Annotated in this window: 42 protein-coding genes and 2 pseudogenes (1 of these 44 running past the window's edge); 29 read left to right on the top strand and 15 right to left on the bottom strand. The window is 73.1% G+C overall.

Features of this window, described 5'->3' with window-relative positions:
* The 5 genes from ACZ4MH_RS25215 to ACZ4MH_RS25195 form a co-directional block, all read left to right on the top strand.
* Positions 1 to 5,621, top strand: partial view of a type I polyketide synthase gene (locus ACZ4MH_RS25215; protein WP_351591285.1) — the 3' portion only. It extends 790 nt beyond the left edge of the window; 5,621 of the gene's 6,411 nt are visible here — the last part of the coding sequence; its start codon lies beyond the left edge, outside the window; it ends in the stop codon at positions 5,619 to 5,621.
* Entirely contained in the window at positions 5,614 to 11,163 is a 5,550-nt protein-coding gene (locus tag ACZ4MH_RS25210) for a type I polyketide synthase (protein WP_351591282.1), read from the top strand. Before ACZ4MH_RS25215 ends, ACZ4MH_RS25210 begins: the two co-directional genes overlap by 8 nt.
* Complete coding sequence (locus ACZ4MH_RS25205; protein ID WP_351591279.1) at positions 11,160 to 14,375, top strand: amino acid adenylation domain-containing protein; 3,216 nt, start codon at positions 11,160 to 11,162, stop codon at positions 14,373 to 14,375. The genes ACZ4MH_RS25210 and ACZ4MH_RS25205 overlap by 4 nt, the downstream gene beginning before the upstream one ends.
* Before the next feature lie 53 nt (positions 14,376 to 14,428).
* Positions 14,429 to 15,196, top strand: coding sequence for a thioesterase II family protein (locus ACZ4MH_RS25200; RefSeq protein WP_351591276.1), 768 nt, complete (start codon positions 14,429 to 14,431; stop codon positions 15,194 to 15,196).
* A 107-nt stretch (positions 15,197 to 15,303) separates the two neighbouring features.
* Positions 15,304 to 16,293, top strand: a complete 990-nt coding sequence (locus ACZ4MH_RS25195; RefSeq protein ID WP_351591273.1) for a class I SAM-dependent methyltransferase — start codon at positions 15,304 to 15,306, stop codon at positions 16,291 to 16,293.
* Between the two features lie 110 nt (positions 16,294 to 16,403).
* Here ACZ4MH_RS25195 and ACZ4MH_RS25190 read toward each other — a convergent pair whose 3' ends face one another.
* Positions 16,404 to 17,195 (bottom strand): VOC family protein, encoded by a 792-nt coding sequence (locus tag ACZ4MH_RS25190; RefSeq protein ID WP_351591270.1) that lies wholly within the window; start codon positions 17,193 to 17,195, stop codon positions 16,404 to 16,406.
* Positions 17,196 to 17,500: 305 nt separating this feature from the next.
* Between ACZ4MH_RS25190 and ACZ4MH_RS25185 the strand changes: the two genes are divergently transcribed.
* Positions 17,501 to 18,337 carry a sulfurtransferase gene (locus tag ACZ4MH_RS25185; RefSeq protein WP_351591267.1) on the top strand — a complete coding sequence of 279 codons (837 nt, stop codon included), beginning with the start codon at positions 17,501 to 17,503 and terminating at the stop codon, positions 18,335 to 18,337.
* Positions 18,338 to 18,588: 251 nt separating this feature from the next.
* Here the strand turns inward: ACZ4MH_RS25185 and sepH are convergent, their stop codons facing one another.
* Positions 18,589 to 19,707, bottom strand: a complete 1,119-nt coding sequence (gene sepH / locus ACZ4MH_RS25180) for a septation protein SepH (RefSeq protein ID WP_351591264.1) — start codon at positions 19,705 to 19,707, stop codon at positions 18,589 to 18,591.
* A 487-nt stretch (positions 19,708 to 20,194) separates the two neighbouring features.
* On the opposite strand from sepH, the gene ACZ4MH_RS25175 reads away from it, so the two are divergent.
* Positions 20,195 to 21,454: a hypothetical protein gene (locus ACZ4MH_RS25175; protein ID WP_351591261.1), complete on the top strand. Its 1,260-nt coding sequence runs from the start codon at positions 20,195 to 20,197 to the stop codon at positions 21,452 to 21,454.
* A 24-nt stretch (positions 21,455 to 21,478) separates the two neighbouring features.
* Here ACZ4MH_RS25175 and ACZ4MH_RS25170 read toward each other — a convergent pair whose 3' ends face one another.
* Both ACZ4MH_RS25170 and ACZ4MH_RS25165 read right to left on the bottom strand, forming a co-directional pair.
* A complete protein-coding gene (locus ACZ4MH_RS25170; RefSeq protein ID WP_351591258.1) occupies positions 21,479 to 22,798 on the bottom strand; it encodes a D-arabinono-1,4-lactone oxidase in 1,320 nt (439 codons plus the stop codon).
* Positions 22,758 to 24,029, bottom strand: a complete 1,272-nt coding sequence (locus ACZ4MH_RS25165) for an MFS transporter (RefSeq protein ID WP_351591255.1) — start codon at positions 24,027 to 24,029, stop codon at positions 22,758 to 22,760. The genes ACZ4MH_RS25170 and ACZ4MH_RS25165 overlap by 41 nt, the downstream gene beginning before the upstream one ends.
* A 152-nt stretch (positions 24,030 to 24,181) precedes the next feature.
* Between ACZ4MH_RS25165 and ACZ4MH_RS25160 the strand changes: the two genes are divergently transcribed.
* Entirely contained in the window at positions 24,182 to 25,330 is a 1,149-nt protein-coding gene (locus tag ACZ4MH_RS25160; RefSeq protein ID WP_467754695.1) for a ferrochelatase, read from the top strand.
* A 105-nt stretch (positions 25,331 to 25,435) separates the two neighbouring features.
* The gene (locus tag ACZ4MH_RS25155) at positions 25,436 to 26,266 is read left to right on the top strand and encodes an inositol monophosphatase family protein (RefSeq protein WP_351596536.1); all 831 of its coding nucleotides are present in this window, start codon (positions 25,436 to 25,438) and stop codon (positions 26,264 to 26,266) included.
* 135 nt (positions 26,267 to 26,401) lie between these two features.
* On the opposite strand, the gene ACZ4MH_RS25150 is transcribed toward ACZ4MH_RS25155, so the two are convergent.
* Positions 26,402 to 26,575, bottom strand: a complete 174-nt coding sequence (locus tag ACZ4MH_RS25150; RefSeq protein WP_351596539.1) for a hypothetical protein — start codon at positions 26,573 to 26,575, stop codon at positions 26,402 to 26,404.
* Positions 26,576 to 26,927: 352 nt separating this feature from the next.
* Between ACZ4MH_RS25150 and ACZ4MH_RS25145 the strand changes: the two genes are divergently transcribed.
* From ACZ4MH_RS25145 to ACZ4MH_RS25130, 4 genes and pseudogenes are all read left to right on the top strand, one after another.
* Entirely contained in the window at positions 26,928 to 27,581 is a 654-nt protein-coding gene (locus ACZ4MH_RS25145) for a response regulator transcription factor (RefSeq protein ID WP_223735500.1), read from the top strand.
* A 5-nt stretch (positions 27,582 to 27,586) separates the two neighbouring features.
* Positions 27,587 to 28,834 carry a sensor histidine kinase gene (locus ACZ4MH_RS25140; protein WP_351596543.1) on the top strand — a complete coding sequence of 416 codons (1,248 nt, stop codon included), beginning with the start codon at positions 27,587 to 27,589 and terminating at the stop codon, positions 28,832 to 28,834.
* Between the two features lie 440 nt (positions 28,835 to 29,274).
* Entirely contained in the window at positions 29,275 to 29,577 is a 303-nt protein-coding gene (locus ACZ4MH_RS25135) for a DUF4193 domain-containing protein (protein ID WP_003982531.1), read from the top strand.
* Positions 29,578 to 29,691: 114 nt separating this feature from the next.
* Positions 29,692 to 30,489: pseudogene (locus ACZ4MH_RS25130) on the top strand (hypothetical protein); the annotation flags it as partial.
* Between the two features lie 88 nt (positions 30,490 to 30,577).
* Here ACZ4MH_RS25130 and ACZ4MH_RS25125 read toward each other — a convergent pair.
* On the bottom strand, positions 30,578 to 31,021 hold the full coding sequence (locus ACZ4MH_RS25125) for a DUF3093 domain-containing protein (RefSeq protein ID WP_351596547.1): 444 nt from the start codon (positions 31,019 to 31,021) through the stop codon (positions 30,578 to 30,580).
* 58 nt (positions 31,022 to 31,079) lie between these two features.
* On the opposite strand from ACZ4MH_RS25125, the gene ACZ4MH_RS25120 reads away from it, so the two are divergent.
* The 7 genes from ACZ4MH_RS25120 (at position 31,080) to ACZ4MH_RS25090 (ending at position 37,717) form a co-directional block, all read left to right on the top strand.
* Positions 31,080 to 31,682 carry a PaaI family thioesterase gene (locus tag ACZ4MH_RS25120; RefSeq protein WP_351596550.1) on the top strand — a complete coding sequence of 201 codons (603 nt, stop codon included), beginning with the start codon at positions 31,080 to 31,082 and terminating at the stop codon, positions 31,680 to 31,682.
* Positions 31,679 to 32,209, top strand: coding sequence for a dUTP diphosphatase (dut, locus tag ACZ4MH_RS25115; RefSeq protein ID WP_351596553.1), 531 nt, complete (start codon positions 31,679 to 31,681; stop codon positions 32,207 to 32,209). The genes ACZ4MH_RS25120 and dut overlap by 4 nt, the downstream gene beginning before the upstream one ends.
* 1 nt (position 32,210) lies before the next feature.
* Positions 32,211 to 32,978: a DUF3710 domain-containing protein gene (locus tag ACZ4MH_RS25110; RefSeq protein WP_351596555.1), complete on the top strand. Its 768-nt coding sequence runs from the start codon at positions 32,211 to 32,213 to the stop codon at positions 32,976 to 32,978.
* A gap of 218 nt (positions 32,979 to 33,196) precedes the next feature.
* Positions 33,197 to 35,743, top strand: a complete 2,547-nt coding sequence (locus ACZ4MH_RS25105; protein WP_351596558.1) for an ATP-binding protein — start codon at positions 33,197 to 33,199, stop codon at positions 35,741 to 35,743.
* A 64-nt stretch (positions 35,744 to 35,807) separates the two neighbouring features.
* Positions 35,808 to 36,491 (top strand): response regulator, encoded by a 684-nt coding sequence (locus ACZ4MH_RS25100; protein WP_351596561.1) that lies wholly within the window; start codon positions 35,808 to 35,810, stop codon positions 36,489 to 36,491.
* An 89-nt stretch (positions 36,492 to 36,580) separates the two neighbouring features.
* A complete protein-coding gene (locus ACZ4MH_RS25095) occupies positions 36,581 to 36,979 on the top strand; it encodes an OB-fold nucleic acid binding domain-containing protein (protein WP_110944724.1) in 399 nt (132 codons plus the stop codon).
* Positions 36,980 to 36,982: 3 nt separating this feature from the next.
* Complete coding sequence (locus ACZ4MH_RS25090) at positions 36,983 to 37,717, top strand: DUF3159 domain-containing protein (RefSeq protein ID WP_351596564.1); 735 nt, start codon at positions 36,983 to 36,985, stop codon at positions 37,715 to 37,717.
* Positions 37,718 to 37,794: 77 nt separating this feature from the next.
* On the opposite strand, the gene ACZ4MH_RS25085 is transcribed toward ACZ4MH_RS25090, so the two are convergent.
* The 5 genes from ACZ4MH_RS25085 to ACZ4MH_RS25065 all read right to left on the bottom strand — a co-directional run bounded on the left by ACZ4MH_RS25085 (position 37,795) and on the right by ACZ4MH_RS25065 (position 42,191).
* Complete coding sequence (locus tag ACZ4MH_RS25085) at positions 37,795 to 38,463, bottom strand: potassium channel family protein (RefSeq protein ID WP_351596567.1); 669 nt, start codon at positions 38,461 to 38,463, stop codon at positions 37,795 to 37,797.
* The gene (locus ACZ4MH_RS25080; protein ID WP_351596569.1) at positions 38,460 to 39,128 is read right to left on the bottom strand and encodes a potassium channel family protein; all 669 of its coding nucleotides are present in this window, start codon (positions 39,126 to 39,128) and stop codon (positions 38,460 to 38,462) included. Before ACZ4MH_RS25080 ends, ACZ4MH_RS25085 begins: the two co-directional genes overlap by 4 nt.
* 204 nt (positions 39,129 to 39,332) lie before the next feature.
* A complete protein-coding gene (locus ACZ4MH_RS25075) occupies positions 39,333 to 39,995 on the bottom strand; it encodes an acetoacetate decarboxylase family protein (RefSeq protein ID WP_351596572.1) in 663 nt (220 codons plus the stop codon).
* Between the two features lie 26 nt (positions 39,996 to 40,021).
* Positions 40,022 to 41,632 carry a prenyltransferase/squalene oxidase repeat-containing protein gene (locus ACZ4MH_RS25070; protein WP_467754694.1) on the bottom strand — a complete coding sequence of 537 codons (1,611 nt, stop codon included), beginning with the start codon at positions 41,630 to 41,632 and terminating at the stop codon, positions 40,022 to 40,024.
* A 1-nt stretch (position 41,633) separates the two neighbouring features.
* Positions 41,634 to 42,191, bottom strand: a complete 558-nt coding sequence (locus tag ACZ4MH_RS25065; RefSeq protein ID WP_351596578.1) for an EF-hand domain-containing protein — start codon at positions 42,189 to 42,191, stop codon at positions 41,634 to 41,636.
* Positions 42,192 to 42,459: 268 nt separating this feature from the next.
* On the opposite strand from ACZ4MH_RS25065, the gene ACZ4MH_RS25060 reads away from it, so the two are divergent.
* The 6 genes from ACZ4MH_RS25060 (at position 42,460) to ACZ4MH_RS25035 (ending at position 50,606) form a co-directional block, all read left to right on the top strand.
* Positions 42,460 to 44,571, top strand: a complete 2,112-nt coding sequence (locus ACZ4MH_RS25060; protein WP_467754693.1) for an NAD-binding protein — start codon at positions 42,460 to 42,462, stop codon at positions 44,569 to 44,571.
* 88 nt (positions 44,572 to 44,659) lie between these two features.
* A complete protein-coding gene (locus ACZ4MH_RS25055) occupies positions 44,660 to 45,766 on the top strand; it encodes a PucR family transcriptional regulator (RefSeq protein WP_351596580.1) in 1,107 nt (368 codons plus the stop codon).
* 460 nt (positions 45,767 to 46,226) lie between these two features.
* The gene (locus ACZ4MH_RS25050; RefSeq protein ID WP_351596582.1) at positions 46,227 to 48,278 is read left to right on the top strand and encodes an APC family permease; all 2,052 of its coding nucleotides are present in this window, start codon (positions 46,227 to 46,229) and stop codon (positions 48,276 to 48,278) included.
* Positions 48,279 to 48,408: 130 nt separating this feature from the next.
* On the top strand, positions 48,409 to 49,761 hold the full coding sequence (locus ACZ4MH_RS25045; protein WP_351596584.1) for a class I SAM-dependent RNA methyltransferase: 1,353 nt from the start codon (positions 48,409 to 48,411) through the stop codon (positions 49,759 to 49,761).
* A gap of 351 nt (positions 49,762 to 50,112) precedes the next feature.
* On the top strand, positions 50,113 to 50,334 hold the full coding sequence (locus ACZ4MH_RS25040) for a hypothetical protein (protein WP_351596587.1): 222 nt from the start codon (positions 50,113 to 50,115) through the stop codon (positions 50,332 to 50,334).
* A 47-nt stretch (positions 50,335 to 50,381) separates the two neighbouring features.
* On the top strand, positions 50,382 to 50,606 hold the full coding sequence (locus tag ACZ4MH_RS25035) for a hypothetical protein (RefSeq protein WP_351596590.1): 225 nt from the start codon (positions 50,382 to 50,384) through the stop codon (positions 50,604 to 50,606).
* A 211-nt stretch (positions 50,607 to 50,817) separates the two neighbouring features.
* On the opposite strand, the gene ACZ4MH_RS25030 is transcribed toward ACZ4MH_RS25035, so the two are convergent.
* The gene (locus ACZ4MH_RS25030; RefSeq protein WP_351596611.1) at positions 50,818 to 52,296 is read right to left on the bottom strand and encodes a UDP-N-acetylmuramoyl-L-alanyl-D-glutamate--2,6-diaminopimelate ligase; all 1,479 of its coding nucleotides are present in this window, start codon (positions 52,294 to 52,296) and stop codon (positions 50,818 to 50,820) included.
* Between the two features lie 536 nt (positions 52,297 to 52,832).
* Positions 52,833 to 53,873: a fatty acid desaturase family protein gene (locus ACZ4MH_RS25025; protein WP_467754707.1), complete on the bottom strand. Its 1,041-nt coding sequence runs from the start codon at positions 53,871 to 53,873 to the stop codon at positions 52,833 to 52,835.
* Positions 53,874 to 54,329: 456 nt separating this feature from the next.
* On the opposite strand from ACZ4MH_RS25025, the gene ACZ4MH_RS25020 reads away from it, so the two are divergent.
* Both ACZ4MH_RS25020 and ACZ4MH_RS25015 read left to right on the top strand, forming a co-directional pair.
* Positions 54,330 to 54,602, top strand: a complete 273-nt coding sequence (locus tag ACZ4MH_RS25020; RefSeq protein WP_351596596.1) for a hypothetical protein — start codon at positions 54,330 to 54,332, stop codon at positions 54,600 to 54,602.
* 240 nt (positions 54,603 to 54,842) lie between these two features.
* Positions 54,843 to 55,946: an FAD-dependent oxidoreductase gene (locus ACZ4MH_RS25015; RefSeq protein WP_351596599.1), complete on the top strand. Its 1,104-nt coding sequence runs from the start codon at positions 54,843 to 54,845 to the stop codon at positions 55,944 to 55,946.
* Position 55,947: 1 nt separating this feature from the next.
* Here ACZ4MH_RS25015 and ACZ4MH_RS25010 read toward each other — a convergent pair whose 3' ends face one another.
* Entirely contained in the window at positions 55,948 to 56,286 is a 339-nt protein-coding gene (locus tag ACZ4MH_RS25010; RefSeq protein WP_351596602.1) for a helix-turn-helix domain-containing protein, read from the bottom strand.
* Positions 56,287 to 56,927: 641 nt separating this feature from the next.
* Here ACZ4MH_RS25010 and ACZ4MH_RS25005 point away from each other — a divergent pair.
* Entirely contained in the window at positions 56,928 to 57,302 is a 375-nt protein-coding gene (locus ACZ4MH_RS25005) for a hypothetical protein (protein WP_351596605.1), read from the top strand.
* Positions 57,303 to 57,446: 144 nt separating this feature from the next.
* Here ACZ4MH_RS25005 and ACZ4MH_RS25000 read toward each other — a convergent pair.
* Positions 57,447 to 57,671: pseudogene (locus ACZ4MH_RS25000) on the bottom strand (DEAD/DEAH box helicase); the annotation flags it as partial.

Genomic DNA, 57,671 nt, shown 5'->3' with positions numbered 1-57,671 from the left:
ATTACGCGCGGCTCGCCGGGCGCGGCCTGGACGACATCCAGCAGCACACCGCCACGGGCCAGGAGCCGAGCATCGTGCCGGCCCGCGTCTCCTACACCCTGGGCCTCCAGGGGCCGAGCATCGGCATCAACACCGCCTGCTCCTCCTCGCTCGTCGCCGTGCACCTGGCCTGCCAGAGCCTGCGGTCCGGCGAGAGCGCGCTGGCTCTCGCGGGCGGCGTCAACCTGGTACTCGCGCCGGAGAGCAGCGCCGCGATGTCGAAGTTCGGCGCCATGAGCCCGCACGGCCGGTCCGCGGCGTTCGCGGCCTCCGCCGACGGATACGTACGGGGCGAGGGCGGCGGCATCGTCGTGCTCAAGCCGCTGTCGGCGGCCCTGGCCGACGGGGACCGTATCCACTGTCTGATCCGGGGCAGCGCGGTCAACAACGACGGCGCCAGCAACGGCCTCACCGCACCGAACCCCGCGGCGCAGGAAGCGATGCTCCGGGCGGCGTACGCGCGGTCCGGCGTCGGCGCGCACGACGTGCAGTACGTGGAGGCGCACGGCACCGGAACCCCACTGGGCGACCCCATCGAGGCGCATGCGCTCGGCACGGTCCTGGGCGCGGGCCGCCCGGCCCAGGAGCCCCTGCTGATCGGCTCGGCGAAGACCAACATCGGCCACCTGGAAGCGGCGGCCGGCATCGCCGGACTCATCAAGGTCGCCCTGGCGATGCGCCACCGCGCCATCCCCGCGACCCTGCACCACGACGCGCCCAACCCCGAGATCCCGTTCGACGAGCTGCGGCTCGCCGTCCCCACCGCGCTCACCGACTGGCCCGGCGACGGCGCCCGTATGCTCGCCGGGCTCAGCTCCTTCGGCTTCGGCGGCACCAACTGCCATGTCGTCGTGGAGGGTTCGCCCGCCTCCGAAGCACAGCTGCTGCCGCTGTCCGCGTCGAGCCCCGAAGAGCTGCGGGCGGCCGCGGCCGGGCTGCGCGAGACGGTGGCCGAGGGGCCGGAGCGCTCCGTGCCCGACTGGTGCGCGACCGCCGCCCTGCGCCTGAGCGGCCACCCCTACCGGGCGACGGCGCTCGTCCGCACCAGGGACGACCTGCTCGGCGCGCTGGACACCATCGCCGCCGGCTCCTGCCCGACTCCCGGCACCCCGCCGCGCCTCGCGTTCGTCTTCTCCGGCCAGGGCTCGCAGTGGTGCGGCATGGGCCTGGACCTGCTGCACACCGAGCCCGTCTTCCGCGAGGCACTGCGGGAGTGCGACCGCCTGATCCGCGCCCACGCCGGAATCTCGGTCGTCGAGGAGCTGAACCGGGACGCCGGCGCGTCCCGGCTGGACGCGACGACGGTGATGCAGCCGGCCGTCTTCGCGGTCCAGGTCGCGCTCGCGGCGCTGTGGCGCTCGTGGGGCATCGAGCCGGACGCCGTCGTCGGGCACAGCCTCGGTGAGGTGGCGGCGGCCCATGTGGCGGGCGCGCTGAGCCTGGGGGACGCGGTCCGGGTCGTCTGCGAGCGCAGCCGCCTCATGGCCCGCATCGAGGGCGAGGGCGCCGTGGCGGTGGTGGACCTGCCCTTCGCCGAGGTGCGGGACCTGCTCGACGGTCACCCCGGCCTCTACGCCGCGGGCGCCAACAGCACGCGCAGCTCCGTCGTTTCGGGCGACGCCATGGCACTCGACACGTGCCTGGCCGAGCTGAGCGAGCGCGGCATCCGGTGCCGGCGGGTGAACATGGGCGTCGCCTCCCACAGCGGACAGTGCGACCCGCTGCTGCCCGAGCTGCACGAGGCCCTGTCCGGCATCCGGCCGTCGCGGGCCACGGTTCCGGTCGTCTCCTCGGTGACCGCGGACTTCGTCGACGGCACCGCGCTCGACGCCGCGTACTGGGTGCGCAACCTGCGCGAACCGGTGCTGTTCGGGCCGGCGGTCGAGCGGCTGCTCGACGACAAGTACGACCACTTCCTCGAGATCAGCCCGCACGCCGTCCTCACCGGTCAGGTGGCGGTGACCGCCGGGGATCACGGCGGCCGAGCCCGTGCCCTGCCGTCGCAGCGCCGTGGCGAGGGCCCGCGCGAGGTCATGCTGGAAACCCTCGGCGCGCTGTACCACGCGGGCCGGGACATCGACTGGCGCCGCGTCCACCCCGCGGACCTGCGCCTTGCCGAACTCCCCGCGGCGGCCGAGCGGATCGCCGTACCCGCGGCGGAGGACCATGCCGTACGCGCCCTCCCGCTGAGCGCCCACTCCCTCCCGGCGCTGCGCCAACTCGCCCGAGAAACAGGGCAGTTGCTCGACGGACCCGCACACATCGACCTCGACGACCTGTGCCACACCGCGGCGCTCGCCCGCGACCACCACGAACACCGCGCGACGGCGGTCTTCGCCTCGTACGGGGAACTCACCGCCCAGCTCCGGGAGTTCGCCGCGGGGCGCACGCCGGCCGGTCTGGTGACGGGCCGGGCCCGGCGCCGGCCGACCGGTCCGGTGTTCCTCTTCTCCGGCCAGGGCGCGCAGACCGCCCGCATGGGCTGCGAGCTGCTGGACCGCGAGCCGGTCTTCCGGGACGTACTGGAGCGGTGCGACCGGTGGCTGGCCGAGCGGGCGGGCTGGTCGCTGATCGCCGAGCTCCACAAGCCCGAGGGCGCGTCCCGGATCGACGACACGGAGATCACCCAGCCCGTCCAGTTCGCCCTCCAGGCGGGCCTGGCCGAACTGCTGCGCTCCTGGGGCGTCCGACCCGCCGCGGTCATCGGCCACAGCGCCGGTGAGATCGCGGGCGCCTACTGCGCGGGCGTGCTCACCCTTGAGGACGGACTCCTCGTCGCCCTGCACCGCGGCCGGATCCTCCAGCGGGCCACCGGCACCGGCCGGATGGCCGCCGTGGGCCTCGGCGAGCGGGATGCGGCCCGCCTCCTGGAAGGCCGTACGGGGGTGTCCGTCGCCGCCGTCAACGGCCCGCGCACCACGCTGCTGAGCGGCGGGACCGAGGCCCTGCAGGCACTGCTCGACGACCTCGACCCCGCCGTCTTCCGGCGGCTGCTCCGCGTCGGCTACCCCTCGCACAGCCCGCAGATGCGGGTGTACGAGGAGGAGCTGGGCCGGCTGCTCGCGGACGTCCGGCCCCGGGCCGGCGACCTACCGGTGTTCTCCACCATCGACGCGGACTTCCGTCCCGGAGAGCACTTCGACGCCCGCTACTGGACGCGGACGATCTCCGAGCCCGTACGGTTCTCGGCGGCCATGGCGGCGCTCGCCGCCGAAGGCCACCGTTCGTTCGTGGAGCTCGGGCCGCACCCGGTGCTGGTCGCCCCCGCGTCCCAGTGCCTGGAGCAGGACGGGCACGACGGCCTCGTCGTGCCGACCATGCGCCGCGAGGGCGGCGAGCAGCAGGCGCTGCGGGAGACGGCCGGCACCCTCTGGGCCCACGGGCACACCGTGGACTGGAAGGCGCTGCGGACCCGTCCCGGCCGCCTGGTGACCACGCCGGACTACCCCTGGCAGCGTGCGCGGTACTGGCTCGACCCGGCGCCGCTGACCGCCCGGGAACCGGCCACCGGAACCCTGCTGGACCTGCTCGCGCGCGGTGACCTGGACCGGGTGGCCGAGGAGCTCGCCCGCCAGGGCGGCCTGTCGGACGCGGAGACCGGTCTGCTGCCCAAGATCCTCCAGCGCCTCGCCCCGGCCGGCGCCGAGGACACGCACGAGTGGCTGCACCGCGTCGTCTGGCGCGACAAGCCGCTCGCGACGGCGGCGAAGAGCGCGGCACCCGGCGGCTGGATCGTGCTGACCGGCGACCCGGAGGGCCCGTTCGCCCGCGCGGTGGCGCACGCGCTGCGCGCGGCCGGGCAGAGCTGCGCGCTTGTCCGGACCCCGGCCGGTTCCGGCAGCGAGCGGGAGCTGTCGGCGGCACTGCGGCAGGCCGCGGGGGAGTTCTCCGTACCGTGCCGCGGCGTGCTGCAACTCGCCCACGCAGACGCGGAGTCGGGCCACGAAGAGGCCCTGGAGCACTGCCTGCGTCCGGCGCTGGCCACGGTGCAGGCGCTCGCTTCCTGGACGGAACGGTCCGCGCCACGGCTGTGGCTGGTCACCTCGGGCGCCCAGCCCGTGGGCGAGCGGCCCGCCGCGGGGAACGTGGCGCACGGCGCACTGTGGGGCTTCGGCCGAGTGGTCGCCCTCGAACACCCCGAATTCTGGGGCGGGTTGGTGGACCTCGACCCGGCGCACGACGACGCGGTACGCGCGGCGGACGCGCTGGTGCGCGAACTCCTCGCCGGAGACGGCGAGAATCAGGTCGCCCTCCGCGGCGGCGGCCGTCACGTCGTACGGGTGGCACCCGACGGCGAGACGCCCGACTCCGTGCCCCCGGCCGCGATCCGCCCGGACGGCGGCTACCTGATCACCGGCGGGCTCGGCGGCATCGGCCTGGTGGTCGCCCGGTGGCTGGTCGCCGCAGGCGCCCGGCACCTGGTGCTGCTCGGCCGCCGCGCGCCGTCCGCCGAGGCCCGCGCCACGCTCGCGGAACTGACCGCCTCGGGCGCCACCGTCGACGTCCTCCAGGCCGACGTCACCCGCGCCGAGGACGTCCAGCGCGTGGTGGGCGAATTCGGGCGGCGGCGCCCCGCGCTGCGCGGTGTGTTCCACGCCGCCGGCGTCCTGGACGACGGCACGCTGCTCCAGCAGGACTGGGACCGCTACCGGGCCGTCCTGGCACCGAAGGTGACCGGCGCCCACCACCTGGACGTCTGCACCCGGGACCTGTCGCTCGACCTCTTCGTGCTGTTCTCCTCGTTCGTCGCCGTGCTCGGCTCGCCCGGGCAGGGCGGCTATGCGGCGGCCAACGCGGTACTGGACGCCCTGGCCCACCACCGCGTCTCGCTCGGGCTCCCCGCGACCAGCGTCAACTGGGGGCCGTGGGAAGGCGTCGGCATGACGGACTCGGCCGCCGCGGCCCGCTACCGCTGGAGCGAACGCGGCGCCCAAACGATCACCCGCGCCGCGGGCGCCCGCCTCCTCGACCGGATGCTGGCACGGCCCGTGCCGCAGCTGGGCGTGTACGCGGTCGACTGGGAAACGTACGACGGCTGGCTGCCCGCCACGGCGGGCCGCGACCTGCTCGCCCTGGTGCACGCCCCGGCCGGCGTCACGCGCACCGAAGAGGCGGACCCCGCGTCCGCCCTGCCCGACCGGCTGGCCGCGCTCGACCCCGGGGACCGGCTGGAGCACCTGGTCGGGTACCTGGCCGGGCAGGTGGCCGACGTCGCCGGATTCCCGGCGGAGCACGCCGTGGACCCGGACGCCGGCTTCTTCCAGCTCGGCCTGGACTCGCTGATGAACCTGAAGCTGGTGACCCGGCTGCGCGAGGCGATGGGCGAGCGGCTGACCCTGCCGGGAACCCTGCCCTTCGACCATCCGACCTGTACGGCACTGGCCGCCCACCTGCTCGGCGCGCTCGGACTCGCCCCGGGCGAGGACGAACAGCCCGCCGAGGACAGCGCCGAGGACAGCGCCGAGGACGCCGTCGAGGACCTCCTGGCCGAGGTGGAGGCGCTCTCCGCCGACGAGGCAGCGCACTTCTTGGACCAGCTCACCCTCGGCAACGAGCCCGGAAGGGACCAGACGCATGAGTAACATCGCCGACCGGATCGCGGCGCTCCCCGCGTCCCAGCGGGCCCTCCTGGCGGACCGCCTGCGCCGACAGCAGCGCGCCGCGGCCCCGGCTCCCGAACCGATCGCCGTGGTGGGCCTGGGCTGCCGCTTCCCCGGCGGGGCCGACGACCCCGAGTCCTTCTGGGACCTGCTGACGTCCCGTACGGACGCGACCCGCACCGTGCCCGAGGGCCGCTGGGACGCCGAGCGCCTGCACGACCCCGAGGCGGCGACGCCCGGCACCGTACGGACCAAGCGCGGCGGCTTCCTCGACTCCGTCGACACCTTCGACGCCGAGTTCTTCGGCATACCCCCGCGCGAGGCGGAGACCCTCGACCCGCAGCACCGGCTGCTGCTGGAGGTCGCCTGGGAGGCCCTGGAACACATGGGGCAGGCGCCCACCGCGCTGCAGGGGACCCGGACCGGTGTCTTCGTCGGCATCGGTATCGACGACTACAAGCTCCTGCAGACCGGCGACCCGGCCCGGATCGACGGGCACATGGCCACCGGCAACCTCTTCTGCGCGGCCGCCGGACGCCTGTCCTACCTCCTGGGGCTGCACGGCCCCTCCCTCGCCGTGGACACCGGCTGCTCCTCGTCCCTGGTGACGGTCCACCTGGCGATGCAGAGCCTGCGCTCGGGCGAGTGCGACCTCGCGCTCGCCGGCGGCGTGCACGTCATGGCGGCGCCGGACATGACCGTCTCGCTCTCCCAGGCCGGGGTGCTCTCGCCGCAGGGCCGCAGCCGCGCCTTCGACGCCTCGGCCGACGGGTACGCCCGCGCCGAGGGCGCCGGAATCGTCGTGCTCAAGCGCCTGTCGGACGCCCGGGCGGCGGGGGACACGGTGCTGGCCGTGGTCCGCGGCTCCGCCGTCAACCACGGGGGCCGCGGCAGCGGCCTCACCGTCCCCAACGGCAGCGCCCAGAAGGACCTGATCACCACCGCGCTGAAGGCCGCGCGGGTCAGCCCGGCGGACATCGACTACGTCGAGACCCACGGTACCGGCACGCCGATCGGTGATCCCATCGAGGCGAACGCGCTCGGCGCCGTGTACAAGCAGGGCCGCACCCCCGAACGCCCGCTGCTCATGGGCACGGTGAAGACCAACCTGGGGCACCTGGAGGCGGCGGCGGGCATCGCCGGGCTCATGAAGGTGGTGCAGTCCCTGCGCCACGAGGAGCTGCCGGCCCATCTCCACCTGGACGCGCGCAATCCGCAGATCGCCTGGGACGACCTGCTGCTCGACGTGCCCACCGAAGCCCGGCCGTGGCGCCGCGGCGAGCGGCCGCGGCTGGCCGGCGTCAGCTCCTTCGGGATCGGCGGCACCAACGCCCATGTGATCGTCGAGGAGGCGCCGCCGGTCGCCGCGGAACCCGGGCAGCCGTCCGTACGGGAGCCCGGGCACCACCCCGTCGCGCTGTCGGCCCGCACGGAGCCCGCGCTGCGCCGCATGGTCGAGCGCTACCGGATTCACCTGGAGCGGCACCCGGACGCCTGCTGCGCGGACGTGGCGTACTCGGCGAACACCGGACGCGCCCACTTCGCCCGGCGCGCCTTCTTCGCCGCCTCGGACACCGAGGACCTGAAGGCACAGCTCGCGTCCTGGGAGCCGGCGGAGACCCCGGCCGATCCCCGTACCCCCGGTCACGACTTCCGTACCGCGTTCCTCTTCACCGGCCAGGCGTCCCAGTACTTCGGCATGGGCGCCGGCCTGTACGACCGGCAGCCGGTGTTCCGGCAGGCCATCGACGCCTGTGCCGAGCTGTTGCGGGAGCGGTACGGGTGGTCCCTGACCGACGTCCTGTACGCGCGGGACGGCGACCGGTCGCTGATCGACCGTACGGAGTACGCGCAGCCCGCGCTCTTCTCGGTGGCGTACGCGCTGGTCTCCATGTGGCGGGCGTGGGGCATCACGCCCTCCGCCGTCCTCGGGCACAGCGTCGGCGAGCTCGCGGGCGCCGTCGCCGCCGGAATCCTGCGCCTGGAGGACGCGCTGCCGCTGGTCGCCGAGCGCGGCCGGCTGATGTCCGCACTGCCGGGCGACGGCGGCATGGCCGTTGTCATGGCGGACGAGCCGACCGTGTCCGATCTGCTCGGACCGTACGCGGGCCGACTGAGCGTCGCCGCGGTCAACGGCCCGCTCCAGACGGTCGTTTCGGGCCCCGCCGACGCCCTTGAAGAGCTGCTCGGCGCGCTGCACGAGAGAGGCGTCGGCGCCCGGCGGCTCAACACTTCGCACGCCTTCCACTCCGCGCTCATGGAGCCGATGCTGGAGCCGTTCGGCGCCCTGGTCGCCGGCGTGCCGCACCAGAAGGGGACCATCCCCGTCATCTCCACGGTCACGGGTCAGCAGATCCACGGCGCGGACATGGCCGAGGACGGCTACTGGACGCGCAACGCCCGCGACGCGGTCCGCTTCCTCCCCGCCGTCCGCACGCTGCTGGAGCGGCGGTTCGACGCGGCCCTGGAGATCGGCCCGGAGCCCGTACTGACCCGCCTGGTCACCAAGCAGGGCCTGGACCCCCGTACGGACCGGCGCTGGCTGCCCTCCCTGTCCCGGCACACCGACGACTGGCAGCAGGTCCTGCGGACCCTGGGCAGCCTGTACGAGGCCGGCGCGGACGTCGACTGGCAGGCCGTGCACGCCGGTTCCGACGGCAAGCGGGTGCCGCTGCCCACGTATCCGTTCGAGCGGAAGCGTTACTGGCGCGACACGCGGACCGCGCGCGGCGCCCGTCCCGCGGGCACGCCCGTCTTCCCCGGCACCCGGCTCAGCTCGCCCGCGCTGCGGGACACGGTGTACCGGAGCCGGTTCACCGCCGACTCGCCCGCCTTCCTGGCCGATCACGTGCTCTTCGGCGAGGTGGTGGTCCCCGCGGCGTCCCACCTGGCGATGACCGTGGCCGCCGCGGTGCAGGAGCGCCCGGGCGGCGCGCTGCTGGAAGGTGTCTCCTTCCCGCAGGCGCTGAGCCTGGACGACGCCGAGCGGGAGATCCAGCTGATCATCGAGGGCGACGACGCCTCGGCGCCCCGCAGCTTCCGGGTGGTCAGCGCGCCGGCCGGGACGACGGACCGGCAGGGCTGGACCACCCATGCCACGGGCACGCTGGACGTGCCGCAGGCATCGGGCACGGCCGTACGCCCGCCCGAGCCGCGCGAGTTCCTGGAGCGGCAGGGCGGCCTGCGCCTGGACGGCGCCGACTTCTACACGGCGATGCACGAGAACGGCGCCGACCTCGGCCCCGGCTTCCGTTACATCAGCGAGGTGACCCGCCACCCCGGCGAGGCGCTGATCCGGATGCTCCCGCCCGCGTGGGACGAACGGGACGGCCGCTTTCTCCTGGCGCCCGGACTGGTCGACTCGTGCGTGCAGGCCGTGGTGGCCCTGGTCTGGTCCGCCGACACGGACGCGGAGCTGGGCGTACGGGTGCCCATCCGGCTGGACGCCCTGCGGTTCCACCAGGCGCCGCCGGACGCGCCCCTGTGGTGTCACCTCAAGGAGCGGCCGGACCAGAGCCCGGACGCCGAGACGGTCGTGGCCGACCTGCTGCTGTCCGACGAGGACGGCAACCTCGTACTGGCGATGGACGGCCTGTGGCTGCGCCGCGTGTCGGGCGATGCCCTGCTGCGCCGCGAGACGGCCGTCGTACGACGGCCCGTCTGGGAGGCGACGGCCCCGCAGCCGGTCTCCGACGGCGCCGAATCGGCGTCCGGGGACTGGCTGGTCCTGGCCGACCGCGGGGGCCTCGGCACCGCCCTGGCCGCACAGCTGCGCGCGGCCGGCCGCGAGGTCACCGTCGTGCCGGCCGATGCCACCGCGGATCTCGCGGCGCTCGTACGGGAACGGGCGGCCGGCGAGCGTCCGTTGAACGCCGCCTTCCTGTGGGGCCTCGACGAGCCGGACGAACTCACCGCGGACTCGCTCGACCAGGCCCAGGAGGCCGGTTCGGCCGCCCTGTTGACGGCCCTTCAGGAGCTGGCCCTCGGGGGCCGCGCCGCGCGGGTCCTGGTGGCGACCCGGGGGGCGCAGTCGCCCGCCGCGCACCCGGTACGGGTCGCGCACGCCCCGCTGTGGGGCCTGGCGGCGATCGCCAATGCGGAGAACCCCGACGTACGCTGCGTCCTCGTCGATCTCGACCCGGACGAGCGGGCGGCGGAGCGCGAGGCCGAGGCGCTGTGCGCCGAGGCGCTCGGCACCGCGCCCGACACACGGATCGCCTTCCGCGGTGGCCGGCGCCACGTCGCGGGGGCGCCCGCAACGGCTCCCGCGCACGACGCCGCCGCGGCCGAGCAACTGGTCCGCGCCGACGGCACCTACCTGGTGACCGGCGGGCTCGGGGCGCTGGGCCTGCACACCGCCGACTGGCTGGTGAGCGGCGGCGCCCGGCACCTCGTACTGGTCGGCCGCGGGGCTCCCTCGGAGGCCGCGGGCCGCCGCATCCGCGAGTGGGAGCGGGCGGGCGTCCAGGTCCTCGTCCGGCAGGCGGATGTCGCGGAGTTCGACGCCGTACAGCGGCTGCTCGCCGGACTGGACGACGCCCTGCCGCCGCTGCGCGGAGTGATCCACGCGGCCGGTGTGCTGGACGACGGCAGCATCCAGCGGCAGAGCGCCGAACGGATGCGCGCGGTGATGGCTCCGAAGATGCGCGGCGCCTGGAACCTGCACCTGCTGACCCGGGACGCGAAGCTGGACTTCTTCGTCCTCTACTCCTCCGTGGCCGCCCTCATGGGCTCCCTCGGCCAGAGCGGTTACGCCGCCGGCAACTCCTTCCTCGACGCCCTCGCGCACCACCGGGAATCCCTCGGACTGCCCGCGACCAGCGTGGCGTGGGGGCCGTGGAGCGGCGGGGGGATGGTCGCGACGCTGGACGCGCACGCCGAACGCCGGGTGCGGGAGAGCGGCTTCGGGATGCTGGAACCGGGGCCCGCGTTCCGGGCGCTGGAGGACGTACTGCGGGCCGGGATCCCGCACGCGTACGTCCACGGCGGCGAGCCGGCGTCCGGTACGGGCCGCTCCGCGGTGGCGGACCGGTCCTCGGCCGGGCACCGGGACACCGCGACCGGGCAGACCGTGTACGACCGCCCGTCCGACCTTCCTCCCGCGCTCGCGCCGCGGAACGAGACCGAGGCCGGGCTGGTGGCCATCTGGGAAGCACTCCTGGGCATCCGCCCCATCGGCGTCGAGGACGACTTCTTCCGGCTGGGCGGTGACTCCATCACCAGCCTGCGGATCATCAGCCGGGCCAAGCAGGCCGGCATCCGGCTCAGCGAGGCCGACTTCTTCGCCCACCCGACCGTGGCGGAGCTGGCGGCCACCGCGAGCACCGCTCCCGCGCCGGACGACGCTCCTGCGCGGCAGGCCCCGGCGGCGGACGGACCGGCGAGCGCCGGTGTCCGCGCCTCCCACCTGGCCGAGGACGACCTGCAACGGCTGCTGTCCCGCATCGGCTCCACCGCGGCGGACAACGACGGCCCCGACAACGACGGCCCCGACAACGACACCACGGAAAGGCGGACCCGATGACCACGAGCATTGAGGGCGTACACCCCCTCTCGCCCCTGCAGCAGGGCCTGCTGTACCACACCATCGCCGACCCCGGCACGTCCTTCTACGTCGACCAGATCGTCCAGACGCTCGACGGGCACCTCGACGCCGAGGCGCTGGAACGGGCGTGGCAGCGGGCCGTCGACCGGCACACCATCCTGCGGTCCTCCTACCACTGGGAAGAGATCGCGGAGCCCGCACAGGTCGTGTACGCCGGCGGCACCGTGCGCATCGAGCGGCACGACTGGCGATCCGCCGCATTGGACGGCGCGCCTGACGGTGCATCGAATGCGGTAGCGGTCGGCGGCAGCGTCGAGGAGCGGCTGGAGGACTTCCTGCGCACCGACCGGCGCCGCGGGTTCCGGCTGGACCGCCCGCCGCTGTTCCGGCTGCATCTCATCCGGGTCGCCGAGCAGCGGCACATCCTGGTCTTCCGCTACCACCACATCCTGCTCGATGCCTGGTCCGCGCTGATGCTGCTGGAGGAGGCGCTGTCCTCGTACGACCAGCTCGTACGGGGACAGGAGCCGCCGACCCGGGCCGTGCGGCCGTACCACGACTACGTGGAGTGGGTACGCCGTCAGGACCTGGGCCCCGCCGAGGAGTTCTGGCGCGGCGAGCTGGCGGGCTTCCGGCCCGCGCCGCTGGCCGTGGAGGCCCCCGCGCAGGACACCGACGGCGGGCAGGCGGAGGCCGGCCGGGAGAACCCCGAGGTGTCGCTCGTACTCGGGCGGGAGACCGGGGACGCGCTGCGCGCACTCGCCCGCGAGCACCGGATCACCCTCAGCACCGTGCTGCAGACCGCCTGGGGCCTGCTGCTGAGCCGGTACACCGATCAGCCGGACGTGGTGTTCGGCATGACCATGACGCACCGGCCGGCCGAGCTGGACGGGATCGAGGACACCCTCGGCCTGTTCATCAACACCCTGCCGCTGCGCATGGAGCTCGCCCCCGACCGCCCCTTCGCCGAGGCGTGCGCCCAGGTCCAGGCCGCGCAGACGCGGGTACGGGGCCACCTGGCCAGCCCGCTGGCCGATGTCCAGCAGTGGAGCGACGCCGAACCGGGCGAGCCGCTGTTCGAGAGCATCATGACGATCCTGAACGTGCCGCGGATCGCGAGCCTGGGGCGCCGTACCGGCGAACTGGAGGTCCAGCGGGGCGAGTACCGCTACCACACCAACTATCCGCTGGCCGTGCTCGTCATCCCCGACGACGAGATCAGCCTGCGCATCGGCTACGACCCGGCCCGCTTCGACGCGGCCACCGTCGAGCGCATGCTCGGACACTTCGCCACGATCCTGGAGACGGTGGCCGCCGACCTCACCCGCCCGGCCGGCCAGATCTCCCTGCTGACCGGCGGGGAGCGGCAGCTGCTCGACGAGTGGAACACCGGCGCGGCGGTCGAGCAGCCCGGCGTGTGCGCCCAGCGGCTGTTCGAGGAGCAGGCGGAGCTGACACCGGACGCACCGGCGGTGGCCTTCGGCGAGCGTGTCCTGACGTACTGTCAACTCAACGAGCGCGCCAACCGGTTGGCGCACCTGCTGCGCGAGCACGGCATCGGTCCCGAGGTCCGGGTGGGACTCTGCCTGGAGCGCTCGACCGACCTCGTGGTCGCGATGCTGGGCGTACTGAAGGCCGGCGGCGCGTTCGTGCCGCTCGACCCCGCCTACCCCGAGGACCGTCTCGACTTCATGAGCCGGGACGCCGGACTGTCGCTGCTCCTGACGAGCAGCACGGCCAAGGCGCACCTGCCGGGGATCGGCGTCCGCACCCTGCTGCTGGACGAGCAGGCCGAGGAGATCGACCGGCAGAGCACGGACCCAGTGGCCGCCGGTGTCCGCCCGGACGGCCTCGCGTACGTCATCTACACCTCGGGCTCGACCGGACGGCCCAAGGGAGCGCTCGTCACCCACGACGGGCTGGTGAACAGCTGCCTGGCGCAGAAGGACGAGTTCGGCGTCGGGGCCGGTGACCGGGTGCTCCAGTGGGCGTCCCCGAGCTTCGACGCATCGGTGTTCGAGGTCTTCCTCGCGCTGGGCGCGGGAGCGGTGCTGTGCCTGGCCTCCCAGGAAGACGTCATGCCGGGGCCCGGGCTCGTCGACCTGCTGGCGCGCGAGCGCATCACCTGGCTGGTCATGGCCCCCTCCGCGCTGGCCGCCCTCCCGGCGGAGGCGTCGGGGCGGCTGCCCGCGCTGCGCGGCATCGTGCTCGGCGGCGAGTCGATCTCTCCGGCGCTGCTCGAACGGTGGTGCCCCGGCCGACGGCTCTTCAACGTGTACGGACACACGGAGACGAGCATCTGGGCCACGGTGGAGGAGTGCGCGGCGGACGGGCGGCCCCCGTCGGTCGGCCGGCCGGTCCGCGGCGTACGGCTCCATCTGCTCGACGGCAACGGACAGCCGGTCCCGGTCGGCATCCCCGGCGAGCTGTGCCTCGGAGGCGTCCAGGTCGGCCGCGGCTACCTGAACCGGCCCGAGCTGACCGCCGAACGCTTTGTGCCGGACCCCTTCTCCGACGCCCCCGGCGCCCGCCTCTACCGGAGCGGCGACCTGCTGTGCAGGCGCCCCGACGGGCAGCTCCACTTCGTCGGCCGGGTGGACGGCCAGGCGAAGATCAGGGGCCTGCGCATAGAGACGGGCGAGGTGGAGAGCGCGCTGCGCGAGCACCCGGACGTGAAGGACGCCGCCGTACAGGTGCGCGACGGCGCCGACGGAACCGGTGCCGACCAGCGGCTGGTGGCGTACCTGGTGATACGGCCGGGGGACGAGCGACCGGAGGAGGACTGGCGGGTCTTCCTGCGCCGGACGCTGCCGGACTACATGGTGCCCAACTCCTTCGTCACGCTGGACTCCCTGCCGCTGACCGCCAACGGCAAGCTGGACTACGCGGCCCTGCCGGAGCCCGAGCGGAACCTTCCGGCCGACGGGCGGGCGGCGCCGCTCACCCCCTTGGAGAGCCGGGTGGCCGAACTGTGGGCGCAGACGCTGGGCCTGGAGGCCGTCGGCGCGCACGAGGACTACTACGCGCTGGGCGGCAACTCCATCAAGGCCACGCGCATCGTGTCCCGCATCCGCCAGGAATGGCAGGTGGAGTTCTCCGTACGAGCGGTACTGGACAGCGGCACGGTCGCGGGCTGCGCGGCGGCGCTCGCGGAGGCATTGGCGGCGGTGGACGAGGCGCCGGCGGGCTGAGATTCCCATCTTCTTTCTTCGACTGTCTTGTGACGTGCTTGCGAAAGGACCACATGAGCACCACGGTTGACGATCCGGGTGTGCTGTTCCCTTTTGGCACCCCCGATCCTGAAGCGCCCGTGCGCGTCTTCTGCCTGCCGTACGCGGGCGGCGGCGCCGGCCTCTACCGCACATGGACCCGGCGGCCCGCCTCGGGCGCGGCGTCGTTCGTCCCGGTGCAGCTGCCGGGCCGCGAGAACCGGCTCCACGAGCAGCCGGAGCGCGATTTCGACACGCTCGCCGAGCGCCTGGCGCGGGCGATCGCGCCGTGGACGGGCGAGCGTTACGCCCTCTTCGGGCACAGCATGGGCGGCCTGCTCTCCTACGAACTCGCTCACCGTTTGCAGGAGTTGACGGGACGGCCGGCCGAACGGCTCGCCGTCTCCGCCTGCGCGGCGCCCGACGTGGAACGCCCCAGCTGGCGCATCCACGACCTCCCCAGGGAGGAATTCGTGGCGGCGGTACGGCGGCTCAACGGCACCCCGCAGGAGGTGTTCGAGGACCAGGACCTCCTCGACCTGTGCCTGCCGCGCATCCGCGCCGATTTCTCCGTACTGGCGAGCTACCGCTACCGCCCGCGGGACCCGCTGCCCGTGCCCGTAACGGCGCTGGGCGGAACCCGCGATCCGCAGGTGCCCACTTGGTCGGTGGAGAGCTGGCGCGAGCACACGGCCCGCGATTTCCGGCTGCATCTCGTGGACGACGACCACTTCTTCATCCACCGGCACGAGCAGGCCGTCTTCGAGCACATCACCGATGGGCTCCACGAAAAAGCTTGCTGAACATTCCGAGCTGAACATTCCGATTTCCAGCTCGGCATTCCGGGCTCGGCATTCCGAGCCGAACTTCCGCAGAACTTGCCGAACATGATCACAACGAGGGGTATGGCATGAGTAAGACCGGTACGACGATCACCGAGGTGTACAACCACGCCGTGGCGGCTTCGGCCATCAGCGCGGCCTGGGAGGTCGGCGTCTTCGACGCACTGCGGACGGAAGGACCCCTGGACGCCGAGACGTTCGCGGCCGAGCGGGGACTGGACGCGCGCTCGATGCAGGAGCTGTTCCGCGCGCTGGCCGCGGCGGAGGTCGTCGAGCGGGACGGTGTAAAGGTCCGACCCGGCGCGAACTTCGACGAGGCGGACCGCGCCAAGTCGCTGTTCCACTGGACGACCAAGGGCTGCGGCGAGCTGTTCTCGACGCTCCCCGACCTGATCCGCGAGGAGAACCGCGAGGGCTCCTTCTACCGGCGCGACGCGGCGGCGATCAGCGTCGCCTGCCGTGAGATCAACGCCGAGTGGTGGGACCCGGTCTTCTGGCCGGTGGTGAGCGGGCTGGACTTCACGCACGCCGCCGACCTCGGCTGCGGCAGCGGCGAGCGGCTGATCAAGCTGGCCCGGTCCCGGGAGGGCGTCCGCGGCCTGGGCATCGACCTCGCCGACGGAGCCATCGAGGTCGCCACCCAGTCGGTGGCCGAGGCGGGCCTCTCGGACCGCATCAGCATCACCCAGGGCGATGCGACGGCGCTGGAGCCCCGCCCCGAGTACGCCGGGGTCGACCTGCTGACCTCGTTCATGATGGGCCACGACTTCTGGCCCCGCGCCGAAGCGGTCGCGTCGCTGCGCCGCATCCGCGAGGTCTTCCCGGACCTGAAGCACTTCCTGCTCGCGGACGCGACGCGGACCACGGCGTACGCGGACACCGAGATGCCCGTGTTCAGCATGGCGTTCGAGTTCGCCCACGCGGTGATGGGCGACTACCTCCCCACCCTGGAGGAGTGGCGCCCGGTCTTCGAAGAGGCCGGCTGGCGTCTGGTGGGCGAGCACCCCATCTCCGTACCGGCGGAGAGCGTGATGTTCCACCTCGAGCCGGTCCGCTGATCCGCTGATCCGCCGCCGTCCCGGTGCACCGGGACGGCGGTCTCCTCCTCGGCACGATCCTGGGGTCCTCCGGTCAACGGCAACCTGACCGGAGGGCCCTCTTTCCGAAGTCAGCAGCCGGCCCGTGTGGTGGGCCGCTGCACCACCATGAACTCCGCGCCCTCCGGATCGGCGACCGTCGCCAGCCGGCCGTGGGGCGAGTCCCGCGGCGCGCCGATCACCCGCCCGCCCAGCTCCGCGACCCGGCGGGCCGCCGCGTCCGCGTCGGAGACCGCGAAGTACGTCGTCCAGTGCGGCCCCCGCTCCCGGGGCAGCGCGTCGCCCGCACCATGGATGCTCGCCACCGGGCGTCCCTTGAGGCACAGTGTCAGGTCGTCGTCTCCGGGGCGGCCCGCCGCCTCCGTCTCGAAGCCGAAGACGTGTTCGTAGAATCTGCCGGCCGGCGCGGCCTCCGGGGTCACCAGTTCGTTCCACGCCAGGGTGCCCGGCTCGCCGACCACCGCCGTGCCCTTCATGGTGTGCCCCTGCCAGATCCCGAAGACCGCGCCCTGCGGGTCCGAGGCGAGCGCCATCCGCCCCGCGTGGTCGGCGTCCAGCGGGCCGACGCCGACCGTGCCCCCGCAGGCGCGGATCCGCTCGGTGACGGTGTCCGCGTCGTCGCTCGCCAGATAGGGCGTCCAGGCGATGGACAGCTGCCGCTCCGGGGGCAGCGTCCCCATCCCGGCCACCTCCCGGCCGGCCGACAGCGCCCGTACGTAGGGACCGAGTTGCTGCGGCCCCGGCCGGAACTCCCAGCCGAACAGCGCACTGTAGAAGTCCTGCGTGGCGGGCAGGTCGTGCACCATGAGACTCACCCAGCAAGGGGTGCCGGGCGTCCGCCGGCTCGCTGCCTCGGTCGTCATCGTCGCTTGCTCCTCGGACCATCAAGGGTGGGGACCGTACGGATACGGGCCGTCCTACGGGCTGTGCCGTGCAGATGCTCGCACTCCCCGGTGGGCGGCGCGGGTCGGCCGCGCCGCCGGTCGCGCGACCCGTTGTGCGGCCCGCCCGTAGAGTGCCCGATCTGATGACGCAGTGCCGTTTCTGCCGATGTCACCGTCCTGTGTGAGGGCTCCCTCGTCCACGTCGTGCGGAACTGGTTCCTGCACTTCCTCACGACGTGCCCGCGGTCGGCGTGGGCCGGTCGCGACTGCGCGAGGATGGGGTTATGAATGCCATCATCTCCGCTACCGAACTGGCGAGCGAACTGGCGGGCGGGACGCCTCCGGTGCTCCTCGACGTCCGCTGGGAGCAGGGCGGCCCGTCAGGGCACGCCGAGTACGCGACCGGCCATCTGCCCGGCGCCGTCTACGTCGACCTCGACGCCGATCTGGCCGGGCCCGCGGGCTCCGGGGGCCGCCACCCGCTGCCGGACCCGGAGGACTTCGCGGCGGCCATGCGCGCGGCCGGCGTCTCCCGGGACCGCGAGGTGGTCGTGTACGACGGCGGACAGGGCTGGGCGGCGGCCCGCGCCTGGTGGCTGCTGCGCTGGGCGGGGCACGAGGCCGTACGCGCCCTGGACGGCGGCCTGGCGGCCTGGCGGGCAGCCGGCGGTGAGCTGACCGACGAGGAACCCGCTCCGAAGCCCGGCGACTTCACGGCGGCGCCCGGCGCGGTGCCGCTGCTGACCGCCGACGAGGCGGCCGCGCTGGCCCGGCGCGGGGTGCTCCTGGACGCGCGGGCGGCGGAGCGCTACCGGGGCGAGGCCGAGCCCATCGACCCGGTCGCCGGCCACATCCCCGGTGCACGCTCCGCCCCGACGGTCGAGAACGTCGGCTCCGACGGCAGGTTCCGGCCGGCCGCCGAACTGGCCGAGCGCTTCAGGGCCCTGGGGGCAGCGCCGGGCGCCGAGGTCGGGGTCTACTGCGGCTCGGGTGTTTCCGCTGCGCATGAGGTGCTGGCGCTCGCCGTGGCGGGCGTGCCGGCGGCCCTCTACGTCGGCTCCTGGAGCGAGTGGTCGGGCGACGCGTCCCGGCCGGTGGCCACGGGGCCCGAGGCGGGCTGAGAGCGCGCGCCGGAGGCGGTACGGCGGTACGCAGGCGGGTGCGAGGGCATCGCACCCGCCGAGGCCGCCCGGCGGACGGACGCGGGGCCGCTTGCGCGGTCGCGCGAAGGTCGGGACCGCCTTGCAGAACCGTTTCGGTCCCGGCCGGACGGCTCGCAGAACCGTTTCAGCCCCGGCCGGGCTGCCCGCAGGACCGTTTCCGCTCGCGGGCAGCCCAAGGCCGTACAGGCCTTGAGCCGACCGCTCCGGGGTCAGGCGTCCGGCTTCTTGCGCCGCGTGCCGAAGACGATCTCGTCCCAGCTGGGCACCGCGGCGCGGCGGCCGGGGCGGACGCCGTCCGCTTCGGCCTGGCGGTCGGTCGTGCCCGTGAGCCGGTCCCGATGGCCCGCGACGGCGCGCGGCATCAGTACGTCGGCATACGCGGATCCGGCGCCCGCGCTCGCCGCCGGGGCGGGCGGCTCCTCGACCTCGGCCTCCGTGGCCGGCTCGTCGTCCGGCGCCGTCTTCGGCTCGGGGACGACCAGGTCGCCCCGGAAGCTCGGCACCGCCTCCAGCAGGCTGGTCAGCGAGTCGCGCGGGTCCCGCTCCTCGGTCTCCTCGACGGCGGCCGACGCCGCGGGCACGTCGTCCTCCTCGGCGGCCGGCGGCGCGGGCCGCTCCGCGGGCTGCGGCCGTTCCAGCGGACGGTCCAGGGTCCGGTCCAGTGGCCGGTCCCGGGGCAGCCGGGCGATCCGCGGCACGAACGGGAAGCTCGGCTCCGGGGTGTCGTCGGTCTCGCCGATCAGCGCCCGCGCCTCGTCGTCCACGGCCTGCACGAGCCGCCGGGGCGGGTCGTACGTCCAGCTCGCGGAGTGCGGCTCGGCGGCGACGCGGTAGACGAGCAGTACCTCCCAGGTGCCGTCGTCCCGGCGCCAGGAGTCCCACTGCACGCTGTCCTTGTCGGCGCCGCGCAGCAGCAGCCGCTCGGCGACCGCCTCGCCCAGCTGCGGACCGGTGTTCTCGCCGGGCCGGCGCACGGGCGTCTTGCGGGCGCGCTCGGCCATGAAGGCGCGCTCGGCGAGCACCGGGCCCTCGAAGCGCCGTACCCGGTCGACGGGGATGCCGGCGAGCTGTGCGACCTCCTCGGCGGAGGCGCCGGCCCTTATACGGGCCTGGATGTCGCGTGGCCGGAGGTGGCTCTCCACCTCGATCTCGATCTGGCCCAGGCGTGCGCGGTCATTGCGCACCGCGGCACGCAGCCGCTCGTCGATCGGCAGCGTGTACTCGGTGCTGTCCGCAGCCTTGAGCACCAGCCGTGTGCCGTCGTTCGAAACGGCCACGACACGCAGTTCGGGCATGGGGACCTCCCGGGTGGTGCCTGCCGACGTCACGTGCGTCGCTGCTTCCGCTAGTCGAGTGTGGCCTGCCCGGGTGCAGCCTGCCACAACATTGCCGAGTTGCCCGGCGTGTCAGGTTGTGGCCCTGAAACGCCGTTATGACACGGTAACCAGTTTGCAACCTCCGGTGACCGTACCGGTTGCCCTGTGTACCAGCACCCCGTGCCGAGTGGCGGCGCCCCGGGGCGAGAGCCGCCTTGCGGGCCCCTCCCGTGGGTCCGGGCAGCCGGACGGGAAACCGGGGCCAGGATTCGCAACAGTACTCCATTCGGACCACCGGGGTGGGGCGCCGCGCCGCCGAGTTTTCCCTGTCCAGGGGAGTTCGGTCGCCTTGTCGACCTCTCTACTTATACGACCGGACGGCAGGTCTTACGGAATGGTGTGACCTGGTTCACAAAATGGCCAGAAATGGAACTATCCAGTCCGCCCAAATGTCCCTTCTCTGTGCAAGACGGATCGAAGCGTCGATCAAGGGCCGAGGATGGACGACAGAACCGATAGCAAGACAAAGAAGACGGGGAAGGAGAAACGGATCGACCTGAGCGTCGCCCAGGTGGCGGGCAGCGCGCTCGCGGCGGCGGTCGCCGCATACCTGGCCGGACGGCTCGGCGTCTACGGGACGGTCATCGGCGCCGGCATCGTCAGCGTGGTCGCGACCACCGGCGGGTCGATCTTCCAGCACCTCTTCCGGCGCACCGGGGAACAGGTCAAGGAGGCGACGGTCAGCACGCGGCCCCGGCCGCGCCGCCGCCAGGAGCTCGGCAGCCGGACGACGGCCTCCGGTACGGGTGCGCGCGGGGCGACGCGCGTCAGGTCCGCGCCCTCGGCGGGCGTGACGATGGTGCTCCCGACGTTCGACCGCGGCGGTACGGAGGACGAGATCACCTCCGTGGCGGCGGCCAGGAGCGCCGACGCGACCCGGGCCATGCCCCGCTCCTCGGCTGCCGAGGCGGCACAGACACAGATCCTCACGGCCACACCTGCGGCCGACGAGACGCAGGCCCTCACGGTCCCGCCGACGGCCGAGGAGACGCAGGTCCTCAGCGCCCCGCCCACGGCCGACGAGACGCAGGTCCTCGTCCCGCCCGGCGCGGAGGACGCTACCCGGCCGGCGCCGCAGCAGGACGCGCGCACGATGGCGCTGCGTACCGTGGCGGAGCCGCCCGGCGGCGCCTCTGTGGCCCAGACCCCGGACGTGGCGGCCCCCGACGCGGAGTTCAGGACGCTGTACGGCACCCGGCTGCGCGGCCGGCGCCGCACCCTGCTCGCCGCGCTCGCGGTCTTCCTGCTCGCGATGGCCGGGGTCACCGCCTTCGAGCTGGCCACCGGGCACGACGCCGCCGGCGGCAACGGCACGTCGGTCAGCAACTTCTTCCGCTCCGGCGGGGGCGGCGACAGCGCCCCGACGACGCCGACGCCGCAGCCGAGCACGTCCACCGAGGACACGGACCACGGCGGCGCCACAGAGGGGCCGACCCCGCAGCCTGACGCCACGGACGGCAGTACGGACAGTGGCTCCGACGCGCACTCGGGTGCGGAGCGCGGCAGCGACACGGGGAGCGGCTCGGACGACGAGTCCACCGCGCCCAGCCCGTCGCCGAGCGATGGCGACGAGTCCTCGGACCCGGCGCCCACGCCGACCGACGGCTCGGACGACGGCGCGAGCAGCAGCCCGGACACCGGGAGCGGCGCCGACGGCGCACAGGACGCCGGACAGACCCCGGCCCCCGGCTCCTCCTGAGCCGGGCCCGGGGCGCGCCCCGCGTCAGTCCCCGAGCACGCGCCGCAGATACGCGTTGTCGAACACCCGCTGCGGGTCCAGCCGGTCCCGCAGCGCGGTGAACTCGCCGAACCGCGGGTAGGCGGCGGCGAGGTACGCCGCGTCCCGGGTGTGCAATTTCCCCCAGTGCGGCCGGCCGCCGTGCGCGGTCATGATGCGCTCGGCGGCCGTGAAGTACGCCTCGTGGGGCGTGCCCCGGTACATGTGCATCGCTATGTAGGCGGTGTCCCGCCCGGAGGCGGTGGACAGCGGGATGTCGTCCCCGGGTGCGGTGCGCACCTCCACGGGGAAGCTGATCCGCAGCCCGGAGCGCTCGACCAGCGCGCGCAGCTCCCGTAGCGCCGCGATCGCCGCCTCCCGGGGGAGGGCGTACTCCATCTCCACGAAGCGCACCCGGCGCGGGCTGGTGAACACCTTGTACGGGATGTCGGTGTACGTACGGGCGGACAGCGCGCGGCTGGAGAGCTTGGCGATGCCGGGGATGGTGGCGGGCAGTGCCCTGCCGACCGCGCAGGCCACCTGGAAGACGCCGTTGGAGAGCAGCTCGTCCTCGACCCAGCCGCTGACGGCGCCGTTCGGTGCCGCGGGCCCCTGGCTCCGGTTGTTGCGCTTGGTGTTGCAGTTCCCGGTGTGCGGGAACCAGTAGAACTCGAAGTGCTCGTTCTCCGCGACGAGCGCGTCGAAGTCCGCGGTCACCCGGTCGAACGGCATCGGCTCCTCACGGGCCGCGAGCAGGAACTCCGGTTCGACGGCGAAGGTCAGCTCGGTGAGGACGCCGAGCGCGCCCAGGCCCAGCCGGGCCGCCGCGAAGACGTCCGCGTTCTCCTGTGCGGAGCAGCGCAGTACGGAGCCGTCGGCGGTGACCAGCTCCAGGGCCACGATCTGCGCGGAGAGCGAGGCGGAGTCCCGGCCGGTGCCGTGCGTACCGGTGCTGGTGGCGCCCGAGACGGTCTGCTCCATGATGTCGCCCATGTTGGCCAGCGACAGGCCGTGTGCCGACAGTGCCGCGTTCATGTCCTTCAGGGGCGTGCCGGCGGCCACGGTGACGGTGCCGGCGGCGCGGTCCACCTTCCGTATGCCGGTCAGCCGTTCGGGGCGTATGAGGAGCCCTTCGGTGGCCGCGGCGGGCGTGAAGGAGTGGCCGGTGCCGGCCGCCTTCACGGTCAGCCCCTCGGAGGCCGCCTGCCGCACGGCCGCCGCCAGCTCCTCCGTGGAGGCCGGTGCCACGCTCCGTACGGGGCGGGCCTCGACGTTCCCCGCCCAGTTACGCCACACGCTCTCCCGAGTCGTTCCGGTCACTGTCATGCGCGCCCAGCCCTCCCGTCACCCGGGGCGAGGGTGCCCCCGCCCGCGTCGCCGCCGGCCGCAGCCGGCGGTATCCGAGGAACGCGACCGCGGCCGCGAGCGCTCCGGCCGCGACCGGCACGACGTACCCCGTACGGGCCCCGGCCGCGTCCACCACCCAGCCGGCGGCCGACGAGCCGAGCGCCACCCCGACCGCGAGCCCGGTGCTCGTCCAGGTCATTCCCTCGGTCAGTTGCGCGCGTGGTACGTGCTGCTCGACGAGGGCCATGGTGGTCACCATCGTCGGTGCGATGGTCAGCCCCGCGACGAAGAGCGCCACGGCCAGAAACGGCAGGTTCCCGACCAGTTGGAGCGGGATCATACTCACGGCCATGGCGAGCACGCCCAGTACCCAGCGCCGTGCGGCCGGGCCCGAGGGGCGCAGCATCCCGAAGACCGCGCCCGCGGAGCAGGACCCCAGCGCGTAGACCGCCAGGACGAGGCTGGCCGCGCCCTTGTGGCCCTGGGCCTCCGCGAAGGCCACCGTGACCACGTCGATCGCCCCGAAGATCGCGCCGGTGGCCGTGAAGGTGACGACCAGGACCTGCAGTCCCCGGGAGCGCAGCGCGGAGCCCTTCGTGTGGTGCTCACGCGGGTGCGGTACGGGTTCGGTCGCGTGCTGCGCCGTCAGCCAGAAGACGCCCGCCGCCAGGAAGACGGCGGCCAGCAGCGGCCCGGCCTCGGGGAACCACGACGTGGAGAGCCCGATGGCGAGGATCGGGCCGACGATGAAGCAGAACTCGTCGACGATCGACTCCCAGGAGTACGCGGCGTGCAGCATCCCGGGGGAGCCGCGGTGCACCTCCGCCCACCGGGAGCGCACCATCGCGCCGACGCTGGGCACGCAGCCCGCGCAGGCCGCGAAGACGAAGAGCGTCCAGTCGGGCCAGCGCTGCTGGGCCGCCGTCAGGAGGGCGGCGAGCGCGGCCAGTGCGACGAGGGTGGCAGGCCGCAGCACCCGGCGCTGGCCGTGCCGGTCCACCAGCCGGGAGATCTGCGGTCCGAGCACGGCGGCGGACAGCGCGACGGTCGCGGAGAGCGCGCCCGCCAGGCCGTACCGGCCGGTGAGCTGGGAGACCATCGTGACGATGCCGATGCCGGTCATGGAGAGCGGCATGCGCCCCAGGAACCCGGCGGCCGTGAAGGACTTCGTGCCGGGCCGGTCGAACAGGGCACGGTAGGGACTGGGCAAGGGGGCGCTCCGCCGGGTGAGGTCCGCGGGAACCGCGGTGAGCTGCGTCAGGACCGCAGTAAGGAACGTACTGCAGCGATACAGCTTACGGGTGGCACTCCGTCGGCGCCTCCCGTTTTCCGGCTGTCAGTGGCGGGTGGGAGGATCGGAACATGCCCGAACAGCCAGTGCCCGCTCCCTACGACGCCCTGCTCCTCCTCTCCTTCGGGGGGCCCGAGGGCCCCGACGACGTGGTCCCGTTCCTGGAGAACGTGACGCGCGGCCGCGGCATCCCCCGTGAGCGCCTCAAGGAGGTGGGACAGCACTACTTCCTGTTCGGCGGCGTGAGTCCGATCAACGCGCAGAACCGCGAGCTGCTGGACGCGCTGCGCAAGGACTTCGCCGAGCACGGCCTGGACCTGCCGGTGTACTGGGGCAACCGCAACTGGGCGCCGTACCTGACCGACACGCTGCGCGAGATGGTCCGTGACGGCCACCGCCGCATCGCGGTGCTGGCCACGAGCGCGTACGCCTCGTACTCGGGCTGCCGGCAGTACCGGGAGAACCTGGCCGACGCGCTGGCCACCCTGGAGGCCGAGGGCCTGGAGCCGCCGCAGGTCGACAAGTTGCGGCACTACTTCAACCACCCCGGCTTCGTCCGCCCCATGGTCGACGGCGTGCTGGCCTCGCTCGCCGAGCTGCCCGACGACGTCCGCGCGGGCGCCCACATCGCGTTCACCACGCACTCCATCCCCACCGCCGCCGCCGACACCTCGGGGCGCCCGGAGGAGCACACCGAGGGCGGCGAGGGCGGCGCGTATGTCGCGCAGCACCTCGACGTGGCCCAGGTGATCGCCGACGCGGTGCGCGAGGAGACCGGCACGGCCCACCCCTGGCGGCTCGTCTACCAGTCCCGCAGCGGCGCCCCGCACATCCCCTGGCTGGAGCCCGACATCTGCGACCACCTGGAGACGCTGCACACGCAGGGCGTCCCGGCCGTCGTGATGGCCCCCATCGGCTTCGTCTCGGACCACATGGAGGTCAAGTACGACCTCGACACGGAGGCCACGGCCAAGGCCGCCGAGCTGGGCCTGCCGGTGGTCCGCTCCGCCACCGTCGGCGCCGACCCGCGGTTCGCCGCGGCCGTCCGCGACCTGCTGCTGGAGCGCGCGGCGGCCGAGCGCGGCCGCTCCCCGGAGCGCTGCGCGCTCGGTGCGCTGGGGCCCAGTCACGACCTCTGCCCGGTCGGCTGCTGCCCGGCCCGCTCGCCCCGGCCCGCCGCGGCGGGCGCCGACTGGAGCGGCCCGTCGGCGGGCGCCTGAGAGGCCCGTGCCGGGCTGCCCGAGGGCGTGCGGCCCGGCTGCCCGGCACCGCGGCGACCGCCCCGCGGCGGCCCGCGAGCACTTCCCGTACGAACAAGGAGCACCGTGTCCGATCCCCTGAAGGACGCCCCGCTGCACAGCGGTGAACTGAAGGACGAACTTCTCGCGCTGGCCCTGGAGGCCGCCCGCCGGGCCGGTGAGCTGCTGCGCGACGGCCGCCCCGCCGATCTCGGCGTGGCCGCGACGAAGTCCAGCCCCATCGACGTCGTCACCGAGATGGACATCGCCTCCGAGAAGCTGATCACCGGCTTCCTCTCCGAGCGCCGCCCCGAGGACGGCTTCCTCGGCGAGGAGGGCGCCAGCTCCGAGGGCTCCAGCGGGGTGCGCTGGGTGATCGACCCGATCGACGGCACCGTCAACTACCTCTACGGTCTGCCCTCTTGGGCCGTGTCCATCGCCGCCCAGAAGGACGGCGAGACCATCGTCGGGGTGGTCGCGGCACCGATGCGCGGCGAGACCAGCCACGCCGTCCTCGGCGGCGGCGCCTTCCTGAACAACGCGCCGGTCCGGGTGCGCCCCGCGCCGCCGCTCTCCCAGGCCCTGGTCGGCACCGGCTTCGGGTACGTCGCCGAGCGGCGCGCCGCGCAGGCGGCGGTGCTGGGCTCGCTGCTCCCGCAGGTGCGCGACATCCGGCGGGGCGGATCGGCCGCGATCGACCTGTGCGACGTGGCCTGCGGCCGGCTGGACGCCTACTACGAGCGCGGGCTGAACCCCTGGGACTTCGCGGCGGGCGAGCTGATCGCCCGCGAGGCCGGCGCGCGCACCGCGGGCCGGCCCGGCGAGCCGGTGTCCCAGGAGCTGACCGTGGCCGGGTCCCCGGCCGTCTTCGAGGCGCTGCAGCCCCTCCTGGAGGATCTGGGCGCCTGGCACGACTGATCGGCCCGATCGGACCCAGGAGGTCCCCGGAGCCGCGCACACCGCCGTACAGCCCGTGTACGCCTCCGGATACGACAAAGCGCCCCGGCACCGTCCCCTCGGTGCCGGGGCGCCCTTCGTCGCGGGCGTATGGGATCAGACGCTGGCCGCGCCGACCTCCACACCGTGCTCGGAGGCCAGTCGCTGGAGGTCTTCCAGCTCGGCCTGCTCGACATCGGCGAGGAAGTCGTCGCCCGTTTCGCGGGCCCGGTCCAGGTCGGCTTCGGTGGTCTTTATGCGCTGCAGAATGCCTGCGGTGAAAGCGTCCATGGTGCGCCCCCTCGTCGTGGGTCGGTGGCACGGGGGTGTGCCGACGGGTGTGGGCCCCTCGTCCACGGGGGTGTGGCAGAGGGAGATCACGGCGTGGTCCCTGTGGGCTGCCGGCCGGTCACGGTACGGCGTCGTGCAGGGCGTGATCGCGAGTGTGCAATCGTCCTCCCCATGCGGAACCTCACGGAAACCTCAGGCGGGCGGTGAATCCTGCCGATCGGGTGCCCGCGTCCCCGCCCATCGGAGGCCGCACCTGCTCTTACAGCCGGTTTACGGCTCTTCGGGGCAGGATGGATGTGCTCGAAATTTGTGTGTGCCCTGTTCGACGGGGCCGTGAGGAAGGACTAGCGACGTGCGTGTACTCGTCGTCGAGGACGAGCAGCTGCTCGCCGATGCGGTGGCCACCGGGCTGCGCCGGGAGGCCATGGCGGTCGACGTGGTGTACGACGGCGCGGCCGCGCTGGAGCGCATCGCGGTCAACGACTACGACGTCGTCGTGCTGGACCGCGACCTCCCGCTGGTCCACGGCGACGACGTCTGCCGCAGGATCGTCGAACTGGGGATGCCCACCCGCGTACTGATGCTGACCGCCTCCGGCGACGTCAGCGACCGCGTCGAGGGCCTGGAGATCGGCGCCGACGACTATCTCCCCAAGCCGTTCGCTTTCACCGAGCTGACGGCCCGCGTACGGGCCCTGGGCCGCCGTACGACCGTGGCCCTGCCGCCCGTCCTGGAGCGGGCCGGCATCAAGCTCGACCCGAACCGCCGTGAGGTCTTCCGGGACGGCAAGGAGGTCCAGCTCGCGCCCAAGGAGTTCGCGGTGCTGGAGGTCCTGATGCGCAGCGAGGGCACGGTCGTCTCGGCCGAGCAGCTGCTGGAGAAGGCGTGGGACGAGAACACCGACCCGTTCACGAACGTGGTCCGGGTGACCGTCATGACGCTGCGCCGCAAGCTCGGTGAGCCCGCGGTGATCGTGACCGTGCCGGGCTCCGGTTACCGGATCTGACGAGCATGGCCACGACGCCCGCGGCCCCCCAGTCGCCGCCCGCCCCGCCCAAGCCCACCTGGGACCCGAAACCGCCGGTCCGCCCGTTCCCCTGGCTGCGCCCGACCATCCGGATACGGCTCACGCTGCTGTACGGGGGCATGTTCCTGATGGCCGGCATCGTGCTGCTCGCGATCATCTACATGCTGGCCGCGAACGCGCTGCAGGACGGCAACCAGCTGCCGTTCAAGATCATCGGTTCGGACTTCCGGATCGTCACCGACCGCTGCCCCCAAGCGGCCACCAACAACGTCGACCAGCTGAACTCCGCCATCAACACCTGCATCTCGCAGCAGCGCGCGGTGGCCCTGAACAACCTCCTGAACCGCTCCCTGATGGCGCTGGTCGGCCTGACCATCGTCGCGTTCGCCTTCGGGTACGCGATGGCGGGCCGCGTCCTGTCGCCGCTCGGCCGCATCACGCGGACCGCGCAGCGGGTGGCCGGCTCCGACCTGCACCGGCGGATCGAGCTGGGCGGCCCGGACGACGAGCTGAAGGAGCTCGCCGACACGTTCGACGAGATGCTCGACCGGCTGGACCGCGCGTTCGAGTCGCAGCGGCGCTTCGTGGCGAACGCCTCGCACGAGCTGCGGACGCCGCTGGCGATCAACCGCACGCTCCTGGAGGTGCAGCTCGCCGACCCGGAGGCGTCGCCGGAGCTGGCCCAGTTGGGCAAGACCCTGCTGGCCACCAATGAGCGCAGCGAACAGCTCGTCGAGGGCCTGCTGCTGCTCGCCCGCAGCGAGAACAAGATCGTGGACCGGAAGCCGGTCGACCTCTCCGAGGTCGCCTCGCAGGCCATCGAACAGGCCCGCGGCGAGGCCCAGAACAAGGGCGTGGAGCTGCGCGGCGTACGCAAGCAGGTCTTCGTGCAGGGCAGCGGCGTTCTCCTGGAGCGCATCGCGCTGAACCTCGTACAGAACGCCGTGCGGTACAACGTCCCGGACGGCGGGTTCGTGGAGGTGACCACAGAGGCGCAGCCCGGGTGGGCCGTGCTGGTGGTCTCCAATACGGGCCCGGTGGTCCCCGCCTATGAGGTGGAGAACATCTTCGAGCCCTTCAGACGGCTGCGTACGGAGCGCACGGGCAGCGACAAGGGCGTGGGGCTCGGCCTGTCCATCGTGCGCTCCGTGGTCCGGGCGCACGACGGCACGATCACCGCGGTGCCGCGTGAGGGCGGAGGCCTGGACATGCGCGTGGTGCTCCCGGTGTGAGTGTTCCGGCCAGGGCACCCCGCGGGTCCGGCTTGACGCGGTGGCGGGTGTCCGGTCATCCTTCGCCCCGAGTTCGCTTTGCGCGGAATTCGACCGGTCCGTTCGTTGGCCCGGACGTGTGTGATCGCTCACAGGCGCGAATTCCGGGCCATCTACTCTCCGTGATCGCAAAGACCCTCGGAAGGCCGGGAAAATCCGGGTTTCCCGGGGGTCCGATCACGGGAAGTACACGGGATGGCAAGCGCGAGGTGCGACTTTAGGACCGTGTACGGTCCTATCGCCATCCAAACCGATCACCTCATCAGGGGTGCGGTTGGGTGTCGATTGAGTAACAGACCTTGATGTGAGGCAAAATCTCCGCCTCAGGTCGGGCACAAGTCCGGCCTCTCACGCGTTACGAGCGCTGAGACACCGCAGACACCCAGAGGGGGAGAGCGACCATGGCTACGGATTACGACACACCACGCAAGACCGATGACGACCTCAACGAGGACAGCATCGAAGAGCTGAAGTCGCGGCGGAACGACAAGTCCGCCTCGGCCGTCGACGTCGACGAGTTCGAGCAGGCCGAGGGCCTGGAACTGCCCGGCGCCGACCTGTCCAACGAAGAGCTCGCCGTGCGGGTCCTGCCCAAGCAGCAGGACGAGTTCACGTGCATGAGCTGCTTCCTGGTCCACCACCGCAGCCAGCTGGCGGCGGAGGACAAGAACGGCCAGCCCATCTGCCGCGACTGCGCGGCCTGAGGGCGGGCCGAGGCCGTGGCGCACGCGCCGCACCCGGCCGGGAAGCCGACGGCTTCCCGGGCAGGCGTCGCACCGAGCCACGGTCGCCGGGACGACAGCGTGAGGTGAAGCTCAGTGAGACCGTTCCGTAGAGGCAAGCAGGGCGAGACCGGTCCGGCGGCCGGCGCACGAACACGCGAGGAAACCGCGCCCGTGCCCGCCGACCAGGCCGCCCTCCCCGCGGAGCGGCACACCGAAGCGCTGAGGGAGCGTGGCCGCGCGGCCACGCTCGCGGCCAGAGTGGGCGACGGCGCGCGCAAAGGCGGTGCCGGAGCGCGGTCGGGACTTTCCTGGACCGCCGACCGGATCATCGAGATCGCCCCGCGGATCCCGGTCCGCGACCTGGCCACGCTGCGCCGACAGTTTCCCGGGCTGACCCCCGAGCAGCTGGCGGACAAGCTCGTCGCCGGAGCGACGAAGGGCACCGCCACCGTCGGTGCGGGAGTGGGCGCGGCGGCCATGATGCCGGTGCCGCCCGCGATGCCGGCCGAGCTGGCCGCCGAGGTCGTCGGCGTCGCCTCGGTCGAGATCAAGCTCATCGCCGAGCTGCACGAGGTGTACGGCGTGCGTCCGCAGGGCGCTCTCCGGGCCCGCGGCCTGGCCTACGTCCAGTCCTGGACGCAGGAGCGCGGCGTGGACGTCGCGAAGCCCGCCTCGCTGAATCTCGCGCTCGGCGGCCAGATGAAGCGCGAGCTGCGCCAGCAGATCATGAAGCGCATGATGCGCAACCTGCCGAGCATGACGCCGTTCATGATCGGCGCCGCGGTCGGCGCGTTCATGAACCGCCGGGACACCGCCAGGCTGGCAGCCAAGATCCGGCAGGATCTGCGCCGCCGCCAGGTCCCCTGGGACGCGCTCCCGGACCCGGCCCCGGCCCCCGTGCGCAAGCGGCTCACGGGGCCGCGCCAGACCCGGCCTCCCCGGCCGCCACAAGCCCGACCGGGACGCCTGACCCGCCGCGTCAGGCGCGGATCGCCGCCAGCGCCGCCGACAGCTCCTCCGGATGCCGCGTCGACAGGTACACGTACGGCGTCGGGTCCGCCGGATCGGCCACCTCGACCCGCACCGCCGTGGGGATGTAGCTGCGCATCAGCATGAACGCGCGGGTGTCGGCCTTGTACGTGCGCCAGGCCCGGGCCTCCTCCGCGTCCAGCACGTGCGCCTCGCCCAGCGCCGCGGCCGGGATCTTCGCGTCGCCCGCGATCAGCGACCCGGCGACGATCCGGATGCGCGCGGAGCCGTACGAACTCACCAGTACCGCGGACAGGGCCGCGCCGCCGACCAGCCCGCCCAGCATCGGCAGCGTCCCGAGCGGCAGCAGCATCAGGGCGCAGGCGATGCCGACGGCGGCGGCGATCACCCACCACGAACGGGGGGCGGTGAGACGTTCTTCGTACGACTGCATGGGTCCAGCTTGGCACGTGCGCGCGCGTGCTCCGCGCGCGCGGGTAGGGTCTCCACCTGTGAGTGGAGCCAGACCGCAGACGAAACAGACGACCCAGCTGACGCCGCCGGCGGACGCCACCGCGCCGGTGCGGCACCCCGACGCCCCCGCGCCCGGTGAGCTGCTCGGCGCGCACTACGACCGATGTTTCGGATGCGGCGGGGAGCAGCCGCACGGCCTGCACCTGGCCGCGCGGGCCGGCGAGGGCGTGCGCGTCAGCGCGGAGTTCACCGTCAAGGAGGCCCACCAGGGCGCGCCGGGCCTGGCTCACGGCGGCGTGCTGGCCACGGCCCTGGACGAGACGCTCGGCTCGCTCAACTGGCTGCTGCAGGCGATCGCGGTGACCGGGCGGCTGGAGACCGACTTCCTGCGCCCCGTGCCGGTCGGCACGGTCCTGCACCTGGACGCCGAGGTCACCGCGGTGCACCGGCGGAAGATCTACTCCCGCGCCGAGGGCCGGATCGGCGGCCCGGACGGCCCGGTGGCGGTCCGCGCCGAAGCGGTCTTCATCGAGGTGAAGGTCGAGCACTTCATCGACAACGGCCGGCCCGAGGAGATCCAGGCCGCGATGGCCGACCCGGACCAGCTGCGCCGCGCCCGCGCTTTCGAGGTGAACCCATGACACAGCAGGCACAGCAGGGACGGACTCCGGTGGACGTGCAGATCCGGCGGGTGGATCCGGAGGTTCCGCTGCCCGCATACGGGCACCCGGGCGACGCCGGGGCCGACCTCGTCACCACCGAGGCGGCCGAACTGGCCCCGGGGGAGCGCACGGTGCTCCCCACGGGGGTGGCCATCGCGCTGCCCGAGGGGTACGCCGCGTTCGTGCACCCGCGGTCGGGCCTTGCGGCCCGCTGCGGTGTGGCGCTCGTGAATGCCCCGGGGACGGTGGATGCCGGGTACCGTGGGGAGATCAAGGTGATCGTGGTCAATCTGGATCCGCGCGAGTCCGTGCGTTTCGAGAGGTTCGACCGGATCGCCCAACTGGTCGTCCAGCAGGTCGAGAAGGTGCGCTTCCAGGAGGTGGCGGAGCTTCCCGGCTCGGCGCGGGCCGAAGGGGGATTCGGGTCCACCGGCGGTCACGCGGCGGTGGGCGGCGCGGGCGGGAATGGATACGCATCGGTCGGTGCCGACCGGGAAGGACAGTGACGTGTTCGGACGTCGCAAGAAGAACGAGGCTCCTGACGACGCGGTCGAGGCGGTCGATCCTGCCGAGGAGGCGACGTCGTCGGACCGGTCCGACGCGGACGACGAGGGCTACGGCGTGAGCCTCCCGCCGGCCCCGCGCCCCGACGGCCCCTGGGACGACTCCGAGGTGGGCAATCCGGGCGAGGGCCGGGTGGACCTGGGCGGCCTGTTCGTACCGGGCGTCGAGGGCATGGAGCTGCGGGTGGAGGTCGCCGGTGACGCGATCGTCGCCGCGACCATCGTGCTGCAGGACAGCGCCGTGCAGCTGCAGGCGTTCGCCGCGCCCAAGAACGAGGGCATCTGGGGCGAGGTCCGCGAGGAGATCGCCTCCGGCATCACCCAGCAGGGCGGCGTCATCGACACGGTCGACGGCCCGCTGGGCTGGGAGCTGCGCGCCCAGGTGCCGGTGCAGCTGCCGGACGGGACGAACGGCGTGCAGGTCGTGCGGTTCGTCGGCGTGGACGGCCCGCGCTGGTTCCTGCGCGGCGTGATCTCCGGCCAGGGCGCGGTGCAGCCGCAGGCCGCCGGGCTGCTGGAGCAGATCTTCCGGGACACGGTCGTGGTCCGCGGCGAGGGCCCGATGGCGCCCCGCGACCCGATCGTCCTCAAGCTCCCCGACGACGCGCAGATGGTGCCCGAGGGCGTCCAGCAGGACGACGCCTCGCAGTCCCGCTTCGGCGGCGGCGTGGAGCGCCTGGAGCGCGGCCCGGAGATCACCGAGATCCGCTGAGCCGACGGCCGCCCCGGTGGCGGCATGCGTACGGGCCGTGCCCTCCCGGGCGCGGCCCGTCGGCGTTCCCAGGGCGCGGCCCGTCGGCGTTCCCGTCAGGGTCCCGTCAAGACCGGCCCCCGAGGCCCCCTGCGCGGCGTTCAACCCGCTCCCGCTCGGTTAATGTCGGCAGCGGAACGGCCCCACGGGGAGCGGCTCGCAGGTAAGACAATGAGGCCATGGGACGCGGCAAGCTTCGCATCTATCTCGGCGCGGCGCCGGGTGTCGGCAAGACGTACTCGATGCTCTCCGAGGCGCACCGGCGCCTGGAGCGCGGCACGGACGTCGTCGTCGCGTTCGTGGAGCACCACGACCGGCCGCGTACGGAAGTACTGCTGCACGGCCTGGAGGAGCTGGGGCGCCGGGAGCTGAGCCATCGGGGCACGGCGTTCACCGAGATGGACGTGGACGCGGTACTGGCCCGCCGGCCCGCCGTCGCGCTGGTCGACGAGCTGGCGCACACCAACGTCCCCGGCTCCCGGAACGCCAAGCGCTGGCAGGACGTCGAAGAGCTGCTCGAAGCGGGCATCGACGTGGTGTCCACCGTCAACATCCAGCACCTGGAGTCACTCGGTGACGTGGTGGAGTCGATAACGGGCGTACGGCAGCGCGAGACCGTCCCCGACGAGGTGGTCCGCCGCGCCGACCAGATCGAGCTGGTCGACATGTCGCCACAGGCGCTGCGCCGCCGCATGGCGCACGGCAACGTCTACGCCTCCGACAAGGTCGACGCCGCGCTGTCGAACTACTTCCGCCCCGGCAACCTCACCGCCCTCCGCGAGCTGGCGCTGCTGTGGGTGGCCGACCGGGTGGACGAGTACCTCCAGCAGTACCGCGCCGAGCACTCCATCCGCTCCACCTGGCAGGCCCGCGAGCGCATCGTCGTCGGCCTCACCGGCGGCCCCGAGGGCAAGACGCTGCTGCGTCGTGCAGCGCGGATGGCCGCCAAGGGCTCCGGCAGCGAGGTACTGGCCGTCTACATCGCGCGCAGCGACGGGCTCACCGGCGCCTCGCCCAAGGAGCTGGCCGTCCAGCGGACCCTGGTCGAGGACCTGGGCGGCAGCTTCCACCACGTCATCGGCGACGACGTGCCCAGCGCCCTGCTGGAGTTCGCGCGCGGCGTCAACGCCACCCAGATCGTGCTGGGGTCGAGTCGCCGGAAGGCTTGGCAGTACGTCTTCGGCCCGGGAGTCGGCGCGACCGTCGCCCGCGACTCGGGGCCCGACCTGGACGTCCACATCGTCACCCACGACGAGGTCGCCAAGGGGCGCGGCCTGCCGGTCGCGCGCGGCGCCCGGCTCAGCCGCTCCCGCGTGCTGGCCGGCTGGCTCACCGGCGTGCTCGGCCCCGTACTGCTCACGCTGCTGCTGTACAACATGGAGAGCGGCCCGGGGCTCGCCAACGACGTGCTGCTCTTCCTGTTCCTGACCGTGGCGGCCGCGCTGCTCGGCGGGCTGCTGGCGGCGCTCGCCTCGGCGGCCGTCGGCTCGGTCCTGCTGAACTTCTACTTCACGCCGCCCACCCACAGCATCACCATCGCCGACCCCCAGAACATCGTCGCCATCGCGATCTTCTTCGCGGTCGGGGTGGCCGTCGCCTCCGTGGTGGACCTGGCGGCCCGCCGTACGCACCAGGCCGCCCGGCTGCGCGCCGAGGCGGAGATCCTGTCGTTCCTGGCCGGCAGCGTGCTGCGCGGGGAGACCACACTCAACGCGCTGCTCGAACGCGTGCGCGAGACCTTCGCCATGGATGCCGTCGCCCTCCTCGAACGCGAGAGCGACGTCGAGCCGTGGACCTGCGCGGGCAGCGTCGGCGAGGCCACGGCCCCGCGCCGCCCCGAGGACGCGGACGTGGACATGCCCGTCAGCGACCACATGGCCCTCGCGCTCACCGGCCGCAAGCTGCCCGCCGAGGACCGCCGCGTGCTCGCCGCCTTCGCCGCCCAGGCCGCCGTCGTACTGGACCGCCAGCGGCTGGTCGGCGAGGCCGAGCGGGCCCGCGAGCTGGCCGAGGGCAACCGCATCCGTACCGCCCTGCTCGCCGCCGTCAGCCACGACCTGCGCACCCCCCTCGCCGGCATCAAGGCCGCCGTCACCTCGCTCCGCTCCGACGACGTGGCCTGGTCCGAGGAGGACGAGGCCGAGCTGCTGGCCGGCATCGAGGACGGCGCCGACCGGCTGGACCACCTGGTCGGCAACCTCCTGGACATGTCCCGGCTGCAGACCGGCACGGTCACCCCGCTGATCCGCGACACCGACCTGGACGAGGTCGTGCCGATGGCGCTCGGCGGCGTCCCCGAGGGCAGCGTCTGCCTGGACATACCCGAAGAGCTGCCCATCGTGGCCGTCGACCCCGGCCTGCTGGAGCGGTGCGTCGCCAACCTCGTCGAGAACGCCGTGAAGTACAGCCCGGACGGTGCGCCCGTCACGGTCGCCGCCAGCGCGCTCGGCGAGCGCGTGGAGGTACGCGTCGTGGACCGCGGCCCCGGCGTCCCCGACGCCGCCAAGGACCGCATCTTCGAGCCGTTCCAGCGCTACGGCGACGCCCCGCGCGGCGCCGGCGTCGGCCTCGGCCTCGCGGTCTCCCGCGGCTTCGCCGAAGCCATGGGCGGCACCCTCGCCGCCGAGGACACCCCAGGAGGCGGTCTGACCATGGTCCTGACCCTGCGCGCCGCGGCCGGCCACCCGCCGGTCAGCCCCGCCCTCCCCGCCCGGGCGACGACATGAGCGCGCCCGCTCCCCGTACACCGACTGCGGCGGCCCCGTGCCGTCCGCGGGAAAGGCAGGCCCGATGAACCGGGTGCTCGTGGTCGACGACGAGCCGCAGATCGTCCGCGCCCTCGTGATCAACCTCAAGGCGCGCAAGTACGAGGTGGACGCCGCGCCCGACGGCGCCACCGCGCTCCGGCTCGCCGCCGCCCGCCACCCCGACGTCGTCGTCCTGGACCTCGGCCTGCCCGACATGGACGGCGTGGACGTGATCAGGGGCCTGCGCGGCTGGACCCGCGTACCGATCCTCGTGCTCTCCGCCCGGCAGACCTCCGACGAGAAGGTCGAGGCGCTGGACGCGGGCGCCGACGACTACGTCACCAAGCCGTTCGGCATGGACGAGCTGCTGGCCCGGCTGCGCGCCGCCGTGCGCCGCGCCGAGCCCACCGGGCCCGCCGACGCAGCCGTCCTGGTCGAGACCGACGGCTTCACCGTCGACCTGGCCGCCAAGAAGGTCAACCGCGGCGGGCGCGACGTCCGCCTCACCCCCACCGAGTGGCACCTCCTGGAGGTGCTCGTGCGCAACACGGGCCGGCTGGTCAGCCAGAAACAGCTGCTCCAGGAGGTCTGGGGCCCGTCGTACGGCACGGAATCCAACTATCTGCGGGTCTACATGGCCCAGCTGCGCCGCAAACTGGAGGCCGATCCGTCCCACCCCCGGCACTTCGTCACCGAGCCGGGCATGGGCTACCGCTTCGAACAGTGATCCGCACGCAGCGTCGGCCGGCCGCAGCGGGCCGTGTTCGGGCCCTCGGACCCGTGATCCCGGCGCGAGGCGGCCGGTACGCTGGCTCTATGAGTGCTGGGACCCGTTCCGAGAAGCCGGCCGGACGCTTCCGCCGGATGCTCGACAGGCTGTCCTCCTCCGAGGAGGAGCTGCAGTCGGCCGAGCTGCAGCAGGACGCGCAGAACGCGGGCTGTACGCGGATCTGCGACTGCGACGACCGTCAGATCGTGAAGGTCACGGGTACGCTGCGGCACGTCACGCTGCGTCCCCGGGCCGGGGTGCCGGCGCTGGAGGCCGAGCTGTTCGACGGCTCGGCGGCGCTGGACGTGGTCTGGCTCGGCCGGCGCGCCATCACCGGTATCGAGCCGGGCCGTAAGCTCATCGCCTCCGGCCGGATCTCGATGAGCCACGGACGCCGGGTGCTGTTCAATCCGAAGTACGAACTCCGACCGCTCGGACAGGAGTAGCCGGTGACGTCGTTCGAGAAGACGACCACGAGCAACGAGGAAGCGCCCGCCGCCGGGCACGGAAAGGCGGCCGCCGAGAAGGCCATTCTGGAGGCGTTCGGCGGCTTCTGGGGCATGGTGGACACGACGGTCCCCGGACTGGTCTTCGTGCTGATCTACACGATCAAGCGGGACATCCACATCGCCGCGATCGTCGCCCTGGGCCTGACCGTCCTGCTGGCGCTGGCCCGGCTCGCCCGGAGGGAAACCCTCAAGCACGCCTTCAGCGGCGTCTTCGGCGTGGCCTTCGGCGCCGTCTTCGCGATGATGTCCGGCGACGCCAAGAACTTCTACCTGCCGGGGATGCTCTACACACTGGGCCTCGCGGTCGTGTACGTGCTCTCCGCGCTCTTCAAGTACCCGCTCATCGGCGTCCTGCTCGGCCCGATCCTGCGCGAGAACCTCTCCTGGCGCACCCGCAACCCCGGCCGCTTCAAGGCGTACACCAAGTCCACCTACGCCTGGGGCGCCATCCTGCTCGCCAAGTCCGCGATCCTCTTCCCGCTGTACTGGTGGGGCGACGCCACCCAGCTCGGCTGGGTCAAGGTCGCGCTCGGCATCCCGCCGTTCCTGCTCTGCGTCTACCTCACCTGGATCTTTCTGGCGAAGGCCCCGGCCCCGATCGACGTGATCGCCGAAATGGAAGCGAAGGAAAAGGCCGAGGCCGAGGCCGGCAAATCCAGCCCGTCCGGCGTTTGAGGACGAGCAGGCCGCAGGCCGCGCGACAAGGCCCGGGACCGCAGCGGTCCCGGGCCTTGCGTACGTCGGTAAAACCCCTACTCCGGCTTCCGCACCGACAGCAGGTCCTCCAGCTGCTCCTCCCGCGCCTGCGCCGCGACGAACAGCAGCTCGTCACCGGCCTCCAGCGCGTCCTCCTTGTTGGGCGTGAGCACCCGGGTCCCGCGGATGATCGTCACCAGCGAGGTGTCCTCGGGCCACTCCACGTCGCCCACCTGGGTACCCGCCAGCGCCGCCTCCGGGGGCAGCGTCAGCTCGACGAGGTTGGCGTCGCCGTGGCTGAAGCGCAGCAGCCGTACGAGATCGCCGACGCTCACCGCCTCCTCCACCAGCGCGGACATCAGGCGCGGCGTGGAGACCGCCACGTCGACGCCCCACGCCTCGTTGAAGAGCCACTCGTTCTTGGGGTTGTTGACGCGGGCCACCACGCGCGGCACGCCGTACTCCGTCTTGGCCAGCAGCGAGACGACGAGGTTGACCTTGTCGTCGCCGGTCGCCGCGATGACGACGTTGCACCGCTGCAGCGCGGCCTCGTCCAGCGAGGTGATCTCGCAGGCGTCGGCCAGCAGCCACTCCGCCTGCGGCACCCGCTCCACGGAGATCGCCGTAGGCGCCTTGTCGATGAGCAGGACCTCATGGCCGTTTTCCAGGAGCTCGCCCGCGATGGAGCGGCCCACCGCTCCCGCGCCCGCGATCGCGACCCTCATGCGCCTGCCTCCTCGGGCCCTTCGGCGAACGCCGCCTCGACCTTCTCCACATCGTCGGTGCGCATCATCACGTGCACCAGATCGCCTTCCTGCAGGACGGTCTGCGAGGTCGGCAGTATCGCCTCACCCAGCCGGGTGAGGAAGGCCACCCGTACGCCGGTCTCCTCCTGGAGCCGGCTGACCTTGTGGCCGACCCAGGACGCGTCGGTGTGCACCTCGGCGAGCTGCACGCCGCCGCTGGGATCCCGCCACAGCGGCTCGGCGCCCGAGGGGAGCAGCCGGCGCAGCATCTGGTCCGCCGTCCAGCGGACGGTGGCCACGGTCGGGATGCCCAGGCGCTGGTAGACCTCGGCGCGGCGCGGGTCGTAGATGCGGGCCGCGACGTTCTCGACGCCGAACATCTCGCGGGCCACCCGGGCGGCGATGATGTTGGAGTTGTCGCCGCTGCTGACCGCCGCGAACGCGCCGGCCTCCTCGATCCCGGCCTCGCGCAGGGTGTCCTGGTCGAAGCCGACGCCGGTCACCCGGCGGCCCCCGAAGCCGGAGCCCAGCCGCCGGAAGGCGGTGGGGTCCTGGTCGACCACGGCGATCGTGTGGCCCTGGCTCTCCAGGGTCTGTGCGAGCGCGGATCCGACCCGCCCGCAGCCCATGATGACGATGTGCATCGTCCGCTTACCCCGCACTCCTCGTAGGCCCGCTGGCCTGCCTCAACACCCTGCTCACAACTTTCTTTCCGGCGTACCGGCCCGCCCGGGGCGCCCTGGCCCCGGTACCGCCCGGTCACGAGCTTATGCGGCAACGGGGGAGTTGCCCCCGCTGATGTGCGACACCACCGTAACCGGCTCGCCGGAGGGAGGGAGTGCTGCCCTTCAGGCGCCGGTTCGGCCGGGGGCGGGGGAGCCGGCCGGTCCCAGGCGGGTCCCCGCCGGGAAGACGAAGCGCGCGGAGGAGACGGAGAACGTACAGCGGGGTGCCGGGGACGCGAGGTCCGGCAGGGGCGGGTGCCAGTCCAGGACGCCGAGCCGGCCCCGGCCGAGGCGCCCCGAGACCTGCCCGCACAGGAACGTCCGCTCGCCGCCGATCCGGCCGAACCCGCTGCTGGGGGCGCGGAGGACCGGGACGCGCGCCCTGCCGTGCGGGCCCAGGCGCAGGGCCGCGACCGGCCCGTCGTCGTCGCGGATGCGGACGCTCTCCGCGTCCCACGAGAAGCGCGCGAGCTCCTTGGGGATGCCCCACAGCCTCCGCCCGCCGCGCAGCGACGCCTCCGAGTCCACCCAGATCCGATGGCAGAACATGCCCACGCGGCGGCCCCGGCGGGCCGGGGAGCCGACCGCGAATTCGTCGTACCGCAGCGAGCCCTCCGTGAAGCGCGCGAGCACCACGAGGAGCGTGCGGCGGCCGCCGACGGGAGTGAGGTCGGCGGGCAGCTCCGGCGCCTCGCGCGCGGTGAGCACGGACATCCACAGCACGCCGCGCGCCTTCCAGGGCGGCGCGGGGTAGTCCGTGGCGGGCGGTCCGGTGGGGTCGGTCACTGCGGTACTCCTTCCAGCGGGGCCGGTCACCACTCTCCTCGCCGTGGGCCGCGCAGCGCGCGCCGGACCGCCGTGAGTCCCAGGGTGGTGAAGGCCAGGGTCTGCGTGGGGCAGTGGCTCAGCAGCGGGCGGGGGCCGTACATCTCCGGCCGCCCCGGCCAGCTGCCGTCCGCCCGCTGCGCCGCGGCCAGGTACGCGAGGGCCGCGCGCGTCCCGCCGCCGGGGCCGGTCTCCCGGCAGAGCGCCGCCAGGGCCAGCCCGGTGGCCGACGGCAGGCTGTCGGCGGCCGGGCCGGGGGCCCATCCGCCGTCCGCCCGCTGCGCCGCGGCCAGGCGGTCCAGCTCGGCGCGGACCGCGCGGTGTCCGGCCGGCAGCGCGGGCGCGATCTCGCACACCGCGTAGGGGGCGCCGCGGTACCAGCTCGCGGCCCAGCCGTCGCCGGCGGACCAGGCGCGCCCTGCGTACGCGCCGAGCCAGCGGCGGGCCGCGCCGGTGGGGACGCGGTGCCGGCCGCGGTAGCGGTCCAGGGCGGTGACGGCATGGGCGACCACGTCGGGGGCCGGCGGATCGCCCGCCGCCTGCCAGGTGGACCACAGGCCCGCCCCGCTCTGCTGCTCGGCGAGGTGGCCGAGCGCGCGGCGCGCCGCGTCCGCCGCCTCCGGGAGGCCGGCGAGGGCGATGAGCACCGCCGCGGTGGTGTCGTTGTCGGACTCCAGCCCCTGCCGGCACGGCCAGCCCCCGTCGGGCCGCTGGGCCGCGCGCAGGAACTCCAGCGCGCGGGGGAGTCCCTGCACGTCGAAGTCGGGCTCGCCCCGGAACGCCCGTACCGTCAGCTGGGTGTCCCACACGTCGGTGGTCAGGAAACGCCAGGTACCGTCCGGGTGCTGCGCCGTGAGCAGGTGGCCGCGGGCCCGGTACCGCGCGGTGCCGGTCGGGACGACCGCGTTCAGGGCGAGCAGCGCGAGGGATGTGCTCAGGACGTTCCCGTAGAAGGAGCCGTCCGGCGACTGGAGGTCCGCGAGGCGCCGCGCGGCCGCTTCCGCGTCCTGTGCGTCACCGAAGTACCGCTCGACGAGCGCGTGCTCGGCCAGCAGGTCCACCAGCGCCCACGACTTCAGCCGGGAGCGGCCCGCCCCGTCCACCGCCGTGCGCAGGCCGGCGCGGAGCGCCCGCAGGCCGGCCGCCGTGACCGGCTCGCGCCCGGCCGCCTCCGGCGCCACCCGCTGCGCGCACGCCCGCAGCACGGCCAGCAGCCGGAGCCGGGGCGCGAAGACCGGGCCGCTGAACGCCTCGGCGGCGGGGTGGTGTCCGTCGGCCCTGTCGCAGGCCAGACCGGCCAGCAGCGTCTCCGCGTACCGGGCGAGCGAATGGTGCGTCTGGGGGCGCGCGGTGCGCAGCCACTGGCGCGCCCGGCGGACCGCGCGCCGGGCCGCCGGGGTGGCCTCCCGGGACAGGGCCAGGCAGGCCAGGGCGGTCTCCGTGACGCGCGGGTCGGGCGGCGTCCGCCAGCCGCCGTCCTCCTGCTGGTGGCGCAGGCAGTGGTCGAGCGCGCGGGCGAGCATGTCGTCCGCCTGCCGGACGGGATCGTGCAGCGGATCCCGGTACGCCGTGCCGGATTCCCCGCCGCGCCCGGGCATGTCAGCCGGCGGGCGGCCGCAGCGGCCCCAGCAATTGGTTCCCCGGCGCGTCCGCGTCGTCGCTCACAAAGAATTCCTGGAGCGCGTCCCGCCATTCCTGGTGGCTGATGGCGCCGTCGCCGTCCCTGTCGAGCCGGCGGAACGCCTCCTCGCAGTGCTCGGCGTCCACGCCGACGTGGGTGTAAATACGCCGGTACTCCGCCAGGCTCAGCGTCCCGCTCCTGTCCGTGTCCAGCGCGCGCATCAAGGCGTCGGGGACGGCCAGTACTGCGTCGTCGAGATTCGCGGGCGACGAGACGAGGGACCCCATACGGGCGACGAATTCCTGCCGGTCGATCCGGGTGTCCTGGCTGGATCCCCCGGAGGGCACCAGGAGCTTCCACCACTTCTCGAAGGCCGCACGGACCGCCGCCGCGTTCGCGTTGTCGCCCCGCGGGGGCAGCCCCGCTATTCCCTCCGCGAAACGGAAGAACCGCTCCCGCGTGAGATATCCCTGGCCTTCCCGGTCGAACATCTCGAAGAGCGCATCGAATTTCTGGTCCTTGAGCGTGCCGGGCATGGCTCGCCGCCCTTTCGTCCACTGCCGCCGATGTGCCGCTAGGGCATCGCATGCAGCATCCGCGCCCGGTGCCGGGCCTTTCAAGCGGGCATTCGGACAGCTTGCATTGTCCGAGTGCGGGGGAATTCAGTGCGAGACCGGCAAGAAATCGTGTCAGCCCGCACGAGAACCGCGTACGGGAAATCCGGCAGTGGCTGCGGAGGTTCCCGGGACCGCTGCCGGGGCCCGGAGGCCGGGCCGTGCCGTGCCTTCGTGATCTTCGGGAGGCATGCTGGGCGACGTGTCCTCACTGTCACCCGTGCCTCAGCAGTCCCCACCGGCCCCGAGCACCCCGCACATGGTGGTGTGCGGCGACGACTCCCTGGCCCACCGGCTCGCCGTCGAGCTGCGGGAGGTCTACCGCGAGCGGGTCACCCTCGTCGTGCCCTCCGTACGCGACCCGCGCGGGCCCCGCGTCCCGCAGCCCGCCCGCGGCGGCCTGGGCCGGGCCGGCGCGTTCCTCGGCCGGATGACGGCGGCGGTCGGCCGCACGAACGCCCCGGACGACGCGAGACCCGCCGACGGCTTGGCCGCGCCGGACGCCGCGGAGGAGGCCGGGCCGGTACGCGTACTGGAAGCGCCCGAGCCCGACGACGAGACGCTCACCGAAGCGGGCGTCGAGGAGGCCGGCGCGCTGGCCCTGGTCTACGACGACGACGAGACCAACATCCACGCCGCGCTGCGCGCCCGCCGCATGAACCCCCGGCTCCGGCTGGTCATCCGCCTCTACAACCGCCGGCTCGGCCAGCACCTGGAGGAACTGCTGGACCAGGCCGCCGCCGTCGTCTGGTCCGACACCTCCGACATCGACGCCTCCACCACCGTCCTCTCCGACGCCGACACGGTCGCGCCCGCGCTCACCGCCACGGCCGTGGCCGGCACCAGCAAGGTCATCGAGGTCGACGGGCTGCTGCTGCGGGCCGTTGAGCACACCCCGGGCGCGCCCGCATCGCCGCGCGCCGCCGGCCGCGGCCTCGCCACCCTCGCCCTGCTCTCCCCCTCGGCCTCGGACGAGACGGCGCACGAAGGCGGCCCGGCGCCGGTCCCGCCCCCGGGCCGTTCCCGGCACGGCGGCCGCACCGGCCACCGGCACGCGGCCGACGACGACGGGCCGACACTGCTGCCCGACGACGCCACCGCGGCGGCCGCGGCGGGCCGCGCCACCGTCGAGCTGGAGACCGTCTCCTACCGCGGGCGCCGGCCGCCGGCCCGCCGCCTCGTGGGGCGCGGCGCGCCGCTCGGCTCGCTCTTCTCACGGCGGCTGCGCTGGTCGATAGCCGGCCTCGTCGGCACCGTACTGACCCTGGCCGTCGTCTCGACGCTGGCCACCGGCGAGGACCCGCTGCACGCGGCGTACCTCTCCCTCCTGGACCTCTTCGCGATCAACGAACCCGCGATCCACGAGGGCCCGGCCCGCAAGGTGCTGCAGCTGCTGTCCGGCCTCACCGGCCTCCTCCTGCTGCCCGTCCTGGTCGCCGCCGCCTTCGAAGCGCTCGGCACCTTCCGCAGCGCCGCCTCGCTGCGCCGCCCGCCGCGCGGCATCTCCGGCCACGTCGTCCTCCTCGGCCTCGGCAAGGTCGGCACCCGCGTCCTGGCCCGGCTGCGCGAGCTGGGCGTCCCGGTCGTCTGCGTCGAGGAGGACCCCGACGCGCGCGGCATCCCGCTGGCCCGCCGGCTGCGGGTGCCGACCGTGCTGGGCGACGCCACCGAGGACGGCGTGCTGGAGGCCGCCGGGATCGCCCGCGCCCGTACCCTCCTCGCGCTGACCAGCGAAGACGGCACGAACCTGGAGGCGTCGCTGTACGCCAGGTCGGTCAAACCGCAGCTGCGGGTGACGCTGCGGCTCTTCGACGACCGGTTCGCCACCGCCGTCTACCGCACCCTGCGCGCCGCCCACCCCACCGCCGTCACCCGCAGCCGCAGCGTCTCCTTCATGGCAGCGCCCGCCTTCGCCGGCGCCATGATGGGCCGCCAGATCCTCGGCGCCGTCCCCGTCGAGCGCCGGCTGCTGCTCGTCGCCCATGTCGACGTGCGCGGCCAGACCGAGCTGGTGGGCCGCCGGGCCGACGAGGTGTTCCGGGCCGGGCGGCTGCGGGTGGTGGCCGTCAACATCGGCGCGTCCCAGGACCCCGCCGAGGACCCGGAGACCATGCCGGCCCACGGCGGGCAGCGCTGGGAGCCGGCCCGGCTGGTCCGCGACCTGCCGCCCGGGTACGTCCTGCGGCCCCAGGACCGCGTGGTCATCGCAGCCACCCGCGAGGGGCTGGGCGAGCTGCTCGGCCGCCGCCCGCGCCCCGCCGGGAACCCGCGGAGCGGATCTGCCGGGATCCGGCAGGATTGATAGCGTCCCGGTGTCCGGGAGTCGGCAACGAAGCCCCCGGAACCGGCCCGACGGGCGCCGGGACGAGCAGGAGCAGGGAGCACAACAGGTGGAGCGCGGCACAGCGGAACCGCACAGCCTCGGCGAGTACGCCGGCCTCCTCGGGGAGGTGTCACGGACCGGGCGGCTGCTCCGCCGCGAGGAACTGGACGTGCTGCGCGAGCTGGGGGAGCGGGCCGCCGAGGAGGGCCTGAGCCTGCGCGAGCTGGTCGGCCGCTACCTGGGGGAGACCCGTCGGCTGTGGAGCTCGCTGCCCGGTGTGGCGCGGGCCGCGGGCGCCACCGAGGGCGCCCGTACCGGCGACGCGCTGCTCGCGGCCGTCGAGGCGGCAGTCGCCGCACTCGGCGAGGGCCACGAGCGCGCGCAGCGGCTCGCGGTCCGGCAGGAGGAGGCGGCCCGCCGCGAATTCGTCGACGACCTTCTTTACGGGCGCAGCGACCTGGGCCGGCTCGCCGAGCGCGCCGAGCGCTTCGGGCTGCGGCTGGCCGGGGAGCACGCGGTGGCCGTCGCGGAGGGCCCGGAGCGCTTCGACGACCTGCACCCGGTGGCCCGGCGCGTGGAGCGCGAGCTGCTGACCCGCTTCGGCGACCGCGACGTGCTGATCGCCACCAAGGCCGGGCGGCTGGTGTGCGTGGCGGCGGGCGGCCGGGACGGCGCCCTGGACGCCTTCGCGAAGTACGCCCGCTCCCCGGGCTCCGGCGGGCGCGGCGCGCACCGGGTCGCGCTCGGCCGGCCGCACGCCGGCGCCGGTGGCGTGGTCACCTCGTACGAAGAGGCGCTGGGCGCGCTGGAGCTGGCGACCCAGCTGGAGCTGACCGAGCCCGTGCTGCACGCGGCCGACCTGCTGGTCTTCCCCGTCCTGCTGCGCGACCGGGCCGCCATGGCCGACCTCGTACGCAGCGTGCTGGGGCCGCTGACCGAGGGGCGGGGCGGGGCGCGGCCGCTGCTGGAGACGATCTGGGCCTGCGCGGCGACGGCGTACGTCAACGCCGAGGCGGCCCGCCGGCTCCAGGTCAGCGTGCGCACCCTCTCCTACCGGCTGGCCCGCATCAAGGAGCTGACCGGCTACGACCCGGCCGACGGGCTGCAGCGCTACACCCTGGAGACGGCGGCGATGGGCGCGCGCGTGCTGGGCTGGCCGGACCGGCCGCTGTAGTTCCCCCGGACGTCCGGTCCGCACCGGCCTTCTGCGGGCCGTCCGGCGGGGCAAGTGCCGGTCGGTGAGCCATCAAAATCGCGTAAAGATTGCCGGGAACCGGCAATGTGCCGAGGCCGTGGCGAATGCCACCATCGGGGCGCACCGGCGGGTGCACGGCGGGCGGCGCAGCATCAGGGGTCTGCTCGCCCGCCGGGCCGCCCGCAGCGGATCGGTTGTCCCCACCCTCGACGGGGGTGAGGGTGTGGACACCCCGCTCCGGGCAGGCAGTTCCGCCGTTCGGGCGAGGCGGAGCGGGTCCGCGTCCCGCCGCCCGATACCGCGGAACGACGGATTCCGTACCCCCGGCGGCACCCCCGGACGGCCGTGCGGACCAGTCGGGCGGCATCCCCCGGCAGGTGCCTTGCCCCTATGGGTGGCGGGTGGGCGACGGCCTTGACGAAGGCTTAGCATCCTCTGCGTGTCCAAACTGACCGACGTGCCCAAACGCATCTTGATCGGGCGCGCACTGCGCAGCGACAAGCTGGGAGAGACCCTTCTCCCGAAGCGCATCGCACTCCCCGTCTTCGCCTCCGACCCGCTCTCCTCCGTGGCGTACGCGCCGGGGGAGGTGCTGCTCGTCCTGTCCGTGGCAGGCGTGTCGGCGTACCACTTCAGCCCCTGGATCGCGGTCGCGGTCGTCGTGCTGATGTTCACGGTCGTGGCGTCGTACCGGCAGAACGTGCACGCCTACCCGAGCGGCGGCGGCGACTACGAGGTCGCCAACACCAACCTCGGCCCCAAGGCCGGCCTGACCGTGGCCAGTGCGCTGTTGGTCGACTACGTCCTCACCGTCGCCGTGTCCATCTCCTCCGGAGTGGAGAACCTCGGCTCGGCGATCCCCTTCGTGGTCGAGCACAAGACGTTCTGCGCCATCGCGATGATCGCGCTGCTCACCGTGATGAACCTGCGCGGCGTCAAGGAGTCGGGCAAGCTCTTCGCCATTCCGACGTACATCTTCGTCGCCGGCGTCTTCCTCATGATCCTCTGGGGCGCCTTCCGCGGCCTGGTCATGGGCGACACCATGAAGGCCCCCACCGCCGACTACACCATCCACGCCGAGCAGGGCGGCCTGGCCGGCTTCGCGCTGGTCTTCCTCCTGCTGCGCGCGTTCTCCTCCGGCTGTGCGGCGCTCACCGGCGTCGAGGCGATCTCCAACGGCGTGCCCGCCTTCCGCAAGCCCAAGTCCAAGAACGCCGCCACGACCCTGGCGCTGATGGGCGGCCTGGCCGTCACCATGTTCTGCGGCATCATCGTGCTGGCCATGACGACCGGCGTGAAGATGGCCGAGAAGCCGGCCACCGACCTGCTGCACAACGGCCACCCGGTCGGCGCCGGCTACACCCAGAACCCGGTCATCTCGCAGGTCGCGGCCGCGGTCTTCGGCGACGGCACGGCGCCCTTCGTCATCCTGGCCGCCGCCACCGCGCTGGTCCTCTTCCTCGCCGCGAACACCGCGTACAACGGCTTCCCGCTGCTCGGCTCGATCCTCGCGCAGGACCGCTACCTGCCGCGCCAGCTGCACACCCGCGGTGACCGCCTCGCGTTCTCCAACGGCATCGTGCTGCTCGCCGGCGCCGCCGTGATACTCGTCTACATCTACGGCGCCGACTCCACCCGGCTGATCCAGCTGTACATCGTCGGCGTCTTCGTCTCCTTCACGCTCAGCCAGATCGGCATGGTCCGGCACTGGAACCGCCACCTGGCCGGCGAGAACGACCAGGCCAAGCGCCGCCGGATGCACCGCTCCCGCGCGATCAACGCCTTCGGCGCCACCTTCACCGGGCTCGTGCTGGTCGTCGTCCTGCTGACGAAGTTCAGCCACGGCGCCTGGGTCGCGCTGCTCGGCATGGTCATCTTCTACGTCACGATGACCGCGATCCGTAAGCACTACGACCGGGTCGCCGACGAGATCGCCGCCGCGGACTCGCCCGACGACGAGGTCGCCCGCCCCTCCCGCGTGCACTCCATCGTCCTGGTCTCCAAGGTCCACAAGCCGACCCTGCGGGCCCTGAACTACGCCAAGCTGATGCGCTCCGACTCCCTCGAAGCGGTCAGCGTGGACGTCGACCAGGCCGAGACCAAGGCGCTGCGCGAGGAGTGGGAGCGCCGCGGCATCGAGGTCCCCCTGAAGGTCCTCGCCTCGCCGTACCGCGAGATCACCCGCCCCTTCATCGAGTACGTGAAGTCGCTCCGCAAGGAGAGCCCGCGCGACGCGGTCTCCGTCTTCATCCCGGAGTACGTCGTCGGCCACTGGTACGAGCACCTGCTCCACAACCAGTCCGCGCTGCGCCTGAAGGGCCGGCTCCTCTTCACCCCGGGCGTCATGGTCACCTCCGTCCCCTGGCAGCTGGACTCCTCCGAGGCCGCCAAGGTCCGCGCCCGCAAGCGCGCCGAGTGGAACGCGCCGGGCTCGGTCCGCCGCGGCCCGGTCGCCGCGCCGAAGAAGGAGAAGGCGGCCACGAAGCGGTAATTCCCGGGGGACAACCCCCGGACCCCCGGCCGGGGCTCGCCCCGGTGGTCGGTGGGGTGGTGCGGTGGGACGTAGACTTGAAGGCTGTTGTCCCGCCGCACCACCCCACGTTTTTTGGAGCTCACTCGCCATGCCGGAAGAAGCGAAGAACCCCAAGGCCGGCACCGAGCGGAAGTCCCTGGTCGGTGCGGAGTACGAGGTCGAGGTCGGCCCCGTCGCCCACGGCGGCCACTGCGTCGCCCGTACGGACGAGGGCCAGGTCCTCTTCGTACGCCACGCCCTCCCCGGCGAGCGAGTGATCGCCAAGGTCACCGATGGCGAGGAGGGCGCCCGCTTCCTCCGTGCCGACGCCGTCGAGGTCCTTTCGGCTTCCAAGGACCGGGTCGAGGCCCCCTGCCCCTTCTCCGGCCCCGGCCGCTGCGGCGGCTGCGACTGGCAGCACGCGAAGCCCGGCGCCCAGCGCCGGCTCAAGGGCGAGGTCATCGCCGAGCAGCTGCAGCACCTCGCGGGCCTGACCCCCGAGGAGGCGGGCTGGGACGGCACGGTCGTGCCGGCACCCGGTGACAAGGTCCCCGCCGGCGAGGTACCGGCCTGGCGGACCCGCGTCCAGTACGCCATCGACGCCGAGGGCCACGTAGGCCTCCGCAAGCACCGCTCGCACGACGTCCAGCCCATCGACCACTGCATGATCGCCGCCCCCGGAGTCTCCGAGCTGGGCATCGAGAAGCGCGAGTGGCCCCAGATCGCCACCGTCGAGGCCATCGCCGCCTCCGGCTCGCACGACCGCCAGGTCATCCTCACCCCGAAGCCCGGCGGCCGCCTGCCCATCGTGGAGCTCGACAAGCCGGTCTCGGTGATGCGCGTGGGGGAGAAGGACAAGGGCGTGCACCGTGTCCACGGCCGCCCCTTCGTCCGCGAACGCGCCGCCGAGCGCACCTGGCGCGTCGGCAACGGCGGCTTCTGGCAGGTCCACCCGCAGGCCGCCGACCTCCTCGTCGAGGCCGTCATGCGCGGCCTGATGCCCAAGAAGGGCGACATGGCCCTCGACCTGTACTGCGGCGTCGGCCTCTTCGCGGGCGCGCTGGCCGACCGGGTCGGCGAGAAGGGCGCCGTCCTCGGCATCGAGTCCGGCAAGCGCGCGGTGGAGGACGCCCGGCACAACCTCGCCGACGTCGACCGCGTCCGCATCGAGCACGGCAAGGTCGACCAGATCCTGCCCCGCACGGGCATCAGCGACGTCGACCTCGTCGTCCTCGACCCGCCCCGCGCCGGCGCCGGCAAGCAGACGGTCCAGCACCTGGCCTCCCTCACCCCCCGCCGCATCGCCTACGTGGCCTGCGACCCGGCCGCCCTCGCCCGCGACCTCGCCTACTTCGCCGCCGCCGGCTACGTCCCCCGCCGCCTCCAGGCCTTCGACCTGTTCCCGATGACGCACCACGTGGAGTGCGTGGCGATCCTCGTACCGGCGGAGAAGGCGCGCTGACCCGCGCCGCGTGACCTGGGCCCCGGCTCAGCGAACTCCAGTTCCCGTCCGGCCGCCCCCCTCGCGACCTCGCGGCTTCAGCTGCCGCACTTGGTCACGATCCGGTGCCATCTTCTCGACGCCGGCCGGACCGGCCCGGCCACGTCCCGTACTCCCACGGCGGTACGCGGCGGCCGTCGATTTCCTGGAACCCTCCGGTCGGCGGCGCGAGCCGAGCCGAGCCGAGGACACCGGAATAGATCATTCCGGCACGGTGCCGCCCCCGGCCGCGCCCTCGCTGTGGCCCGCGGCGCTCGGTGCGTTCCGCTCGCAGCGCGATGGACCCGGCGAGTCAGGCGCATACTGGTGGCAATGACAAAGCCATCCGCACAGAAGCGGCATTTGCCTACCAGTCCCTTCAAGGCCCCGGCTACGCTGCCTCTCAAGCAGTTCGCCGTGGGCGACCGGGTCACACATGACGTGTACGGCCTCGGCCACGTGATCGGCATCGAGGACGGAATCGCGGTGCTAGTGGACTTCACTTCGGCGCAGCAACGGATCATGAGTCCGTACGCCAAAATGAGCAAGCTGTAAAGCCGCTATGCCCGGTCACAGCACGTTGGACCCCTTATGTCCTTGCCATGAATGGGAGACCTCTCATCGACCTGACCTCGCTGTTCTCCGCTCCGGAAGTGGCGCCCCGGCGTGCCGCTCCGGCCTCGCTGCCTCCGACGACGGCCCCCTTCCAGGCTCCGGACTTCGAGGAGGACGAGAGTCTCCTGTTCGAGGACGAGCACGCATCCTTCTCGGACATGGAAGCGGCTCAACGCAAGCCGGTCCCGCAGGCCTCCGCGCAGACTCGATGAGCTGCGCTGATGTGCCCCTGGACCCCACATCCGTGAGCTGAATCGGTCCGGGCGCGGCCGGCGGTACACGCGGCCGGGCGGCGCGGCCGACGACGTCACCCGGCGGCTCGGCGGGGCACCGGTCCCCGCCCGGCCGGCGGGACGGCGTAAGGCCGCCCACGGCCGGGGATCCGGGCTCTGCGGCCCGGCTCGTCCGGGCTCCGGCCCCGGCTCAGGCGAGTTCGCGCACGGTGGCCATATCGCTGAAGGGCAGCAGGCGTTCACCGACTATCTGGTGCGGCTCACTGCCCTTCCCGGCGATCAGCACGATGTCGCCCGGGTCCGCCGCGGACAGCGCGAAGGCGATCGCCTGACGGCGGTCGGCGAGGCGCTCGAAAGGGGTGCCGGTGGCCGTGAGGCCGGGTGCGATCTGGTCCAGGATCGCCTCGGGATCTTCCGTGCGCGGGTTGTCCGAGGTGAGGACGCACAGATCGGAATGGGTGCCCGCGATCTGCCCCATCTCGGCCCGCTTGGTGGTGTCCCGGTCGCCGCCGCAGCCGAAGACGGTGAGGACCCGCCCGCGGGCGAAGCCGCGGATGGTGGTCAGGACCTTGTGCAGGGAATCCGGTGAGTGCGCGTAGTCCACGATCACCGACGCGCCGTGCGGCGTCCTGAACCGCTCCAGGCGGCCGGGGACGGGAGGCATCCGGTCCAGTGCGGCGACGAGTCCGCCCAGGTCGTGTCCCAGGGTGTGGCAAGCCGCCACGGTGGCCAGGGCGTTGGCGACCGAGAACCGGCCCGGGACGGGTATCGCCGCCGGATACTTGCGGCCGTCGTGGTGCAGCGTGAACCGGGTGCCGGAGGCATCCACGTCGAGGTGGGTGGCCCGGTAGTCCGCCGCGGCGTCCAGGGCGTACGTGACCGCGTCGGGCATCATCGCCACGATGTCGGCCCCCACGGGGTCATCGGCATTGACCACCGCCTGCCGGCACAAGCCCTGGAACAGCCGCAGCTTCGCGTCCCGGTAGTTGGCCATCGTGCCGTGATCGTCCAGATGGTCCTGCGTCAGGTTGGTGAAGACACCGACGTCGATGAACGTCCGGTCCACCCGGTGCGTCAGCAGGCCCATCGAGGTGGCCTCCAGCACCACACTGCCCGCACCGCGGTCGCGCATACGGCTCAGCAGGTACTGCAGGTCGGGCGACTCCGGCGTGGTCAGCACCGAAGGGGGCATCGGGATCTGCTCGTTGCCGATCCGGCTGCCGGCCGTCCCGATGACGCCCACCGCCGCGCCCTCGGAGAGCCGCAGCGCCGACTCGACCATGTACGACACCGACGTCTTCCCGTTGGTGCCGGTCACGGCCACCACGTCCATCCGCCGTCCCGGCTCGCCGAAATAGCGGGAGGCGACGACCGCGGCCGCCTTCCGGGCGTCCGGCACCCGTATGACGCAGGCGCCCGGCCCCGACGCCCACACCGCATCCGGAAGGGCCGGTGACCGGGCGTCGACGAGCACCGCCGCCGCGCCCCGGGCGAGGGCCGGTGCCGCGGCTTCCGGCCCGCCCGCCCGGTGGCCGGGCACGGCGACGTACAGGGATCCGGGTGCCACCCGGTCGGCGTCGAAGGCCACCCCCGCGGTGATCCACGTCGTGGTGGCGTCGCCGCGCAGCGTGTGGTGCTCCTGCCCGGCCAGCAGTTCGCTCAGCTTCACAATGATCCCTTCGAGGATGCGCGGCCCGTCGTGCGGGCGGCGCAAGGCGACAGCGCCGGCGGTGCGCCGGGCGCTGCGGTGATGACGTGGATCACAGGGCGGTGTACGTGCCCGGCGGGAGCCGGACGCGAACGCTCGGCGCGGCAGCGGCAGAACGGGAGCTGCCGTGATCGTGGCAGGCCGGCGAGCGAGGGGAAGGGTGGGGAAGGGCCCTGGGGAGCGGGCGCGGAGCGCCGCTAGCCGTGGCCGTGCAACGCGATGAGCCGGGTCTCGGGCACCTCGGCATCAGCGACGGTCGCCCGGGTGCGGACCGAGCTACGCGCGGCCGTGGGGAGCGCAGCACGTCTGGCCTGCTGCAGGCATCCCTTCACGGCACGTGTACGACCCATGGGCCGAGTGTACGTGCGTCCGAGCCGTGCCCGACCCGCCTCCGGCCGCACACCCGCCGGACGGGCGCCGGCCGGCCCGCGGACCCGTCCATCCCGGGCGCACCGCGGGCGTGGGGCCGAGGGTGGCTTACGGCAGCGGACCGGCGATCAGTATTCCAGTTCGGGGCGCAGCGGGCCGCCGACCGCGTGGAGGTGCCGCAGGACCTGGGCGTAGGAGCTGAAGAGCCCGGTCTCGTGGTAGGCGATGCCGTGCCGGACGCAGAACGTGCGGACGAGTTCCTGGGCATGGCGCAGGGTGGGCCGAGGCATGGAGGGGAACAGGTGGTGTTCGATCTGGTAGTTCAGCCCGCCGAGCGCGAAGTCGGTGAACCGGTGGCCACGGATGTTGCGTGACGTCAGTACCTGCCGCCGCAGGAAATCGATCTTGTCGTCCTTGGCGAAGAGGGCCATGCCCTTGTGGTTCGGGGCGAACGAGCACCCCATGTACAGCCCGAACAGCCCCTGGTGCACAAGGAGGAAGCACACGGCCTGGACGGGGGACAGGACCAGGAACAGGGCGGCGAGGTAGCCACCGAGATGCGCCGTCAGCAGTACCGCCTCGGCCGGCTTGGCGGCCCGCGAGGTCGCGGTACCGGTGCGGTCGAGCAGCGCTCGTACGCCGGCGACGTGCAGGGCCAGTCCTTCCAGGAGCAGCATCGGGAAGAACAGCCACGCCTGGTGGCGGGCCAGCCAGGCGTACGGGCCGCGGCGGACGCGGGCGTGGTCCTCGGTGAAGGCGATCGCACCGTCGGCGATGTCGGGGTCGCGGTCGACATGGTTGGGGTGGGAGTGGTGCCGGTTGTGCTTGGCCAGCCACCAGCCGTAGCTGAGGCCGATCAGCAGGTCGGCGTGCACGCGCCCGAGCAGGTTGTTGACGCGCTTGGAGGCGGCGATCTGGTGGTGTCCGGCGTCGTGCCCGATGAAGGCGGTCTGGGTGAACATCACCGCGAGGAAGGCGGCGGTCAGCAGCTGCCACCACGACTGCCCGATCAGGACGAACGCGGTCCATCCGGCGGCCAGCAGGAGCAGGTTCGTCCCGACCTTGACGGAGTAGTAGCCAGGGCGCCGCTTCAGCAGCCCGCTCCGCTTCACCTCGCGGGACAGGGCGGCGTAGTCGCTGCCCCGGCCGGCGGGCGGTGGTCGGGTCATCTCGGCGTGGTCCGCGGGATCGGTGCCCCGGTCGTCGATGTCGCTGGTCACAGTGTTCCTTTCGGCGTGCATGGGCGCTGCCTCGGAAGGGAGAGCCCTCAGAGCGCGCTGATCTGGTCGGCCTGCCTGCCCTTGGGGCCCTGGCCGGCGGTGAACTCCATCCGCCGGTCGGTTCCTTGAGCTCCGGAGGGGAGTACGGTTGCGGCACCGAGCGCACCTCGTATGCCGTCATCCGTGTCGGCGTCGCCCTCGGGGAACGGCAGAGGCCGGAGCGTATCCTGTCCGGCCGGAAAAGAGCCGCACCATGCCCCTTGGTTCACCTCGTCGCGCTGTCTTCCGTATCCCGTTCCGCGCCCCGCGGTAGCGGATTTCCTTGTTCCCGGGTGTGCCGAAAGGCATTCCGGCGCCTCATGCACGCCCTGAACCGATCACACCGAGCAAGAGGATGCGGGACGCATGTACTCACAGGACTCGATCTTCGGCCGCCGCCGCGGCCGCCCCGAACCGACCGCCGAGATGCTCTCCGGACTGGCGTGCCTCATCTGCGGCACCGACTACCGGAGCGCGTCGGCCCCGGAGGCGGTGGTGGTTTCCTACCGCGATGACAGGCAGCTGCTCGCCTGCCGCGGGACGTGCGCACGCATGGCGAGCGGATCGGTCGGCGGTCTGGACGAGGCACCCCTCCCGCTGGCCGAGCGCGAACGCAGGCACCGGGCCGACCACGCCTGACCCGGAAACCCGGCAACCGCGGGCGCAGCTGTGGGGGTGGCGCCGATGTCGGGCGGTTGTCGGCGTGGTCGGTGATCTGTCGGTGATCTGCCGATGACTGCAGGGACATTGGAGCTGGTGGGCGCCGGTCATCAACGGCACCGGCCACCAGTAACGCATCGTCCCGACTTACTGGAACGGCGCTCCCGGCGTGACCTGCCGGGCGTCCGCCCAGCGGTCCCGACCAGGGAGTAAGCCCCCATGACCACTGACGTCACGATCATCGGCGCCGGGCTCGGCGGCCTGACGCTCGCCCGCGTCCTGCACGTCCACGGAATACCGGCCACGGTCTACGAGGCGGAGCCCTCCCCGGCTGCGCGTTCGCAGGGCGGGATGCTCGACATCCACGACTACAACGGACAACTCGCCCTCGAAGCAGCCGACTTGATGGACGAGTTCCGTGGCCTCATCCTGGAGGGCCGCCAGGCGATGCGGGTCCTCGACCCGGACGGGACCGTCCTGTTCGACAAGGCCGACGACGGCACGGGGGGACGCCCCGAGGTGCAGCGCGGCGAGCTGCGGCAGATCCTGCTGGACTCACTCCCGGCCGGCACCGTCCAGTGGGGGCACAAGGTCAGCAGCGCCCGTACCCTCGGCGAGGGGCGCCACGAGGTGACGTTCGCCGATGGCCGCACCGTCGTCACCGGCCTGCTGGTCGGCGCGGACGGCGCGTGGTCACGGGTCCGGCCGCTGCTCTCCACCGCCACACCCGAGTACACCGGCAAGTCGGTCGTCGAGACCTACCTGTTCGAGGCCGACACCCGGCACCCGGTCGCCGCGAAGACGGTCGGCGGCGGGTCGATGATCGTGCCCACGCCGGGCAGGGAGATCTTCGCTCACCGGGAGAGGGGCGACACCCTGCACGCCTACGTGGGGCTGTCCGAGCCGCAGGACTGGTTCGCCGCCATCGACTTCACCGACGGCGCCGCTGCCGCCGCGCGGATCGCGCGGGAGTTCGACGGCTGGGCGCCCGAGCTCACCGCGCTGATCACCGACGGCGACATCGCACCGGTCCTGCGCCCGCTCTACGAGCTGCCGGCCGGGCACCGGTGGGACCGGGTGCCGGGGGTGACCCTGCTCGGCGACGCCGCCCACCTCTCGGCCCCGAACGGCGAAGGCGCCAACCTGGCCATGCTCGACGGCGCCGAACTCGGCAAGGCCCTCGCCGCGCACCCCGACGACATCGAGGCGGCGCTCACCGCATACGAGCAGGCCATGTTCCCCCGCAGCGCCGAGGCCCACGGGACCGACTCCGACAACAACACGGCCCACGTACTGGTCGCCGCGTTCACCGAGCACGAGTAGTTCAGTTCGTGTTGTCGTTCGATGCGCTTTCGGCGCGGCGGTACTCGGCGTTGATGCGCTGGGCCTCTTCGAGCTGGTCCTCGAGGATGACGATGCGGCACGCGGCCTCGACCGGGGTGCCCCGATCCACCAGTTCACGGGCGCGGGCGGCGATCCGCAGCTGGTAGCGGGAGTACCGGCGGTGTCCGCCTTTTGAGCGCAGGGGCGTGATCAGGCGCGCCTCGCCGATGGCGCGGAGGAAACCGGGAGTGGTGCCGAGCATCTCGGCGGCCCGTCCCATCGTGTACGCAGGGTAGTCGTCGTCGTCCAGCCGACCACTGAGCGGGGTATCTGCTGTCATTTCACCTCGTTGAACCAATGCGTCGAGGGGCCCTGGTGCCGTACGGCACCAGGGCCCCGAAGGAAATTCAACACCATCTGTCGGCCTTACTGCTGCGCCGACCTTCTGTTTCCGCTACTCGGCCCTCGAGAAGGGCGGGAGCGCGGGGATCGCGGCTGCGTGACCGGGGACCACCTTCCATTCCGGGGTCTTGCGGTACCCGGGCCGAATCCTTCTCGGACCGGGCGATCCTGATGGCGTCTGCTTCCTCCGTTCTTCCTCTGAATCACTACTGCATCTTCTGCTGGTGGCCCCTCAGCCTGCGGGCCACCCAGTGCGGCTGCCAGCTCCGTCGCCATCCTGCATAACGCCCGGCTTCGGAACTCCGCGGCCACACCGTCCTGCGAACTTCAGCTACTGAACCTCATGTACTGCTACCCGCCAGTTCGTCTCTGCCGGGTCTCGCTCGACTGATGGCTACGAGAGAAACCTTAGCCATGTGATGGGGCAATGTCTACTCCGGCGAGCATAGATTTCAGCGTTCTTGTGGCGGAGGTAGTCTGCGGCCCGTGACGACGACGTATGTCCGGCTCGCGGGAGCGGCCGCCTGTGGGAGCGGGCCCGGTCGGGCGGCCGCGAGCCGCTGAATAGAATCGGCTCTCATGTCGAACCCTGACGTGCTGCTCGTCGACATCGCCACCATGGTGGAGTCCGAGCAGACCAATCAGATGCCCCTGACCGTCGTCACCAGCAGCGCGGTCATCACCGGCCGACTGGCCCCTGAAGCCCTGTGGCGGCAGCGCGTGTCGGAGGTCCTGTCGGCCTCGGAGCGCCTGGGCCCGTTCTCCGGCATCTTCACCACCGACGGGGCGCAGAACCGTCCCGACAGCGGCACGGCCCCCACGCACCTGCACTTCCATGTCGCCCGCATCCTGCAGGGCAGCATCGGGATCCCGGAGACGGGCGGGATGTACCGCGTCGCGATCCAGGACGTGAGCGCCTGGACCGTGGGCGACTTCAGCTACTCCGACCACTGAGAAGTACGCGTTACTGAGACGTACGCGTCACTGAGGTATACGAGAGGAGGGCCCTGCCGGCGTGTGCCGGCAGGGCCCTCCTCGTTGTTCCGGTGTCGTCTCTCGCCGTCTCCGCTACCCGGGAGTGGCGGCGCCGAGCAGCTCCTAGGCCGCCGTGGCGGGGGTGGACTGTCGCTGGCCGGGGGCGCGGCGGGTGCGGTCGGTGCGCCGGTTCTGGGCGTTGCGGCTGCGGCGGCCGCGGGAGGAGGAGGGGCTGCCGGTGCGGGGGCGGTCCGCGGCGGGCTTGGGGATGGTGACCGGGATGCCGGAGGGGGCCTGGGCGCCGGTGATGCGGGTCAGTTCCTGGTCGCCGGAGCGGACCTGGGTGAT

The organism is Streptomyces sp. NPDC026301, assembly GCF_055567935.1.
This window is presented reverse-complemented; position numbering and strand designations above follow the sequence as displayed.

Coding starts and splice junctions, on each gene's coding strand:
- ACZ4MH_RS25105 (WP_351596558.1), top strand. CDS start 33,197: ATGGGACGCGGCAAGCTTCGCATCTATCTCGGCGCGGCGCCGGGTGTC.
- ACZ4MH_RS25005 (WP_351596605.1), top strand. CDS start 56,928: ATGTCGAACCCTGACGTGCTGCTCGTCGACATCGCCACCATGGTGGAG.
- ACZ4MH_RS25020 (WP_351596596.1), top strand. CDS start 54,330: ATGTACTCACAGGACTCGATCTTCGGCCGCCGCCGCGGCCGCCCCGAA.
- ACZ4MH_RS25095 (WP_110944724.1), top strand. CDS start 36,581: ATGAGTGCTGGGACCCGTTCCGAGAAGCCGGCCGGACGCTTCCGCCGG.
- ACZ4MH_RS25205 (WP_351591279.1), top strand. CDS start 11,160: ATGACCACGAGCATTGAGGGCGTACACCCCCTCTCGCCCCTGCAGCAG.
- ACZ4MH_RS25070 (WP_467754694.1), bottom strand. CDS start 41,632: ATGCCCGGGCGCGGCGGGGAATCCGGCACGGCGTACCGGGATCCGCTG.
- ACZ4MH_RS25025 (WP_467754707.1), bottom strand. CDS start 53,873: ATGACCCGACCACCGCCCGCCGGCCGGGGCAGCGACTACGCCGCCCTG.
- ACZ4MH_RS25190 (WP_351591270.1), bottom strand. CDS start 17,195: ATGACGACCGAGGCAGCGAGCCGGCGGACGCCCGGCACCCCTTGCTGG.
- ACZ4MH_RS25125 (WP_351596547.1), bottom strand. CDS start 31,021: ATGCAGTCGTACGAAGAACGTCTCACCGCCCCCCGTTCGTGGTGGGTG.
- dut (WP_351596553.1), top strand. CDS start 31,679: ATGACACAGCAGGCACAGCAGGGACGGACTCCGGTGGACGTGCAGATC.
- ACZ4MH_RS25135 (WP_003982531.1), top strand. CDS start 29,275: ATGGCTACGGATTACGACACACCACGCAAGACCGATGACGACCTCAAC.
- ACZ4MH_RS25160 (WP_467754695.1), top strand. CDS start 24,182: ATGCCCGAACAGCCAGTGCCCGCTCCCTACGACGCCCTGCTCCTCCTC.
- ACZ4MH_RS25015 (WP_351596599.1), top strand. CDS start 54,843: ATGACCACTGACGTCACGATCATCGGCGCCGGGCTCGGCGGCCTGACG.
- ACZ4MH_RS25010 (WP_351596602.1), bottom strand. CDS start 56,286: ATGACAGCAGATACCCCGCTCAGTGGTCGGCTGGACGACGACGACTAC.
- ACZ4MH_RS25150 (WP_351596539.1), bottom strand. CDS start 26,575: ATGGACGCTTTCACCGCAGGCATTCTGCAGCGCATAAAGACCACCGAA.
- ACZ4MH_RS25175 (WP_351591261.1), top strand. CDS start 20,195: ATGGACGACAGAACCGATAGCAAGACAAAGAAGACGGGGAAGGAGAAA.
- ACZ4MH_RS25195 (WP_351591273.1), top strand. CDS start 15,304: ATGAGTAAGACCGGTACGACGATCACCGAGGTGTACAACCACGCCGTG.
- ACZ4MH_RS25210 (WP_351591282.1), top strand. CDS start 5,614: ATGAGTAACATCGCCGACCGGATCGCGGCGCTCCCCGCGTCCCAGCGG.
- ACZ4MH_RS25200 (WP_351591276.1), top strand. CDS start 14,429: ATGAGCACCACGGTTGACGATCCGGGTGTGCTGTTCCCTTTTGGCACC.
- ACZ4MH_RS25040 (WP_351596587.1), top strand. CDS start 50,113: ATGACAAAGCCATCCGCACAGAAGCGGCATTTGCCTACCAGTCCCTTC.
- ACZ4MH_RS25085 (WP_351596567.1), bottom strand. CDS start 38,463: ATGAGGGTCGCGATCGCGGGCGCGGGAGCGGTGGGCCGCTCCATCGCG.
- ACZ4MH_RS25170 (WP_351591258.1), bottom strand. CDS start 22,798: ATGACAGTGACCGGAACGACTCGGGAGAGCGTGTGGCGTAACTGGGCG.
- ACZ4MH_RS25185 (WP_351591267.1), top strand. CDS start 17,501: ATGAATGCCATCATCTCCGCTACCGAACTGGCGAGCGAACTGGCGGGC.
- ACZ4MH_RS25140 (WP_351596543.1), top strand. CDS start 27,587: ATGGCCACGACGCCCGCGGCCCCCCAGTCGCCGCCCGCCCCGCCCAAG.
- ACZ4MH_RS25080 (WP_351596569.1), bottom strand. CDS start 39,128: ATGCACATCGTCATCATGGGCTGCGGGCGGGTCGGATCCGCGCTCGCA.
- ACZ4MH_RS25045 (WP_351596584.1), top strand. CDS start 48,409: ATGCCGGAAGAAGCGAAGAACCCCAAGGCCGGCACCGAGCGGAAGTCC.
- ACZ4MH_RS25065 (WP_351596578.1), bottom strand. CDS start 42,191: ATGCCCGGCACGCTCAAGGACCAGAAATTCGATGCGCTCTTCGAGATG.
- ACZ4MH_RS25035 (WP_351596590.1), top strand. CDS start 50,382: ATGAATGGGAGACCTCTCATCGACCTGACCTCGCTGTTCTCCGCTCCG.
- ACZ4MH_RS25060 (WP_467754693.1), top strand. CDS start 42,460: ATGCTGGGCGACGTGTCCTCACTGTCACCCGTGCCTCAGCAGTCCCCA.
- ACZ4MH_RS25100 (WP_351596561.1), top strand. CDS start 35,808: ATGAACCGGGTGCTCGTGGTCGACGACGAGCCGCAGATCGTCCGCGCC.